Genomic DNA, 56,270 nt, shown 5'->3' with positions numbered 1-56,270 from the left:
GTCGGCTTGGCGAAATGATCCATGCCGATGTAGACATAGCCGGCGGCCGTCAGGCGCGCGATGCACAGGCCCAGCATGGCCAGCTTGGTGGCGCTGTCGGGCATGTCGGCGTCGAGGATGCGGCGCTGCGGCTTGAACAGATGCGGCATGTGCGCGTAATGGTACAGGGCGATGCGGTCCGGGCTGGCGTTGATCACCTTGCGCAGGGTTTCCGTCATCGTTTCCAGGTTTTGCTTCGGCAAGCCATAGATCAGGTCGATGCTGATCGAGCGGAAACCGGCGTCGCGCGCCGCCTGCATGATGGCCACCGTTTCCGCTTCCGGCTGGATGCGGTTGACGGCTTTTTGCACGTCGGCGTCGAAATCCTGCACGCCCAGGCTGATGCGGTTAAAACCTTGCGCGCGCAGCGAGAACACGCGCTCGCGCGAGACGGTGCGCGGGTCGATCTCGATCGAATATTCGCCGTCTTCATCGGAAGCGAACTCGAAATGCTGGCGCAAATGCGCCATCAGTTCGTCCATCTGCTTTTCGCTCAGGTAAGTCGGCGTGCCGCCGCCGAAGTGCAATTGCTCGATCTGGTTCATGCCGGCAAACAGCTTGCCCTGCATGGCGATTTCCTGCTTTAAATAGCTGAGATAGGTGGCGGCCTTGCTGCGGTCTTTCGTGATGATCTTGTTGCAGGCGCAGTAGTAGCACAGGGTATCGCAGAACGGCACGTGCACGTACAGCGACAGCGGACGGCGGCCGCCGCGCATGCGCAGGGCGGCCAGCGCTTCGAGGAAGTTGCCATAGCCAAAGTCGGCATTGAAACGGTCGGCGGTCGGGTAGGACGTGTAGCGCGGGCCGGACTGGCTCATCTTGCCGATGATGACCGGGTCGAATTCGACGACGGCGTCCAGGTCGGCGGAAGCACTGCTGAGTAGTGTAGGCATGATGTGTATGAAGTCTTGAAAGGTTTAGGCGGCCAGGCGTTTCATGGCGGGTTTGCCGGCGTTCGCGGCGCCTGCGGCACCCGATTTGCCGCCAGGCATGGCGACGCGGCGCGGTGGCGGCATCTTGCCGAAATTGAACAGGCTCACGGCTTGCGACAGGCTGGCCGCTTCTTCCGCCAGGCGCGTGGCGGCGGCGGCGGCTTCTTCCACCAGGGCCGCGTTCTGCTGCGTCACCTGGTCCATGTGGGCGATGGCCTGGTTGACCTGGTCGACGCCGATGCTCTGTTCGCGCGAAGCGATGGAAATTTCCTGCATGATGGCCGTCACCTGCTTGACGGAGCTGACCACCTGCTCCATGGTGGCGCCGGCGCGGTTCACCTGCAGCATGCCGGCGCCCACCTTGCCGACGGAAATTTCAATCAGTTGCTTGATGTCCTTGGCTGCCACCGACGAGCGCTGCGCCAGGTTGCGCACCTCGCCCGCCACGACGGCAAACCCCCTGCCCTGCTCGCCGGCGCGCGCCGCTTCCACGGCCGCGTTCAGGGCCAGGATGTTGGTCTGGAAGGCGATGCCTTCGATCAGGCCGATGATGTCGACGATTTTCTTCGACGAAGTGTTGATGTCGTCCATGGTGGTGATCACTTCGGAGACGATCTCGCCGCCCTGCACGGCCACTTTCGAGGCGGCCACGGCCAGTTCATTCGCCTGCACGGAATTGTCCGCGTTCTGTTTCACGGTCGACGAGAATTCCTCGATGCTCGAGGCCGTCTCTTCCAGGCTGGCCGCCTGCGATTCCGTGCGGCCGGACAAGTCCATATTGCCGACGGCGATCTGCCTGGTGGCCACGGCCATGGTTTCCACGTTGATGCGCACGTCGCGGATGGTGGCGATCAGGTTGCTGTTCATCTGTTGCAGCGCGCGCAGCAATTGCCCCATTTCATCCGTGCTGTCCGTTTCAAAACTGCCCGACAGGTCGCCGGCGGCAATCGCCCGCGCGCCGTTCAGGGCCTTGCCCAGCGGTTTCAGCACGGACATGCGCAAGGTGTACCAGAGGAAAACGTTGATCAGGAAGCCGAACAGGGTGGCGCCGAAGATGGCGTAATTGGTGATCTTGCCGCCGCTGGCGAACAGGCTGATGACGCACACCAGCAGTTGCAGACAGTTGACGATGGACGTGGCGGCCCAGATGCGCAGGTTGAGCGACATGTGCGTCAGCTTGTGCAGCAGGTGCGCCACGCCCGGGCGCACGATCTGCCCGTTCTTGATGACGATGTTGCCGCCTTCCTTGTTGCGGATGGCCGCATAGGCTTCCTCGGCCGCCTTGACCTGCTCCTTGTCCGCCTTGACGCGCACCGACATATAGCCGATGGTCTTGCCCGCTTCGCGGATCGGCGTGACGTTGGCGCGCACCCAGTAAAAGTCGCCGTTCTTGCAGCGGTTCTTGACCAGGCCCGTCCACGGCGTGCCGGCCTGGATCGAGGCCCACAGGTCGGCAAATGCTTCGGCCGGCATGTCCGGGTGGCGCACGATGTTCTGGGGCGAACCGAGCAGCTCGGCTTCGCTGAAGCCGCTGACCTGGCTGAAGTACGGGTTCACATAGACGATATTGCCGTTCATATCCGTTTTCGACACGATGGCCTGATCGTCCAGGACGAGGACTTCACGGTTAGTCACTGGCAAATTTTGTCGCATGGTCGCGGCTTCCTGATCAGTTAAATAGGCAATTGGTGAGTAAGACTTGCACGATTGCAAGAATGGAGATCAGTGTAAGGAGTCGCCTGCGCAAATTTATTGATGTAGATCAAAATCCTCCAGATTGGTCGTGCTTGCACGCATTTAGCGATAGCAATGCGGCATTGTTTTAAAGTTACTGGTTGCCGACGGGGGCTAATCCACGCCCGCCGTCAGCGGACGCAGGCTGCCCACGGCGTAGCCTTGCGCGTAGTCGATGCCCAGTTCGCGGATGACGGCCAGGGTGGCATCGTCTTCCACGTATTCGGCCACCGTTTTCAAGCCCATCACGTGGCCCACTTCATTGATGGCCTTGACCATGGCGCGGTTGATGGCGTTGCTGGCGATGTCGCGCACGAAGACACCGTCGATCTTCAGGTAATCGACGGGCAGCGCCTTCAGGTAGCCGAACGAGGAAAAGCCGCTGCCGAAGTCGTCGAGCGAGAAGCGGCAACCCATGGCCTTGAGCTGGCGCATGAACACTTGCGCCTTGGGCAGGTTGGCGATGACGGCCGTTTCCGTGATTTCAAAGCAGATTTGTTCGGGCGCGATGGCGAACTGCACGAACTGCTCGGTGATGTAATCGTGCAAGCCGGCATCGGCCAGCGACATGCCCGACAGGTTGACGGAATACAGGGCCGGTGCGCGGCGCCGGCTTTCCGCCATCGCTTCGAGCGGCGGCAGGCTGTCGCGCACGCTTTCGATATGCGCGCAGACGGCGCGGATGACCCAGCGGTCGATGGACAGCATCATGTCGTAGCGTTCGGCGGCGGGGATAAAGGCGCCCGGCAAGATCAGGTCGCCCTGGCCGTTGCGAATGCGGATCAGCACTTCGTCGTGGTGTTCCCGGCTGTCGTGCAGGTGCACGATGGGCATGGCGTACAGGCGGAAATAATCGTGCGCGAACGCTTCGTTCAGGCGTGAAATCCACAGCATTTCGCCATGCCGCTGCGCCAGCATGACGTCGGACTCCTGGTAGACGTGGATGCGGTTGCGGCCTTGCTCCTTGGCCAGGTAGCAGGCCTGGTCGGCCGCGCTCAGCAGCTCGCTCATGGACTTGCTGTCCTGGCTGATTTCGACCATGCCGATGCTCACGCCCAGCTCAAAACTGCGGCTATCCCAGGCGAAACGGAAATCGCGGATGGACTGGCGCAGCTGTTCGCCGATGACGCGCGCGTGATCGAGCGGACAGTGCGGCAGCAGCACGCCCAGTTCGTCGCCGCCGAGGCGCGCCAGGATGTCGCTGTCGCGCATTTGGGCCTGCAGCATTTTCGCCAGCAACTGCAGCAGCACGTCGCCGGCGCCATGGCCGCAGGTATCGTTGATGACCTTGAACTGATCCAGATCCAGGTACAGCAGCGCATGCACATGGCCTTCTTCCTTGGCTGTGTGCAGGGCGCCAGCGACCAGATGCTCGAATTCGCGCCGGTTGATCAGACCCGTCAGGGTGTCGTGCGTGGCGTGCCACGACAGTTGCTGGCTCAGCTTGCGCTCGTGGCTGACGTCGCGGAACACGACGACGGCGCCGAGGATGTCGCCATTGCGCGCCCAGATGGGCGCGGCCGAGTCTTCCACGGCGATGCGCCGCCCGTCGCGTGTGACCAGCTGCGCATGCGTGGAAATGCCGATGGCCTGGCGCTGGCGCAAGCACTTGAGGGCCACGTGGTCGAGCGGCGCACCCGTGTGTTCATCGACGAGGTTCAGGGTTTCCCAGATGTCCATGCCCTGGGCCAGCTCGTTGCTCCAGCCCGTCAATTGTTCGGCCACCCGGTTCAGGTAGCGGGTCTTGCCGAACGGATCGGTGGTGATGACGCCGTCGCCGATGGAGCTGAGCGTCACTTCGGCCAGCTCCTTGCTCTCGGCGATCATCAGTTCACGCAACATGTGCTCGGTGATATCCCAGATGATGCCCAGGGTGCGGTCGGGATGCCCGGCGGCATCCGTAAAGATGTGCGCCTTGGCCGCCAGCCAGTGTTCGCTGCCATCGGGCCAGATGACGCGGTATTGCACGTCGTAGCCGCCGCGCCGGCGCACGCCGTCCTGCAACACACCGAGCACCTTGTCGCGGTCGTCGGCGTGCACGCAGTCGAGAAAGCTGCGAAATGGTTGCGTCAGCGGGCGCTCTTCCAGGCCCAGCAAGGTGGCGCCCCTGGCCGACCAGCTGACCGTGCCGTCGATCACCTGGCCGTCGACGATGCGCGAATCCCAGATCGCCATATGCGCCGCTTCCAGTGCCATCTGCAAACGTTTTTGCTGGTCGCTCATCGTCTTCTCCCTGCACGGATACAGGGATAGATGCGCTGCTGCTATTTAAGTTCCCGGTATTTCGGCGGGCGTGGCGGCCGAGGCACGTGCCACGTCGCGCACATTCTTTTGCACGGCCACGGCGGCGAACAGACTGAGCAGGAATGCCATGGCATAGAAACCCTTCTCGCTGTTTTGCAGGGTGGCGTTCCACAGGCCGACCGTCAGCAGCAGCAAGGCCAGCAGCACGGAAATCCAGCACAGGCCAAAGTAAATCCCTGTCACGGCGATGCCCTCGGCACGGTCGCGCACGGATTTTTGCAGCGAGATGGCGGCGAACAGGCCATACATGAGGATCGTGAAGTAATAACCCTTCTCGTTGAGCGGCATGCTGGCGTTCCACAGGCCTGACAGATAGGTGATGACGCCGATCAGCAGTGCCGCCCAGGAGGCGCCGATAAAGGCGCTGCTGGGGCGTGGGGCGGGGGAAGAATGCATAGGGTCTCCATGGGCAGGCAGGCGCCGCCGGCATGGCCGGGGCGGCAGGCACGGATGCGCCTGCCGCCCCATCAGACCAGAAAGTTTATTTGCTCGATTTGATCTGGCGCAATAAAGCTGACACGGCCGTGACGCCGGCCAGCACCAGGCCGCCGGCGATGAGGCCGGCCACTGCGTTGATCAGGCTGGGCGTGACGGCGGCCAGCACGGGGCCGATGCCGGCCACGCCGGCCACCGCTTCTTCCGCATGGTGCAGCATGCCGCTGGCCCACGGCCAGCCATGCGTCAGAATGCCGCCGCCGACCATGAACATGGCCAGGGTGCCCACGACGGAGAGAAATTTCATCAGTTTCGGCGCCGCCGACACGAGCATGCGGCCAAAGCCGCGCACGCCATCCATCAGCGCGCCCGCGCCCTTGCGCGCCGCCAGATAAAAGCCCGCGTCGTCGAGCTTGACGATACCGGCCACCAGGCCGTACACGCCCACCGTCATGATGAGGGCGATGCCGACGACGACGGCCACCTGCTCGGCGAAGGTGGCCGCGGCCACCGTGCCCAGCGCGATGACGATGATTTCCGCCGATAAAATGAAGTCGGTGCGGATGGCGCCCTTGATCTTGTCCTTTTCCAGCGCGACGAGGTCGACCTGCGGGTCGCGCAGCGCCTGCGCCAGCTCGGCCTTGTGGCTGTCGTCCGGGTGCAGGTATTTATGCGCGATCTTCTCAAAACCTTCGAAGCACAGGTAGGCGCCGCCCACCATCAAGAGCGGCGTGATGGCCCACGGCGCAAACGCGCTGATGGCCAGCGCGGCGGGCACGAGGATGGCCTTGTTCTTCAGCGAACCGACGGCGACGGCCCACACGACGGGCAGTTCGCGCTCGGCGCGCACGCCGGCCACTTGCTGCGCGTTCAGGGCCAGGTCGTCGCCAAGCACGCCGGCCGTCTTCTTGGCGGCAACCTTGGTCATCAGGGAAACGTCATCGAGGATGCTGGCGATGTCGTCGAGCAGGGCCAGCAGGCTGGAGCCGGCCATCTCAGCGCGCTCCCGCTTTGGTGGCAGGGAATCGTGAAGCGAGGAAAGTGTTGTTTTTCATGATGTTATTCTTGGTTGTACGGCAAGGGATGACTGCGATCTTACCCCAGGGCGGGCCGGCAGGGCCGCACTGAGCGGGTTAAAATTGCTCATCGCCCCCCTTTTTTTGGAAACCGCATGCACTTCGCCACCTGGATCACCTTTGTCATCGCCGCCTCCATCATCGCCGTCTCGCCCGGCTCGGGCGCCGTGCTGTCGATGTCGCACGGCCTGTCGTACGGGGTGAAGAAGGCCAGCGCCACGATTATCGGCCTGCAGCTGGGGCTGCTGGTGGTGCTGGGCATCGCCGGTGCCGGCGTGGGCTCCTTGCTGCTGGCCTCGGAAGTGGCCTTCAATATCGTCAAGACGGTGGGCGCCTTGTACCTGATCTACCTGGGCCTGTCGCAGTGGCGCGCCAAGGTGGCCGTCACGGGCAACCTCACGGGCGACCTGCATGCCGATGCCATGGTGCCGTCCTGGCGCCGGCGCGTGCTGACGGGGTTTCTGACCAATGTGACGAATCCGAAAGGCATCATCTTCATGGTGGCGGTGTTGCCGCAGTTCATCAGCCCTGCTGCGCCGCTGCTGCCGCAATTGCTGATCCTGGCCGTCACCATGTGCACGATCGACCAGATCGTCATGCACAGCTACGCCTTCCTGGCCTCGTCGATGCAGCGTTTTTTCCGCGATGCCAGCGCCGTGAAAAAGCAGAACCGCTTCTTTGGCGGCTTGCTGATGGCCGTCGGCGCCGCCCTGTTCTTCGTCAAGCGCGGCGGCCAGGCGGCGGCGTGAGCCAGATCAACATGCAAACATTTGTAAGCCCGCTTGCGGTACTTGTCCGATAGGACTGTAATCGGCATGTTGTCTTCCTTTCATCTGCGTCCTGCCTGGAGCGCGCCATGCGTCCGACCCTGCCCCTGCTGAAAACCATCTGCGCCGTACTGTTGTCGTCGGCATGTACGCTTGCCCTGGCGCAAGACCCGCCCGCCCGCGTGGGCCGTATTTCCACCGTCGAAGGGCAGGTGCTGGTACGCGCCGGCGATGGCGAGGCGCAAAACGCCCTGCTGAACTGGCCCGTCACGACGGATAACCGCTTGAGCACCATGCGCGGCGCGCTGGCGGAGTTTCGCGTGGGCGCGGCCGCCGTGCGTCTCGATGGCGATTCCGAGCTGGAAGTGAGCGAGCTCGATGACGACAGTTTCAAATTGCACCTCAGTTATGGCGCGGTCAGCGTGCGCGTGCGTAATCCCGACGCGCTGCGCGGCTTCGAGCTGACCACGGCCCAGGCCCGTGTGATCCTGACCCAGCCGGGCTGGGTGCGCATTGAGGCGGGGCGCCAGAGCGGCGCCAGCGTCGTCAGCGTGCTCGACGGGGCGGCCGACGTGGATGGCGCGACGGGCAGCGTGACCTTGCGTGCCGGCCAGCGCGCCGAACTGACGGACGAGGAATTGCGCACGGGCGCCGTACAGCGGGTCGCCTTCGACAACTGGCCCGAAGCCTTGCCCGCCGCCGCGCCGGCCTTGCGCTATGTCACGGACGATACGACCGGCTATGAAGAGCTGGACCGCTATGGCGCCTGGCAGGAAGATGCGCAATACGGTCCCCTGTGGCTGCCCAGCGCAGTGCCGGCCGGCTGGGCGCCGTATAGCGACGGGCGCTGGACGTGGATCGCGCCGTGGGGCTGGACCTGGGTCGACAATGCACCGTGGGGCTATGCGCCGTCACACTACGGCCGCTGGGTACGGCTGGGTCAGCGCTGGGGCTGGGCGCCGGGCCGCGAGCGCGGCCGCGTGCCCTGGGCGCCGGCGCTGGTGGGCTGGGTTGGCGGAAATCACGCGATGAATCGCGGCCAGCGCCCCGGCGCCGGCTGGTTCCCCCTGTCGCCGCACGAGCGCTACGTGCCCGGCTACCGCACCAGCGCGGACTATGAACGCCGCATCAACCGCGGGGCCGAGGGGCGCCGTCCCGTGGCGGGCGAACGCGAACACCGCAACCGCACCATCATGCCGGCCCCCGTGCTGCAAAGCATGCCCTTGAGCACGCCGCCTGCGCCGGCCGGCAACTGGCAGCGTCCCCCTGAGGCGCCGCGCCAGCAAGATGGTTTTCGCCGCGACAGGGCCAACCGCCCCGGTCGCCTGCAGACGGACGATGGCCAGACGCAGATGGCGCCGTCGCCCATGCAGCCGAACCGCCCGCCCGTGCCGGTACAGCCACCGCGGCCGCAACAGCCGCAACAGCCCCTGATGCCGGTGATGCCGGCTTTGCCACCTGTGCAAGACCCGGTGGCGCACCCCGCCTGGCGTGGCGAGCAGCGGCCCCGCGCCGAGCGCGCCAATCCGCCGCGTGAGCGCCACATTGAACGCGGCGCGCCCGGTCGCGCTGGCCGGATGCAGGAAATGGAACGCTGAACGGGCCGCTGGCGCTGGCCGTCTGTCCGTCCGGTCATGGATTATCGACGTTCAAGCCGCCAAACCGACAGTTCGTCACATTTCAGCGGTCAAGTCGCGGTGTTTTGTCTACAGTGACGTCATTGCAAGACAGCGCAATGCCTTCACGGCTGACAGCACCGATTTTCCGGCTATTTTGTCCAAACGAAATAGTTTTCGCCAGCTTACAAAGCTGGCTTTTTTTTTCCGCGCCCCTGGCGCCGTGGCAAGGGGCGCAGGCGCTGCCAAAGTTGGCTACAATACGCCTTTGGCACTGACCGGCACTGATTGGAATTCCCATGCAAACCACCCCTCCCAGCGAACACATTATTCCTCCCAGCGAGTCGCTGATCGAATACCCGAGCGACTTCCCCATCAAGATCATGGGCCCGACGCATGTCGACTTCGCGCCGACCATGCTGGAGCTGGTGATCAGCCACGATCCGACCTTCCACGCGGGCCGCATGGAAGAGCGTCCTTCGGGCAAGGGCAATTACACGGGCCTGACCGTCACCGTGCGCGCCATCAGCCGCGAGCAGCTCGACGCCCTGTACATGGCGCTGTCGGGCCACCCGATGGTCAAGATCGTCATGTAAGGCTGGCTGCCGCCACGCTGGCCCGGCTCTTCGTGAGCAGCCAGACGGCGGCAAAGGCGCTACTCGCCGCCGCCGTCACCCACAGCAGCGGCTTTTCGCTGCCGTCCGTGATGGCGGCGATGACGGCGCCGCAGGCGGCCGTAATGGCCATCTGCACGAAGAAGAACAGGCCCGAGGCGCTGCCCGCCTGGTCGCCATACGGCTGCAGCACGGCCAGCTGGCAGGCTGGAATCGCCATGCCCACCGACACCATCACCAGCAGCATCGGCGCCACCAGCGACGCCACGTGCCGCGGCGCCAACGTCCCCGCCAGCAACAGGCTGGCCGCGCCCGCCACATTGAGCAGCACCGCCACGCCCAGCATGTAATCGGCGCCCAGACGCGGTCCCAGCGCGCGAAACAGGCTCGATCCCGCGATATAGCCGCTGACCGTCAGCGCGAACACCAGCGCATACGAGTGCGGCGACAGGTGCATGCCCCTTTGCAACAGTACGGACGATTCCGCGATGAACGGGAAATACGTGCAATACACGCAGCCGATGGCCAGCGCATAGCGCAGGAAATACCGGTCGCCCAGCAGGCGGCGGTACAGCGCCAGGGTGTTTCTTTGTGGCACGACGCTGGCGGGCTTGGTTTCCGGCACGTACGCGGCGATCAGCCCCAGCGACAGCGCGCCCAGCAGGCACAGCACGCCAAACACGGCGCGCCAGCCGAACGCCGCGTCGAGTACGCTGCCGGCCAGCGGCGCGAGGATAGGCGACAAACCCATCACCATCGATATTTTCCCCAGCATGCGCGCCTGCGTGGCGGCGTCAAACCGGTCCCGTACCATGACCCGGCCGATGATGGTGCCGCTGCAGCCGCCGAACGCCTGCAGCACGCGCGCGGCGATCAGCACGTGCACGTCGGAAGTCACGCTGCAGACAATGCTGGCGAGCACATAAATGGCCGTGCCGGCCAGCAGCACGGGGCGGCGTCCGTAGCGGTCGGCCAGCGGCCCGCAAGCGAGCATCGAGGCGGCCGAGCCGGCCATGAACAGGCTCAGGGTCAGTTGCAACTGGGCATCGCTGGCATGCAGGGCATCGGCCATGGCCGGCAGCGACGGCAGATAAATGTCGATGCTGATGCGCGACAGGCAGACCAGCAGCAGAACGATGGCGCCCCAGGCCCACAGGGAAAGTGTTGTTCGTTGATTCATGTTTTTCGGTATGCAAGAGATGGCAGACGCACCAGAACGGTGAGAGTAGGATGTTTGTGGTGTAATGCGAAGTGCCAGTCATCAGAAAACTCATTGGACCACTTGGACGATCATCATGCCGCGAGGAAAATCACCGCACGCCCTGGACTTGCCTCGTCCCACCAGCTGGCTCGACAAGGCGGGCGTCAACAAGCAGGATGGCGCGTATGAAGCGCTGCGCTCGGCCATCCTGACGAAGATGCTGCCGGCGGGCAGCCGTTTGCCATCCAGCCGCACTCTGGCGGAACGGTGGGAGTTGTCGCGGGGCACCATCGAAACCGTGTTTGACCGCCTGCACGCGGAAGCCTACGTGACGCGCGTGCCCGGTTCCGGCACGCGCGTGTGCGCCGTCGTGCCGGAACGCTTTTTGATGGCAGGATTGGCGGATGCCATCCCGGTCGGGCCGTTTTCCGAGCCCGTTCCCGTGTCCGATACGGGCGTGCGCGACGGCTTGCCGTTTGTTGCGCGGCGCGCCGATGCCAGCCTGTTTCCCATGGCGGCCTGGTCCAAGTGCGCCACGCGGGCGCTGGCCGACGCCACGCCGGAGCAGCTGTGCAGCGCCGATCCGGCCGGCCTGCCCCAGTTGCGCCAGCAGATCGCCGACTTCCTCGCCAAGTACCGCGGCATCCGCTGCGACCCGCAAGACATCGTCGTCACGACCGGCATCCGCCACGCGATCGACTTGCTGGCGCGCAACATCGTGCGCGATGGCGATAAAGTCTGCCTGGAAGAACCTGGCTACCCGGCCGCGCGCGCCCTGTTCGCTCTCGCTGGCGCCGTGCCGGTCGACATTGCCGTCGACGCCGAGGGCATCGATTGCGCCGCGCTGGCCGCGCACGCCGACGCCCGCCTCGCGTACGTGACGCCGGCGCACCAGTCGCCGCTGGGCGTGACCATGTCCGTCACGCGCCGCCTGGCGTTATTGGAGTGGGCGAACGACAGCGGCGCCTGGGTGGTGGAAGACGATTACGACAGCGAATTCAATTATCAGAGCGCGCCGCTGGCGGCCCTGAAGGCGCTGGACCAGTACCAGCGCGTGATTTACTGTGGCAGTTTCAACAAGACCCTGTTTGCCGGCCTGCGCGTGGGTTTCATGGTGCTGCCGCCCGCCTTGCGCCCGCAGTTGCTGCGCATGCTGCAGTTGACGGGCAGGTCCGTGGGCGTGACGGAGCAGCTGGCGCTGGCCGCCTGGATGGAGGATGGCGCCTTCGTGCGCCATTTGCGCCAGGCGCGCCTGGCCTACAAGGAGCGGCGCGACCTGCTGCTGGCCTGCCTCGAGCAGGCCGCGCCCGGGCGCTACACCATTTCCGGCCAGCAGGCGGGCTTTCATTGCGTGCTGTGGCTGCCGCCGGACAGCGACGAGCGGGCGTTTTGCGCGCGCGCCGCGCAAGACGGGCTGGCGCTGCAGCCGCTCGGCGACTTTTGCCACAGCGCAAAATTGGCGCCGGCCGTGCTGCTTGGCTACACGGCCCTGAATGCGGCCCAGATACGCCATGCTGCACAAAAATTGGGCAGATTGCTGCTGTTGCCAGAGTCCGCCCCGGAATGAAACGGCGGCCTGGCTTATAATCACGGCTTCGCCGCAGCGTCCGCAGGGCGCCGGCAGCTGATTACAGAATCTGTCATGACCACCACCCGCACCGAAACGGCGCTGATCCGCGAGCTGGGCCGCGTCGATTACGAGCCGACCTTTGCCGCCATGCGCGCCTTTACCGACGCGCGCACGACGGACACGCGCGACGAACTGTGGATCGTCGAGCATCCGCCCGTATTTACGTTGGGCCTGGCGGCCGACCGCGGCCATTTGCTGGCCGGCGCGGAAAACGTGCCCGTGGTGCAAACGGACCGGGGCGGCGAAGTGACGTTCCACGGTCCTGGCCAAGTGGTGATTTACCTGCTGATGGACTTGCGCCGCAACAAGCCGGGCGGCAAGCTGTATGCGCGCCAGTTCGTGCATAAAATCGAGCAAGCCATCATCAACGTGCTGGCGGCGTATAATCTCGCTGGCGAGCGCATCGATGGCGCGCCTGGCATCTATATTGCCGGCGGGCCAAGCAAGGGTGCGAAGATCGCCGCGCTGGGCTTGAAAGTGCGCGGCAACGGCTGCACCTACCATGGCGTATCGCTCAACGTGGCGATGGACCTGGCGCCGTTTTCCTGGATTAACCCTTGCGGCTATTCCGGTCTGAAGACGGTGGACATGCGCAGCATGGGCGTGGTGGCGCCGCTGGCCGAGGTGCAGCGGGCCCTGGCCCAGGAATTGACCGTATTACTCGATGTAAGCGAAGTAAACAGCGCCGCAGGCGCGCCTCAGGCAGCGGATGCCTGAGCAAACAAACCAACATGCCCGTCAAGGGCTTGCAGCCATGACTTCTGAGACCATTTCCAGCACCGCCCCCGCCGCTACTGCCGCTCCAGCGTACAACCCGAGCGAAAAGCAAAAAGGCGCCAGCAAGACCTCGCGCATCCCGATCAAGATCATTCCGATCGAGCAAGTCGAGCGCCTGAAAAAGCCGGACTGGATCCGCGTCAAGGCCGCTTCGGCCTCGACCCGTTTCTATGAAATCAAGGACATCCTGCGCGAAAACAAGCTCGTCACCGTCTGCGAGGAAGCCAGCTGCCCGAACATCGGCGAATGTTTCGGCAAGGGCACGGCCACCTTCATGATCATGGGCGACAAGTGCACGCGCCGCTGCCCGTTCTGCGACGTCGGCCATGGCCGTCCGGATCCGCTGGACAAGGAAGAGCCGGCCAACTTGTCGAAAACCATCGCCAAGCTGCGTTTGAACTACGTCGTCATCACCTCCGTCGACCGCGATGACTTGCGCGACGGCGGCGCCGGCCACTTCGTCGAGTGCATCCAGCAAACGCGCGCCCTGTCGCCGAACACCCGCATCGAAGTGCTGGTACCCGACTTCCGCGGCCGCCTGGAAAAAGCGTTGTTGTTGTTCAAGGATGGCTTGCCTGACGTCATGAACCACAACCTGGAAACGGCGCCGCGCCTGTACAAGGAAGCGCGCCCCGGTTCCGACTACATGCACTCGCTGAAGCTGCTGAAAGACTTCAAGGCCATGTACCCGGACGTGAAAACCAAGTCCGGCATCATGGTGGGCCTGGGCGAGACGGACGAGGAAATCCTGCAAGTCATGCGCGACATGCGCGAGCACGACATCGACATGCTGACCATCGGCCAATACCTGGCACCATCGAACAGCCACTTGCCCGTGCGCCGCTACGTGCACCCGGACGTGTTTAAAATGTTCGAGGAAGAAGCGTACAAGATGGGCTTCACCCACGCCGCCGTCGGCGCCATGGTGCGCAGCTCGTACCACGCGGATGAACAGGCGCACAGCGCCGGCGTGGAATCGGCGCTGAATTTCTAAGCACTTGAGTTGTATCAAAAACCGTCCGCTTTAGCCGGGCGGTTTTTTTTGCCTGATGGAGGTGATGTACAACATCCTGTACAATTATTGGCATGTACTTTCAAGGGAGCGGTGGCACGGCATGAATATCCTGACTTTCAGCGAGGCGCGCGCGGGCCTGAAAAGCGTGATGGACGACGTCTGCAACGACCACACGCCCACGGTGATCACGCGCGTGAATGGCGAGCACGTGGTGATGCTGTCCTTGTCGGACTACAACAGTATCGAGGAAACCCTGTATTTGCTGGGCACGGCCAAGAATGCCAGCCGCCTGATGGCGTCCGTGGCGCAGATCAGGGCAGGCAAGGCTACGCCCAGGGAATTGGCGCAGCATGAAAAACAGGAAGACTGAGAACAAGCAGCAGGCGCGCAGCGCCGTGCTGGCCTGGACCGACCATGCCTGGGAAGATTATCTGTTCTGGCAAGAGAGCGATCTGAAAATCCTGCAAAAAATCAATGACTTGCTCGATGAATGCCTGGCCGACCCCTTCAAGGGCACGGGCAAGCCGGAACCGCTGAAAGGCGATCTGACGGGTTTCTGGTCGCGCCGCATCGACCGCCAGCACCGGCTTGTGTACCTGCCCGACGCGGGCTGCATCTATGTGGCCGCGTGCCGTTATCACTACGACGATAAATAAATTTTGGTTCATCGCGGTTGATGGGGAAAACGGGCTTGACGTTTTTTGCTGGGAGGGGGTGGCGGCAAGGGTTTTGAATTGGTAAATTGATTGTCGCCAAACAAACCAATTACCTTACCACTCTCGCCGCCATGCTCAATGCTATGTCGTCTCTTCCATTTTGGGAAGGGCATATTGTCGATTCCGTCGTCGAACAGGACGACGAATCGCTGCTGATCGTTCTCAACGCCTGCCCCACTGCCGACGCGCTTTGCGGTAGCTGCCGGCAGCCTTGTGCTCTAGTTCATGAGCAGCGCTGGCGGCGCATCCGGGATCGGGATATTTTGGATCGACGGGTTTGGTTGAAGGTGCCAATCCGGCGCCTGGACTGCCATCACTGCGATGCCCGGATGACGGAGCATATCTCCTGGCTGGACCGGCGCTCGCGGGTGACTCACCGCGTCCGGGTCTGGGTGGAGGCGCTGGCACAGCTTATCCCGATCAAGCACGTGTCCCAGCTGACAGGCCTGCACTGGCACACCATCAAGGCCATTGACCTACAGCGCTTAGCATACCTGCACGGCCAGTTCGCCGCTGGCGACGTGCGGCGCCTCGTCATGGATGAATTCGCTTTGCACAAAGGCCATCGTTATGCCACGGTCGTTCTCGATGCCCAGCGCATGCGTGTGCTCTGGGTTGGCGAAGGCAATAGCCGGGTCGCCATCCGTCCGTTTTTCGAGGCGTTGGGCGCAGAAGGCTGCGCCCGAATCGAGGCTGTGGCGATGGATATGAACACGGCGATGGATATCGAAGTGCGGGCGCAATGCCCCAACGCCGAAGTCGTCTACGATCTTTTCCATGTCGTTGCGCGCTTTGGCCGTGAAGTCGTCGACCGGGTGCGTGTCGACCAGGCAAACGCGCTGCGCGACGATTCCAAAGCGCGCCAGGTCATCAAGCGTAGCCGTTGGCTCCTGCTGCGCAATCGCGACAACCTTGAAGACGACCGTGCTATCAAACTTGACGAACTGCTCGCGGCCAACGCCCCTCTGTCGACGGTCTATTTGCTCAAAACCGAACTCAAAGAAATCTGGTTCGCGCCATCCGTTCGCGAGGGCGCGCGTCGATGGAAACGCTGGATGCGCCTCGCCCTCGAGAGCGAGATCGCCCCCGTGATTAAATTCGCCAAGCGCTTACGCAAATATGTCCGGGGCATCATCGCCTCCGCCATCTATCCGATGAATTCGTCCATTCTTGAAGGCGTCAACAACCGCATCAAAGTCATCAAACGGATGGCCTACGGATTCCGGGACTCTGCATATTTTTTCCTCAAAATCAAGGATGCCTTCCCCGGTAAAACGCGATGAACCTAAATTTTGCCCAGCCGTACCGTAACGCGGTGGCGGACGTGACGCGGCTATACTGATCGATGATGTTTTAAAAACATGATTGACGGGGGAGCCATGGACGTACGCATCGACGCATCGTGGAAGGCGCGGCTGGAGGGCGAGTTTGCCCAGCCTTACTGGGAACGCCTGGCCGCCTTCGTGAAGCAAGAGTATGCGGCGGGGCCGTGTTTTCCGCCGGGTAAAACCATCTTCCGCGCGTTCGACCTGACGCCGTTCGGGCAAGTCAAGGTCGTGATCCTGGGGCAAGACCCGTATCACACGCCCGGCGCGGCCATGGGCTTGTGCTTCTCGATTCCCGAAGGCACGCCGCCGCAGCCGAGCCTGCAAAATATTTTCAAGGAATTGCATAGCGACATGGGCGTGGCGCGCACGCGCACGGATTTGTCCGACTGGGCGGAGCAAGGCGTGTTTCTGCTCAACAGTGTGCTGACGGTACGCGCCGGGGTGGCCGGCTCGCACGCGGGCAAGGGGTGGGAGAAATTGACGGACAGCGCCATCGGCCACCTGTCCGCCGAGCGCGAGCACCTTGTGTTCATCCTGTGGGGCGGCTACGCGCAAGCCAAGCGCACCCTGATCGATCCCGGCAAGCACCTGGTGCTGGCGGCGCCGCACCCTTCACCGTTGTCGGCCAGCAAAGGTTTCTTTGGCAGCAAGCCGTTCAGCCAGGCGAATGCGTATTTGCAGGCGCACGGGCAGGCGCCCATCACCTGGGGATAAGTCATGAAATAGTACGGCAACCGACAGCGGCAGGCGTTGCTCCCTGCCGCTGTCTTCGCGCGTAACTTTTAGAAGCTTGTCGACAGGCCTGCGTAGAAACTGCGGCGGGCGCCATACTGCGGCGCACCCACGCCCACGCCGGAACCGTCGCGCAGCAGATACGATTTGTCGAACAGGTTGATCAGGGCCAGGCGCCCCTCGACCTTGCCGAGCGGCGTGTTTTTCCACGTGTGCGTGAGCGCCGTGTTGACGGTGAAGTAGCCGGGCAAATGGCCGGAATTCGGCGCGCCGCCGTCCGGTGTCAAGCGCAGGCCGCTGCCGTAGAGGAAGTCAGCGCTTACTTGCGAATCGCCAAAGTGATAGTGCCCACCGCCCGACAAGGTGTATTTCTGGTCATGATCGAGGTAGACATAATTCTTGCTGATGTAGTTCAACTCATCGGCGCCAAACAGGGCCTGGCCGGAATTGATGTTGCGCCCTTGCGCCTTTTGCGTGCTGGCGTTGAGGAACAGGCCCCAGTTTTTCTCGCTGTAGATGGCCGACAATTCCAGGCCCTTGGCGTAGCCGTCCGCGTAGTTGAATGGCGTCAGGATCAGCGCCTGGCCGAACTGGCCTTCATCCAGCAGGTTGTTGATCTTTTTATAGTACACATCGGCCGTCACGGTCAGTTTTGCATTCACCTGGTGGCTGATGCCGACGTCGTAGTAATGCGTGCGCTCGGCCTTGACGTTGTCGGACTGGCCGATTTCCGGCGCGTTCGTCGTGTTCGCGTACAGGTCGATGCTGCCTTGCGCCGCCAGTTCCTGCGGCGGCGGCGTGAAGTAGCGTGAATAGCCGGCGTGCAGGGCCGTGCCCGGCGCCAGCTGGTACGCCAGGTTGACGCGCGGGCTCCATTGCTGCTCGCTCGTGTAGGCCGAGACCTTGTCGAAGCGGGCGCCATAGTTCAGGGTCAAAGGCTTGCTGATGTGCCATTCATCCTGCAGGTAAACACTGGCCAGGGTGCCCGTCTTGCCGCTGTTGTCCAGCACCGTGATGGGCGTGCTGGACGTTTGCGCGCCGTCCATGGCGGGGAAGACGGCCACCGTGTTGTCGCTCGTCGTTTTCTGGCGCGTGTAGGCCAGGCCCGCGCGCACGGTGTGGTCCTGGTGCCATTTGTAGCTGGCGTCGAATTGAAAGCCGGAAGCGCTGTTGGCGCGGCGCGAGTCCGAGGCCACGCCGTTGTAGATCAGGTCGCCGATGGCGTCGGGCGTGAAGTGCAGTTCCGAATACTGGTGGAAGGCCGACACCTGATAATTGACGTCGCCCAGGCTCTTTTGCAGCGACAGCACGAGGAAGCGGTTCACTTCGCGCTGGTTTTCATTGAGTTGCGACGACGGTAACGTGGCTGTGCCCGCCTGCACATCGCTGTGGCCATCAAACGAGAAGGCGGGCGCCTGGTTCGGGTTGTTCGGGATCTGGAAGCGGCCGTTATACGTGCCGAACATGGCGCCCAGGCGCGTATTGTCATCGAGGAAATACGACAGGCTGCCGAACGATTTGTTCTGGCGCGTCTTGTCGTGCAGGGCGCTGCGCGTGTCTTGCGGGTTTTCCACGCCCAGGGAGTTACCGAGGTAGCTGCCGGACAGGTAGTAATTGAACTTGCCCACACTGCCAAAAAATTCGGCACTCGGCTCCACGTGATCGTGGCTGCCGACCATGATGCCGATGCGCCCGCCAGGCGTCATGCCGCCCTCCTTCGTTTCAATATCGACAATGCCCGCCGTGCGCAGGCCGAACTGGGCCGGCAAGGCGCCCGTCATGAAATCCGTTTTGTCGATCAAGCGCGTGTCGATCGACTGGCCGAAGCCGGTGATGCTTTCCGGCAGCTGCACGCCATTGATGCGGTATTGCACGTTGGCATGGTCGTCACGCACGTGCAGGGAGCCCGAACCTTTCGAATCCTGCGACACGCCCGGCAGGCGCAGCAGCACTTCATTGAATGGCGTGTTGTCGCCCTGGCCCAGCATGTCGACCATATGGCTGTCGATGCTGTAGATGGTGGTGCCGACTTTCGGCGATAGCTCGATGCGCGCGCTTTTCAGGTGGGCAGAGGTGATTTCGACCTTTTGCATGTCTTGCGGGGCAGCATCGGTATTGGCCTCGGCAGGCTCGGCGGCATGGGCGGAAACGGTAAACAGGCTGGCAAGGGCGAGCGACAGCGCGCTCAGGCGTGGTGTGTGTTGCATGGTAAACCTCAAAGTGTCAACGCCAGGCGGCACGGCGTGTCAGAACACGGCGGTGCAGCCTGAAAAATGGATAAAACAGCGTGGAATTACAGTGAGGCTGCAGGCGGGCCGCGCACGGGCGGCAGGATCAGGGCGGCGACGGGCGCCAGGGTGGCGGGCGCGATGGCCAGCAAGCGGTAGGGCAGTAACTGGGCGGGCGGCTCGGCGATGGCCGGCGGCACGGCGATGTCGGCCACCTTGTCGATGGCGGTGGCGCACAGCGCACACTCTTCCGCGTCGAGGCTCGTCTTGTGCAGGTGCGAGGCGGCCGTCGACAGCAGGAACACGAGGGCCAGCGCACTGAACAGCGCCACGCACAGCCGCCACGGCGTGCGCGCGAGGGCGGCGGCACCGTGATGAGCAAGCTTGCGGGTGGGCTGGCGGGAAGACATGGGCGCATAGTAGCAAGAAAATCGCCCCGTTGTCAGCGCTTGTTGCAATTCGATTGCGGTGAGAAGACCTTACAGGGTGGCGCGCAGTGCGCGCGGCGACAGGCCGTAGTGCTGGCGGAAACGGGCCGCGAAGCGCGAGGGCGAGGCGTAGCCGCAGGCGGCCGCGATGTCGCCGATGGGTAAGATGCCGGATTGCAATTCCTGCAAGGCCAGTCCCAGCCGTACGTCTTCCAGAATGGCGCGGAAATGGCGCTGTTCCAGGGCCAGCTGGCGGCGCAGGGTGGACGCGCCCAGGTGCAGATGGCTGGCGACTTTGGCCACGCTCCAGTCGGCGCCCGGGTCCAGCAGCAGCACTTGCTGCACGCGCGCGGCCAGCGGATCGCGGCGGTCCAGCAGCAAGGGGCCGCAATGGCCGCCCAGGGCCAGGGCCAGCAGCAAGCCTTCCGCCTGGTGCGCCAGCAGCGCGGGCGGTGCGCTACCCGCCAGGCTGGCCATCAGCTGGTCCCAGGCCAGCGCCGCGTGCACGTCGAGCGGCACGCACAGGCTGGCCGTGGCCGCCTGGCGCAGCTGGGCATCGACGAGGCCGCCATGGCGCGCGCGGAAACGGGCGATCAGGGCCGGTGAAAAACTCAGCACTTCAGCCCGATAGCCTTGGGCGCCGGGCAGGTTGGCCACGCCCAGTTCCTGTCCTGCCGGCATCAGCACCACGTCGTGCGTGCCGGCGCGGGCCTGGCAAGCGCCCCATTCCAGCAGCTTCGTTCCCTGCCGCACGCGGCACAGGGCGCTCTGGAAGACGGGCACGCGGCGCAGGGTTTGCGCGCGGCGCGCCTCGATGGTGCCGTGGGCGATGCGCAGCTCGCTCAGGGCCACCGCGTCCATCTCATCGGCCATACAGTCCCGTCAGCTGCGCCTTGCCCAGCGCGTTGGCGTTGAGCATGTAGCCAAGCATGGCGCCGCTGGCGTGCTGGTCCAGCGGCAGCTTGTCCGTTTTCAGCGCCCAGATCGTGATCTGGTAGCGGTGCGCCTTGTCGCCTGGTGGTGGGCAGGCGCCGCCGTAGGCGCTGTCGCCGTAATCGTTGCGTCCTTGCATGGCGCCTGTGGGCAAGGTGGCCGCCGTCGTTCCCGCAGGCAAGGATGTGGTGGACACTGGCAAGTTAAACACGCTCCAGTGCCACCAGCCGCTGCCCGTGGGTGCGTCCGGGTCGTACAGGGTGATGGCGTAGCTGTTGGTGCCGGCCGGCGCGCCGTGCCACGACAATTGCGGCGACAGGTTGCCGCCCGTGCAGCCAAAGCCCTGGAACACTTGCGCCGGCGCCAGGGTCTGGCCAGGGGCGATGTCGGCACTGGTGACCGTGAAGTCGGCGGCGTGGGCGCCCAGGTGCAAAGCGAGACCCAGCGTGACGGCGAGCAATCGGGAGGTGGTCATGGTTTTCCTTTCGATGAAGTATAGGGGAAAGTGTATGTCGTGCAACATTAACTTGCGATGCCGATGCGCTCGCTGATGGTGCCGAAACGCTCGTTTTCACCTGATTTCAATGTTCCCATGAGCGTGTTGTTGCGTTTGCCGCTTCCTTCCTGCGCATGATTTTCACTGCGGAGCTTTCATGCTATCGTTCTGCAGCCCAATTTCCCCGAGTCGCCTCCCCATGTCCAAACGCCCGAGCAAATGGTTGATCAGCAAACTGCACCTGTATGCGGGCCTGTGGTTTGGCGCCCTGTTTGTTTTGCTGGGCTTGACGGGGTCCGCCATCGCCTGGATGCCGGAACTCGACGCGTATCTGAATCCGACCTTGTTGCAGGCGAGCACGCCCGCGCCCGGCCAGGTGTTCCAGGTGACGCCGCGCACGGTGCAAGCGGTGGTGGATGGACTTGCGGCCGACCCCGCCTACGGCAAGCCAGCCCAGCTCAATCCGCCCGCCGATGCGCGCGACGTGTACGTGGCCTCGTACCGCCAGGCGGACAAACCGTCCCCCTTCAGCCAGGCCATCGTGCGCCAGGTGATGGTCGACCCCTACACCTTGCAAGTCAAAGGCGAGCGTGACTGGGGGCGTTTCGGCCTCACGCGTCCGCTGCTGATGTCGGGCATGTTTCATTTGCACCGCTATGGTTTGTCAGGCGAAGTGGGCAAGACGATTACCGGTATCTCGGGCGTGATGCTATTGCTGATGGCCTTGAGCGGCATTTATCTGTGGTGGCCGCGCCTGCAGTGGACGGCGGTCAAGCGCGCGCTGACGGTGTCGCATGGCGGTTCCTGGCCCCGTTTCAATTACACGTTTCACAAGGCGGCCGGCTTTTTTGCCGCGCCCGTGCTGGCCGTGCTCGCTTTTTCCGGCATCTATTTCAATTTGCCGCAATTGATCGTGCCGCTGGTGGAACTCGTCTCGACGGCGCCGGACAAGGCCAAACTGAAAAATCTGCAGCAGGATGGCGAGCTGCTCGATGCGGGCCAGGCCATGGTCGCCGCGCAACAGCTGTATCCGCAGGCGCGCGTGTCGCGCATCGTGCTGCCGGCGAAAAAGGACCAGCCCTACGACGTGCGCGTGCGCCAGCCCGGTGAAATCGCCGAGGGCGACGGCGCCACGCGCATTACCCTCGACGCGCGCAGCGGCTTGCCCCTGCGCATACGCGACCCCTTGCGGGCGCCGGCCGGAGACGTCTTCCTGGGCTGGCAATTCCCCCTGCATTCGGGCCAGGCGTTCGGCGTGGCCGGGCGCGCCTTCATTACCGTCTTCGGTTTGATGCCCTTGCTGTTCCTGCTGACGGGGACACTGGTGTGGTGGAAACGGCGGCGCGGCCGGAAATAGGCGGCCGCCAGACCGGCGCGGGAAAAGTTGCTATCATCATAGTATTTTCCGGCGTATCACGGATTCACCCGCACAAGGACCAGCATGAGCAATCCCGACATCACCGTAGCAATGTTGAATGAACGCGGCACCGGCCGCCTGCCCGGCCACCTGGGCATCGTCATCACGGAAGTGGGCGACGGCCAGCTGACGGCGGAATTGCCCGTGCTGCCGCACTTGCTGGCGCCGAATGGCTACCTGCACGCGGGCAGCGTGGTGACCCTGGCCGATACGGCGTCCGGCTATGGCTGCATCGTCAACCTGCCCGAAGGCGCCAGCAACTTCACGACCATCGAATTGAAATCGAACCACCTGGGCACGGCCCGCGAAGGCACGCTCACCTGCACGGCCAAGGTCGAGCACAAGGGCCGCAACACGCAAGTGTGGGATGCCGTAGTGAAAAGCAAGGAAACGGGCAAGACGATAGCCCTGTTCCGCTGCACGCAGATGATTCTGTATCCAAAGTAAGCCGGTAGGTCGGGTTAGCAGCAGCGCTGCGTAACCCGACATTCCACTACAGCCTCACCCAGTTACCCTTGTACAAGATAGGTCCCGTCGGTCCGTCCGGATTCGGCGAACCGCCTTTCGGCTCCAGGGTAACGGCCAGCAAGGCCACATCGCTGCCGATGGCGCGCTGTGACAGGGCCAGTGTCACGTTGCCCTTGTCGGCCAGTAAACCGAGGGAGCGCGGGTTGCCGCTCTTTGGCACGGCCCACAGTTCCAGGTCGCGATCAGCAGGCACCGGCGCGTTGCCCACCATGCGCACCTCGAGCGCGCCGTGGCGGCTGTCGGCCGTCAGCAGCAGGGCCGTTTGCGCTTTCTCGTCCGTCAGGCTGGCCACATAGCTGATTTGCGGCGCGTCCATCACGCGCGTGGCCACGACGATCACCAGCAGCGCGGCGATGGCGCTCGACGCCATGCCCAGCGAACGCCAGAACGACAGCGAATCGCGGAACACAGACCAGCCGCCCTGCGGCTTCAGGTGCAAGCGCTGTTCGATCTGCTGCCACACGCGCTTGGGCGGCGCCACGGGCGTGGCGAATTCGGCCATCGGTTCCAGGCGCTGGCGCCATTCGGCCGTGATATTGCGCAAATCGGCGTCATTGTGCAGCCAGCCTTCGAAACGCCGCCGCGCGCCGCCTTTCAGGGTGCCCAGCACGTATTCGGACGCCAGTTTCTGGCGCAGCACGTCATTGCCGCGGATATTCATGATGCCTCCCGTTTCGCCAGACACGTGCGCAGCCGTTCCAGGCTGCGGCGTATCCAGGTCTTCACGGTGCCGATCGGCAGCGACATCTGCTGCGCCACTTCGCTGTGCGACAGGTCATGATAAAAGGCCAGGGCGACCACCTGCCGGTGCAGCCCTTCCAGGGCCGACATGCAAAACGCCAGCGCTTTGGCGTCACCGCTCAGTTGCAGTGACTCGATCGGCGTGGCCTGGGGGTCTCGGAGTGCATTCATGACTTCGCTATCAAACTGTTCGGCATCGATTTCCACGGTATCGTCGCTGCGCCGCAGCACATCGAACGCCTTGTTGCGCACGATGGTGGCCATCCAGGTCATCGGCGCCGCCAGATGGCTCTGGTAAGTGGCGGCGTTGTTCCAGATGGCGACGAACCCCTCTTGCAAGGCTTCTTCAGCGAGCTCTTGCTTATGCAATATACGCAGCGCGAAGCCAAACAGTTTCGATGAGGTGGAGTTATATAGCTGACGGAACGCGGTGGCGTCCTTGTTGCCGGCGGCGAGCAGCCAGGTTTTCAGTTGTTGCGGGTCGAGCGATTGAGCGGCTAGGGACACGGCTGGCCTTCACAAGGGGATTGGGATCACGCCTGGGAAGGTTATAACGGTTTGGCAACACTTGGCAACAAGGTTTTGTGCCGTGTTATCCCGCGATGGCCGATTCCAGCAACTTGTGCAGCTCGGCGAATTCCGGCTTGCCCACGTAGCGTTTCAGGATCTTGCCCTGCTTGTCGAGCACGAAGGTGGTGGGCGTGAGCGCCACGTCGCCATAGGCCTTGGCCGCTTCGCCCGTCACGTCGAGCGCCACCTTGAACGGCAGCTGGCGCGTTTCGGCGAAGTTCAGCACATAGTTGGCCGGATCGTATTTCATGGCCACGGCCACGAATTCCAGTCCCTGTCCCTTGTACTTGTTGTAGGTGTCGACCATGTCCGGCATTTCCGCCACGCAGGTGGTGCACGAGGTGGCCCAGAAATTGACCATCACGACCTTGCCGCGCAGGCTGGCCGACGTGATTTTTTCGCCATGGATGCCGTGGAAGGTCACATCCGGCGCGCTTTGCTTGTCATTGAGCGACAGATAAGCGGCTGCCGCCACGCCCGCCACGAAGACGGCGATCAGGGCTGGCTTGACCCAGGACTTGCTTGCGGATGGCGAAGTTGACATGGTTTTCATTTGAAAAGCGCGGCGATGCGGCCATTATAGCCGTATCGCCGCATCAAAGCCGTAGGTCAAACGGAGGAGGCGCTTACTGCTGCACCGTGTCGCTGACCGTGTTCGTCGTGCGCTGCTGCGGCGGGTCGGGCTGCAATTGCTTCAGTTCCGCTTCCGAAATGTAGTCGAACAGCTTGACCACTTTCTGCACGCCGCCCACGCCGCGCGCCACGTCGGCCGCGACCGTGCCTTCGCGCTGGGTGACTCTGCCCATCAGGAAGACGGTGGCGTTCTCGGTGACGACCTTGAACGAGGCGGCCGAGATGGTTTTCATGTCGACCAGGCTGGCCTTGACCTTGGTGGTGATCAGCGCGTCGTTCGAGCGCGAGGTATAGCTGGCGGGACCGGCGATGATCAATTCATTGGCCACCGATTCCACGCCCTCGATATTGCGCACTTCGCGCTCGACGGCATTTTTCATCGCCTCGTCGCGCACTTCGCCCGTCAGCAGGACGCGGCGGTTGAAGCTGGTGACGTTGACGTGGCCCACGTCGCCGGTGATGGAGGGGATGCGCGACTCGCCTTTGAGGGCGATCGACTTGTCTTCGGTCTGGGCGCCCAGGGTACGGCGGTCCGCTGCGGCCACGCCGCCCATCACCGCGCCGCCGACCATCAGTTCGATGCAGCCGGTGAGCGAAGTGAGCATGGCGCCGCACAAGAGTGCGGTGGCCAATGGGCGTTGCACGCGTTTCCAGCCTGGGCCAGTACCGAATTTAGTCATTCACGTCTCCTCCGAATAGCGCGACGTCGATGCCGTCGCAGATGCAATGTATGGTGGTCAGATGGACTTCCTGGATGCGCGCCGTGCGCTCGGCCGGCACGCAGATATGCACGTCGGCGTCCGTCAGCATCTTGCCGATGGCGCCGCCGTCCTTGCCCGTCAGCGCCACGACGCGCATTTCGCGTTCGAGCGCCGCTTCCACGGCCGCCATCACGTTGGCCGAATTGCCCGACGTGGAGATGGCCAGCAGGATGTCGCCGGCCTGGCCGAAGGCCTGCACCTGTTTCGAGAAAATCTCGCGGTAGCTGTAATCGTTCGCCACGGCCGTCAGGATCGACGTATCCGTCGTCAGCGCCAGGGCCGGCAGCGGAAAGCGTTCGCGTTCGAAGCGCCCGACCAGCTCGGCTGCGAAATGCTGGCAGTCGGCGGCGGAACCGCCGTTGCCGCAGGCGAGGATCTTGTTGCCGTTGGACAATGCATAAAACATCAGGTCGATCGCCTGCGCAATCGGTTGCGCCAGTACGGTGGCGGCCTGGATCTTGAGTTCGGCACTTTCGTGGAAGTGCGAGAGGATGCGTTGATTATTCATAGTCTGCCGATTATAGTGCAGGCGCGCGGCATGGCGGACAAGCACTGTTAAAAATGCTTACATATCGAGGATGTTCTTCAGCCAGCTGATGCGTCCGCCATCGATGGCCAGCGCGTCGAAGCGGCACGGCGGCACGGTTTTTTGCCTCAGCAGCCAGGTTTGCGCGGCCACCACCATGCGCCGCTGCTTGGCTGGCGTGATGCTGGCCAGGGCGCCGCCAAAGGCCGCACTGCTGCGCAGCCGCACTTCGACGAAGACGACCGATGCGCCATCGCGCATGATCAGGTCGAGTTCCCCACCCTTGCACAAATAGTTGCGCTCTAGCAGCACCAGGCCTTGCAGCAACAGATACGCGAGCGCATCGTCTTCCCCTTGCCGTCCCCGTGCCTGTTTATTCTGGAAAGGCAGGGGTGGCATGGCGTGCTCTTACTGGGCCGGCGGCACAGAGACAGGCGTGGGCGCGGCCGGCGGCCAGGTGCCCAGCACGCCCTGCTGGTAGGTGGCGGCTTGCTCCGTGCGTTCGAACACGCTTTGATTATCCTCAAAGCGCACGGCCAGGCGACCCGTCACGCCATCGAGGGTAAATGGCGCGTTCGGCCGCAGCGCCACTTCGCGCGCCACGCGGAAGGCATCGATGCCCAGCGCGTACAGGCGTTCCATGTCGGCCGTCAGCCGGCGTTCGGCAGGTTGCTCGGGCTGTGGATACACCATCACTTGCGGATGGTCGCGCTGCACCTGCCATGGCAAGTCCAGCAGGCGCGCACCGTCGAGCTCAGGTCCGCTGGCGCCGCGTCCCGTGCCGGGATTCAGGGACGAGGTGCCATACAGCGGCAAATCGCTGCCGATGGCCACGCGCAGCTGGCGCGCCTGGTCGGCGTCGAGCGCGGCAAACAGCAGACCCGGCGGCGTGGCGGCCAGGCGCGCGCGCAGCTGCACCAGCTCGGCATCGCTCAGGTAGCCATTCGTGGCCGTCAAGTCCATCGTCTCGATCTTGCCGCCCTGGCGCAGCCATTCCTGCTTGAAGGCGGCGCTGATGCGACGCTGCGAGGGCGAACCGGCCGACAGGATCAGCGCGCTGGCGCGAGGCTGTTCGCTGGCGGCCCAGGCGGCGACCTGGCGCGCTTCCGCCTCGATCGACAGGCCCATCACCAGCAGCTTGGCCGGCAGGCGCGCCTCGCCGCGGTTGTCCGGGTGGTTCAGGGCGATCGTTGGTTTGCGCACCAGGTCGCTGTTCGCCACGGCCGTGACGGCCGAGCGCGACAAAGGCCCGACGACGATGTCCTGTTCTTCTTGTGCTTGCGCAAACTTGTTCAGCACGTCGCTGCTGCCGTCGCCCGTATCGATCACCGTCACTTCAAAGCCGCTGCGGTCACGCTCGTAGGCGGCCATGAAGCCGGCGCGCAGCAATTCGGCGGCCGGTCCCAGGGACGCCGAGCGCAGCGGCAGCAGCAGGCCGATGTGGTGGACCTTGCCGTCGGCCGGCGCCGGCGCCGTGGCGGCCGGCATGTCGAGTGGCGTGCCGGTGGCCGGCTTGGTGGTGATGGGCGCCAGTGGCGCGCCGTTGCCGTCATACGCGGTAATATCGGGCACGGCCACGGCAAACGTCACCGGTTCGGGCGCGGGCGGCTTGGGCGGCACGGGTGGTGGCAGCGGCTTCGGAGGCGGCAGCGCCCTTGTGTTAGATTCAATAGGCGCGCACAATTGCCCGGGCGCGTCGCAAGGCGTGCTGCAAGCGCTCAGCATGCCGGTCGCGGCACAAACAAGCAGTAACTTCACACTATTAGCAAGCATTTAACCTCCAAAATGACCGTACAAGAAATCAGTTCCATCGCCAGCCTGCCCATCATGACAGAGGCGGCGCACCAGGTCTATCCTATCGCAACATTGTATATAGTGGCCACGCCCATCGGCAATGTGACCGATATCAGCCTGCGCGCGCTGCATCTGCTGAGCCTTGCCGATGCCGTCGCCTGTGAAGATACGCGCAACACGGCGCACCTGCTGACGCGCTTTGGCTTGAACAAGCCTCTGATTGCGGCGCATCAGCATAATGAACGCGAAGTGGCGCAGACCCTGATCGCCCGCCTGCACGCCGGCGAGCGCATCGCGCTCGTGTCCGACGCCGGCACGCCCGCCGTGTCCGACCCCGGCGCGCGCATCGTCGACGCCGTGCGCGCGGCCGGCCTGCGCGTGCTGCCCCTGCCCGGCCCGTCGGCGGCCATCACCGCCATTTCCGCCAGCGGCTTGTTGAATGACCAGTTTTACTTTGTCGGCTTCCTGCCAGCCAAGGCCAAGCAGCGCGAAAACATGCTGCACAGCCTGCGCGGCGTGACGGCGACCATGGTGTTTTATGAAGCGCCGCACCGCATCCTCGATTGCGCCACGGCCCTGGTGGAAGCGTTCGAACCGACGCGCCAGGTGGTGTTCGCGCGCGAACTGACGAAACTGTTCGAGGAAATCCACCGCTGCCCCCTGTCCGAAGCGGAGGCGTGGATACGCGCCGATGCGCACCGCGAAAAGGGCGAGTTCGTCGTCCTGCTGGAAGGCGCCACGCAAGCGCAGGACGCGGAAGACGTGGAAGCGGAGCGCATCCTGAACATTTTATTGGCCGAGTGCAGCGTCAAGCAGGCGGCAAACCTGACGGCGCAAATCACGGGGCGCAAGAAGAATGCGCTGTATGAAAGGGCGTTGCAGTTGAAGGGGCAGGAATAAAGAAGAAGTCAGGCTGGTGGCCTGACATCGAGCGCTAGCGCTGCTGCGAGCAGCAGCTCCACGTGTTCAATCAGCTCATCGACAAAGCCTGCCGTGACATCGAGCTCGCCTTCGTATTCGGCCAGGTTGCGCTTCTTGTGCGCCTGGCTTAATAGTAGCCACTGCTGTGGCGTGAAACCCAAGGTGTGTTCCAGACTCTGGAAAACGAGATAGCGGTTGTCGCTGCGATAACCATGTTGGCGCAGCGCAGACAAGGCGGCCGCATGCGCCGCGTTATACGCCAGGTCGAAGCGGCTTTCCAGCGACAGTATCACCTGTCTGGCGTCACGCAGGCGCACGGTGGCCGAGCGCAGCAAGCCGGCCCGTTCGCGGGCGTCGGGTGGCTCAGCCTTGAGCTGGCCGATGCGCGCCAGATTCGCCAGCGCTTGCGAGCTTGATGAATTCATCGTCGCCCCCTTTGACAAAAATCTTGGGCTGTTCGAGGATGCGCACGACGAACGACTTGCCCTCGTCTATTCTCTGCCGCCATTCTTCTGGCGTGTACAAGGTCGGGTTGATGCTGCGCCCCAGTTGCTGCTGCACTGGCTGCAAGGCCGTCAGTAACTGGGCGTTTGATGCCATGCTGCCGATCACCATCAGGTCGATATCGCTGTGCGCCTGTTCCGTGCCCTTGGCCATCGAACCGTACACGAAAGCCAAGTCGATTTCCTGCCAGTGCGGCTGCAGCGCAACGCGCAGCACATCGGCCACGCCGAAGGTTTTCAGTACGATGCTGCGCAGCTCGTCGAATATCGGCGCATCGTGATTCGCCTGGTAATGCTTCTGGTTGCCCACCTTTTTCACCGTGACCAGGGCCGATTTCACCAGCTTGGCCAGCTCGCGTTGCACTGCACCCGAACCGATGGCCGCGAAGGCGATGATTTCATTCGCATAGAAAGAGCGTTGCGCCTGGCCAAAGAGCAAGGCCAGCACGCGTTGCTGTGTCTTGGAAAACAATGTGTCTGCATAGATACCCATATTGGGTATGTTAGTACCCAATATGGGTATAGTCAATCTTCTTCACCACTTGCAGCCGCTATCCTTCTTGTCCAGCAACATCATCACGGGCGCCAGCAAGCCTGCGCCTGAGTAGGCAGTGCGGCAGTCGCCGCGCTTGCCTTGCGCGATGTCGCGCGCCAGCTGGGTTTCCGTTTGCAGCGGCTTGTCGGGGATTTGCCCCACGGCCGTACCCACCTTGGACGGGTCGCGCTCGCCGGCCATCTTGCGCGCCGTCCTTCTGGCCGCGTCCATGTCGAACTTTGGCGTCTCTTGCGTGATGGTATCGGCGCTGGCCGCCGGCGTGGCCGGTGATGCCGGCACCACCGTGATGGCTTGCGGGCTCGATGCTGGCGCCATGGCGGCCGGCGGCGTTTCCCGGACAGTGGCGAGTTTAGGCTTGCTGATGGGCTTGGGTTCACGCTTCGGCTTGGCGACTTCGACGGGCGGCGGTGGCGGGGGCGGCTTGGCGGCCAGCGGACGTATCCACACGGCGATCGACTCCACGCGCGGGGCCGTGTCCATCCGCGCGGCCGGCTGCACATGGCGCCACAGAGTGATCAAGGCGCCATGCAGCAGCAAGGACACGGCGATGCCCAGCGCGATGCCGCGGCGGTTCGGCATGGGCCGGCCGCCGTCGTTTCTTTCTATCCTGAACTCCATTGCCGTTGTCGCCTTCATGTCTGATCGGGAAAACTTGCCAAGCCAGTGTCGCATACTTCAATCGTTTTGAAAAATACATGGGTTCCAGTGCCGTCTGTAAATAATTTACATAGAGTTTCACCTGACCCTTGACCGAAGTCGATACGGCCTGTATTATCTTGGTCTTCGGAGTGTGGCGCAGCCCGGTAGCGCACCTGGTTTGGGACCAGGGGGTCCAAGGTTCGAATCCTTGTACTCCGACCAAATTTGTAGAAAAAAACCCAAGAGTTTCGGCTCTTGGGTTTTTTTTCGTCTGTACAGTTCACGTAGGTCGGGTTAGCGCGCAGCGCGTAACCCGACAACAGTGTTGGCCATGGCTCTGGTGGCGTCGGATTACGCGTGGCGTTGCCACGCTAATCCGACCTACCTCAAACAGCGGCGCGTTTCGCCGCGATGGCGTTGCCCGCCCGGCTGGAACCCTTGCGTCCCAGCTGCTGCGAAATGAACTGGCCCGCGTCGACCACCAGGTCCAGGTCGATGCCGGTGGCGATACCCAGTCCCTGCATCATGTACAGCACATCTTCGGTGGCCACGTTGCCGGTGGCGCCCTTGGCGTAGGGGCAGCCGCCCAGGCCCGACACGGACGAGTGATAGATGGCGATGCCCGTTTCCAGGCTGGCGTAGATATTCGCCAGCGCCTGGCCATAGGTGTCGTGGAAGTGGCCGGACAGGCCGCCCACGTGGAAAGCCGCGATGGCGCGCTCCATCACCGCCTGCGTTTTGCGCGGCGTGGCCACGCCGATGGTGTCGGCGATGTCGATCTCGTCGCAACCGAGGTCGCGCATGCGGCCCACCACGTCGGCCACGGCGTCGAGCGGCACATCCCCCTGGTAGGGGCAGCCGAAGGCGCAGCTGATGCTGCCGCGCAGGCGCAGGCCGTGCTGCTTGGCCGCCTTCGCCACGCCTTCGAAGCGGGCAATCGATTCCGCGATGGAGCAGTTGATGTTCTTTTGCGAGAAGGCCTCCGAGGCGGAACCGAAGATCACCACTTCATCGGCCTTCGCCGCCAGCGCCGCCTCGAAACCTTGCATGTTCGGCGTCAGCGCGGAATACATCGTGCCGGGGCGGCGCGCGATCTTTTCCATCACTTCCGCGCTGGTGGCCATCTGCGGCACCCATTTCGGCGAGACGAACGATGCCGCCTCGATGTTGGCGAAGCCGGCCAGGGTCAGGCGGTCGACCAGTTCGATCTTGACGGCGGCGCTGATGGTTTCCTTCTCGTTTTGCAGGCCGTCGCGCGGACCCACTTCGACGATTTTGACCTGCTTGGGCAAACTAGCTTGAGCATTCATTTCAATATCCTTGCAAACGGTTGACGATGCCGGCGACGACTTCTCCGGCTTGCAGGCGGCGCATCTTGGCGGCGATCTGCGCCACGCTTTCGCGGCGCAGGGTGGCGGCCGAAATATGCGGCGTGATGGTGATGCGGGGTTCTTGCCAGAACGGGTGCTGCTGCGGCAGCGGCTCGTTGCGGAACACGTCCAGTGTCGCCCCGGCGATATGCCCGGAGCGGATCAGGGTCAATAAATCCGGCTCGGCGATATGCGCGCCGCGCGCCACGTTGATGACGTAGGCGCCCGGCAGCAGCATCGACAGGCGCGCGCGGTCGAGCAGGTTGTGCGTGTCCGGCGTGAGCGGCAGCATACATACGAGCACGCGCGTGCCGCGCAAAAATGCTTCCAGCCCCTCTTCGCCCGCAAAGCATTGCACGCCATCGGCGTGTTTTGGGCTGCGGCTCCAGCCACGCAAGGGAAACTCGAACTGTGCCAGCGCATCGAGCACGCGCGTGCCCAGCACGCCCATGCCCAGCACGCCGACGGGGAAATCCGCCTTGTCGAACGCTGGCAGCGGCTGCCAGATGCCGGCGCGGCCCTGCGCCTCGTAATCGTCGAAGCGGCGGAAGTGGCGCAGCACGGCGTGGCTCACATATTCGGCCATCTGCACGCCCATGCCCGCGTCATCGAGACGAATCAACGGCACGTGGGCCGGCAGCGCGTCGCCGAATTTCAACAGCGCGTCGACGCCGGCGCCCGTGTTGAAGATGGCCTTGACGTTCGCCAGTTCGGGCAGCATGGCGGCGGGCGGCTGCCACACGACGGCGTAGTCGCACGGCGCGCACGTGTCGCCTTCGCGCCAGAAGGTAATGTCGGCCTCGGGCAGCAAGTCGCGCAAGTCGCTGATCCACGCCGCTTCCTTGCCATCCGAACGTTGTAACAGGATGCGCATGTGCTTACCTCTATGCGGCAGCCTTGAAGGCCAGCAGCGGCGCGCCATCGGCCACCTGGTCGCCGACGGCGTACAGCACGTCTTCCACCAGGCCGTCGTGCGGCGCGGCGATCGTGTGCTCCATCTTCATCGCTTCCATGATGACCAAAGGCTCGCCCTTCTTGACGTCCTGGCCCTTGTTCACCAGCACGGCGACGACCTTGCCCGGCATCGGCGCCGTCAGGCGCCCGCCTTCCGCTTCCACTTCGCCCGCATGCGCCATCGGATCGTTGTAATGCAGTGTGTAGTGCAAGCCATTGCTAAACACGTGGAACTGTTCTCCATCGCGCAGCACCGTGCCGTGCACGGCACGCTCACCGAGCTTGATGTGCAGCTCGTTGCCTGTGTGTGCCGTCAGGCTCAAGGGCTGGCCGTTGAACAGCCAGCCATCCGTCTTGTAGGCAACGCGCGCCGTATAGGCCTTGCCCTCGCCGGCCAAGGTGAATTCATCGGCGAACGACAGGCTGCGGCCCAGGGTGCTGTTCAGACGCCAGCCCAGGGCATTGCCCCACGGGTCGGCGCGCTGCAGCGATTGCGCTTCGGCGGCCGCTTTTTCTTCCAGCAGCAGGGCGACGGAGGCCAGCGCCAGGGCCGTGTCGGGCGCCGCCTGCAGGGCGGGGAACAGCGATGCCTGATTGCGCTCGATGAGGCCCGTATCGAGATCGGCAGAGCTGAATGCCTGGCCTTCGACCAGGCGTTTCAGGAAAGCGATATTGCTGGCCAGGCCGACGATCTGGTAATCGGCCAGCGCCTGCGCCATGCGTGCCAGCGCTACGCGGCGGTCCGCGCCCCAGACGATCAGCTTGGCGATCATCGGGTCGTAGAATGGCGAGATCGCATCGCCTTCGCGCACGCCCGAATCGATGCGCACGGCGGCTGGAACTACCGTGCCACCGAGCTCGAACGTGACGGCCGATGGCGACTGCATATGGCGCAGGGTGCCGATCGATGGCAAAAAGCCCTTCTCCGGATTTTCCGCATAGATGCGCGCCTCGATGGCGTGGCCGTGGATCGCCAGTTCGCTTTGTTTTTTCGGCAGCGGCTCGCCAAAGGCGACGCGCAACTGCCATTCCACCAGGTCGGTGCCGGTGATCATTTCCGTCACCGGATGCTCGACCTGCAGGCGCGTGTTCATCTCCATGAAGTAGAACGAACCATCCTGGTTGGCGATGAATTCCACCGTGCCCGCGCCGACATAGCCGACGGCCTTGGCGGCGGCAACAGCCGCCTCGCCCATGGCCGCGCGTCGGTCGGCTGGCATGCCCGGCGCCGGTGCTTCTTCCAGCACCTTTTGATGGCGGCGCTGCACCGAGCAATCGCGCTCGAACAAGTAGATGCAGTTGCCCAGGGTGTCGGCAAACACCTGGATTTCGATATGCCGTGGACGCGACAGGTATTTTTCGGCCAGCACCTTGTCGTCGCCGAAAGAGCTGATCGCTTCGCGCTTGCACGAGGCCAGCGCGGCCTTGAAGTCGGTGCTGTTTTCAATGACGCGCATGCCCTTACCGCCGCCGCCGGCCGACGCCTTCAGCAGTACGGGGTAGCCGATCTTGTCGGCTTGCGTGTGCAGGAAATCCGCATCCTGTTCTTCGCCGTGGTAGCCGGGCACCAGCGGCACATTCGCCTTTTCCATCAGCGACTTGGCGGCCGACTTCGAGCCCATGGCGCGCATGGCGGACGCCGGCGGGCCGATGAAGACGAGGCCCGCCGCCTGGCAGGCATCGGCGAAGTCGGCGTTCTCGGACAGGAAACCATAGCCGGGGTGGATCGCCTGGGCACCAGTGGCCAGCGCCACGGCGATGATCTTGTCGCCGCACAGATAGCTTTCCTTGGCCGGCGCGGGGCCGATCAAGACGGCTTCGTCGCACACGGCGACGTGCTTGGCGTTGGCGTCCGCTTCCGAATACACGGCGACGGTCTGGATGCCCATGCGGCGCGCGGTAGCGGCGACACGGCAAGCGATTTCGCCGCGGTTGGCGATCAGGATTTTAGTGAACATGGTCTCTCTCTATTCTCTCAAAAAGGGGCAGCTGTCTCTTGTTATGGACGTTGTGTGCTGGCGTGTCGGCTTACGCGCTTTGCGCTAAGCCGACCTACGCATTGGTGAGGCGGTATTCGTAGGTCGGGTTAGCCGGCACGGCGTAACCCGACAAGGCTGTCATCAGCAGCCGCACTTCTCTTTCTGCACCGATTCGAGCATGGCGCCGCGCGTCTGCAAGCCCAGTTTGCCGAGCAAGACGCGGTCGTCTTCGGCTTCCGGGTTGTCGGTGGTGAGCAGCTTGTCGCCGTAGAAGATGGAGTTGGCGCCCGCCAGGAAGCACATCGCTTGCACGGCTTCGCCCATCTGGCGGCGGCCGGCCGACAAACGCACGCGCGCTTTCGGCATGGTGATGCGGGCCACGGCGATCGTGCGCACGAATTCGAACGGATCCAGCGCTTCCAGGCCAAACAAAGGCGTGCCTTCCACCTGCACCAGGTGGTTGACGGGCACCGATTCCGGATACGGATTCAGGTTCGCCAGCTGGGCGATCAGGCCCGCGCGTTGCAGACGCGTCTCGCCCATGCCGACGATGCCGCCGCAGCACACTTTCAAGCCAGCTTCGCGCACGCGGCCCAAAGTATCGAGGCGGTCCTGGTATTCACGCGTGGAGATGACGTTGTCGTAGAACTCGGGCGCCGTGTCGAGGTTGTGGTTATAGAAATCCAGGCCCGCGTTTTTCAGGCGGTCCGCTTGTCCCTCTTCCAGCATGCCCAGGGTGGCGCAGGTTTCCAGGCCCAGCGCTTTGACTTTGCTGACCATTTCTTCGACCTTGTCCATGTCGCGGTCTTTCGGGCCGCGCCAGGCGGCGCCCATGCAGAAGCGCGTGGCGCCATTGGCTTTCGCCTGGCGGGCCGCGTCGAGCACCGTGTCGATGTCGAGGATTTTTTTCGCTTCCACGCCCGTGTCGTAGCGGGCCGCCTGCGGGCAGTAGCCGCAGTCTTCCTCGCAGCCGCCCGTTTTGATCGACAACAGGGTCGCCAGTTCCACGTCGCCGTCGGGGAAGTTGATACGGTGGGTTTGCTGGGCCTTGAACATCAGGTCATTGAATGGCAGGTCGAACAGGGCCAGTACATCATCGATGGGCCAGGTGGCCGCTTCTGGCAGGGTGATGCGCGCCGCAGGGCGGTGCAGTTCGACGGTTTTTGCTGCTTCTTGGACTACGGACATGGTGATTCCTTCGCTTCTATTTTTGGATACGTTTTAAGTGTTGGGGTGCTGCGCCGGCCAGTTGGGCAAGCCGGTGAAATCGAGATAGGACGCCGCCGCTTGTGCGCTCGGCTGCGCCAGGCGCGGCACCCTGCCCAGCAGCGGTGCCGGGATGCGCTCGATCAGCGCATCGATATTTTCGTCGAGGAAGCGCATTTCCACTTCCAGGGTGTTGGCGACCCAGCCGATCACCGTCAAGCCACGCGCTTCGATGGCTTCCACCGTCAGCAAGGCCTGGCTGATGCAGCCCAGGCGCATGCCGACCACGAGGATCACGGGCAGATCGAGCTGCTGCGCCAGGTCGGCCGAATCAAAGCCGGGCGACAGCGGCACGCGGAAACCGCCCACGCCTTCGACCACGACAGCGTCCGAGGCGGCGGCGATTTCCAGGTAGGCGGCCAGGATCGGCACGGATTCAATGCTCACGCCTTCAAGCGCGGCGGCGATGTGCGGCGCCGCCGCTTCCTTCAGCATATAGGGCGTCGTCAGACTGCGCAGCATGGTGACGTTGCCGGCAGCGATCAGGCTGTCGGCGTCTTCATTATGCAGCTCGCCGTCGCGCATTTCGGCGCCGGCGGCCACGGGCTTCATGCCGCAGGCGCGCACGCCACGCGCGACCAGCGCGTGCAGCAAAGCCGACGACGTCAATGTCTTGCCGATTTCCGTGTCGGTGCCGGTGACGAAACAGGCAAAGCGCGACGGCAGGCCGGTGGTTGCCGGCACCGGCTGCACGGCCGGCGCCAGATCCGCCAGCACGTCCGCCACGATAGGGTCATCAAGGCTCATGGCGAGTCCTTTCCAGGGTGTTGACTGCGTTGATCAATTGCGCCACTTCCTGCGCCGTATGGCCGGCCGACAGGGTCACGCGCAGGCGCGCCGTACCGACAGGGACGGTGGGCGGGCGGATGGCGCCGACCCACAGGCCCTGTTGGTACAGTTGCGCGGCGACGGCCAGCATGTCGGCATTCTCGCCGATGATGACGGGCTGGATGGCGGTCACGGAGGGCAAGGCTTGCCAGCGCTGCAGCTGCAAGCCGTCATTCCATTGCGCCACCAGCGCGGCCAGGTGCGTCCGGCGTTGTTTTCCTTCGTCCCCGGCGATGATGTCCAGGCTGGCCAGCAGTGCATGCGCGAGCGCGGGCGCTGCCGCCGTCGTGAAGATGTAGGGGCGCGCCTTCTGGATCAGGGTGTCGATCACGGCTTCGTGTGCGCACACAAAGGCGCCGCCCACGCCGGCCGATTTGCCCAGGGTGCCCACGTATACGAGGTAGGGCGAATGCAGGTCGAAATGTTCGAGCGCGCCACGGCCATTGGCTCCCAGCGCGCCGAAGCCGTGCGCGTCGTCGACCACCAGCCAGGCGCCGTATTGTTCGCACAGGGCCAGCAGCGCGGGCAGCGGCGCCAGGTCGCCATCCATGCTGAAGACGCTGTCGGTGACGACGATTTTCGTCTGTGCCGTGCTGGCCGCCAGCAGGCCCGCCAGGGCCTCGAGGTCGGCGTGCGGATACACGCGGGTTTTCACGCGGGCCAGGCGCGTGCCGTCGATCAGCGAAGCGTGGTTCAGCGCTTCCGAAAAAATCTCGGTATCCGGATCGCCCGCCGACAAGGCGGTCAGCACGGCCAGGTTGGCCATGTAACCGGTGCAAAAATACAGGGCGCGCGCCTGTTCCAGGTTGGCGCCCACGAAATCTGCCAGGCGCTCTTCCAGCTGCGCGTGGGCGCGGCTATGGCCACTGATCAGGTGCGAAGCGCCGCTGCCGGCGCCATACAGGTCGGCGCCTTCTTTCAGCGCTTCCACGATGCGCGGGTGCGCGGCCAGGCCCAGGTAGTCATTGCTGCAAAAGGCCAGCATGGCGCGGCCATCGACCGTCAGGCGTGGCGCGCACGGCGTGTCGACGGTGCGGCGGCGGCGGATCAGGCTGTGCTCTTCCAGCCCCTGCAACTGCTGCTTCAAGCGCGCGATCAGTTCCATCTCAGGCTCCGATCACTTTGTTGAAGACGGCCAGCGTCTGCTGGCCCAGGCCCGCGATTTCTTCGTCGTCGAGGATGTACGGCGGCATCAGGTAGACGGTGGAACCGATGGGGCGCATCAGCAGTTCGTGTTCCAGCGCCGTGCTGAAGAAGCGGCGCGAAAAATCGGGCGCCGCGTCCACCGCATCGAAGGCCCAGATCATGCCCTGCTGGCGGAAGTGTTTTACTTTTTCATGCTGCGCCAGCGGCGCCATGGCGCGCGTGATTTTTTCAGCGCGCACGCGGTTGGTCACCAGCACATCGTCTTCCTCAAAAATCGACAGGGTGGCCAGCGCGGCGCGGCAGGCCAGCGGGTTGCCCGTGTACGAGTGCGAATGCAGGAAGCCGCGGCGCACATCGGTGCTGTAGAACGCCTGGTAGATGTCTTCGCGCGTCATGACGAGGGACAGGGGCAAATAGCCGCCGCTGATGCCCTTCGACAGACAGACGAAATCGGGCCAGATGCCGGCCTGTTCGCACGCAAAGAAGGTGCCCGTGCGGCCGCAGCCAACGGCGATTTCATCGAGGATCAAATGGACTTGATAACGGTCGCACAGGGCGCGCACCAGGGACAGGTACAAGGAATCGTGCATGGCCATGCCGGTGGCGCATTGCACCAGCGGCTCGATGATGATGGCGGCGATCTTGTCGGCTTTTTGCTGGAACAGTTGCTCGACTTCGGCGGCCGTGCGGCGCGCCACATCTGCAGCCGTTTCACCTTTGGCCGCCTGGCGGAAGTCGGGCGACATCACCGTCTGGGTGGCGCGCAGCAGGGGGCCGTAGGCATCCTTGAACAGGGCGACGTCCGTGACGGCCAGGGCGCCGATGGTTTCGCCGTGGTAGCTGCCCTTCAGGCAGACGAATTCCTGCTTTTCACTCTTGCCGCTGTTGCGCCAGGCGTGAAAACTCATTTTCAGGGCGATTTCCACGGCCGATGCCCCGTCGGACGCGTAAAAGCTGTGGCCAAGCACGCCGCCGGTGAGCGCAGAGAGCTTTTCCGACAGTTCGATCACCGGTTCATGCGTGAAACCGGCCAGCATCGCGTGTTCCAGCCGGTCCAGCTGGTCCTTGAGTTCCGCATTGATGCGCGGATTCGCATGGCCGAACAGGTTCACCCACCAGGAGCTGATGGCGTCCAGGTAGCGTCGGCCTTCGTGGTCATACAGCCAGGCGCCGCGGCCATGGCTGACGGGGATGAGCGGTACAGTCTCGTGGTGCTGCATTTGCGTGCACGGATGCCACACGCTGCGCAGACTGCGTTCGACCCAGCCCGATTGTTTTTCTGCTTTCAAAACTGCTCCAATGATATTGCTAGCCCATGAGCCAGCTCGGCTTGCGCTTGTCGAGGAACGACTGCACGCCTTCGCGGCCCTGTTCCGACGCGCGGATCTGCGCGATGCGCTCGGCGGTGTCCGCCAGCAGCGCATCGTTGACCGGCTGGCCGACGATCTCGCGCACCAGCGTTTTCGCTTGCGCCACGGCGTGCGGGCTGTTGCCCGTCAGCGCTTTGAGCACCTCCGCCGTTTTCGCGTCCAGCGCGCTTGCTTCGACTACCTCGTGGGCAAAGCCGATGCGCAGCGCTTCCTGGGCGGAGAATCGCTCCGCGGTCAGGAAATAGCGGCGTGCCGCGTTTTCGCCCATGGCCTTGATGACATACGGTGAAATAGTGGCCGGGATCAGTCCCAGCCGCACTTCGCTCAGGCAGAAATGCACGTCTTCCGCAGCCAGAATGATATCGCATGCGGCGACGAGGCCCATGCCGCCCGCATAACAGTCGCCCTGGATCTTCGCCACGACGGGCTTGGGACACAGGTAAATCGTGCGCAGCATCTGCGCCAGCTGCAGCGCGTCGGCCTGGTTTTCGGCATGCGTGTAGCCTGCCATCTTCTTCATCCAGTTCAAGTCCGCACCGGCGCAGAAGGCCGCGCCATTGGCCGCCAGCACGATGGCGCGCACCATGTCGCTGCGCCCCAGGCCCTCGAAGGCGCGCGCCAGTTCGGCGATCGTCGTCTCGTTGAAGGCGTTGCGCACGTCAGGGCGGTTCAGGGTCACGGTGGCGACATTGCCCTCGATGACCAGCTTTAAGGTTTCAAATTCCATGGTTTTTTCCCCTTACATGCGGAATACGCCGAACTTCGTGTCCGGGATTTCGGCGTTGAGCGCGGCCGACAGGCCCAGGCCCAGCACCATGCGGGTGTCGGCCGGGTCGATCACGCCGTCGTCCCACAGGCGCGCGGTGGCATAGTACGGGTGGCCCTGGTGTTCGTATTGATCCTTGATCGGCTGCTTGAAGGCCGCTTCCTCGTCCGCGCTCCACTCGCCGCCCTTGCCTTCGATGCCGTCGCGCTTGACGGTCGCCAGCACGGACGCCGCCTGGTCACCGCCCATGACGGAGATGCGCGCATTCGGCCACATCCACATGAAACGGGGAGAAAACGCGCGGCCGCACATGCCGTAATTACCGGCGCCGAAGCTGCCGCCGATGATGACGGTGAATTTCGGCACGGCGGCCGTGGCCACGGCCGTCACCATCTTGGCGCCATTGCGGGCGATGCCTTCGTTTTCGTATTTGCGGCCGACCATGAAGCCCGTGATATTTTGCAGGAACACGAGCGGGATCTTGCGCTGGCAGCACAATTCGATGAAATGCGTGCCTTTCAGGGCCGATTCGGAAAACAAGATGCCGTTGTTGGCGATGATGCCGACTTTGACGCCATAGATGTGCGCAAAGCCGCAGATCAGGGTGGTGCCGTAGCGGGCCTTGAATTCGTCGAAATCGCTGCCGTCGACGATGCGCGCGATCACCTCCCTCACGTCGAACGGCTTGCGCGTATCGACGGGGATCACGCCATATAATTCCTGCGTCGGGTATTTCGGCTCGACGGATGCGCGCAAGTCCATCTGCTGTGGTTTTTTACGGTTCAGGTTCGAGACGATGGTGCGCGCCAGCGACAGCGCATGCAGATCGTTTTGCGCCAGGTGGTCGACCACGCCGGACAAGCGCGTATGCACGTCGCCGCCGCCCAGGTCTTCTGCCGTTACCACTTCACCGGTGGCCGCTTTGACCAGCGGCGGGCCGCCGAGGAAAATCGTGCCCTGCTCCTTGACGATGATCGATTCATCGCTCATGGCCGGCACGTAGGCGCCGCCGGCCGTGCAAGAACCCATCACGACGGCGATTTGCGGGATGCCCTTGGCCGACAGGTTCGCCTGGTTGTAGAAGATGCGGCCGAAATGGTCGCGGTCGGGGAAGACGTCGTCCTGGTTCGGCAGGTTGGCGCCGCCCGAGTCGACCAGGTAGATGCACGGCAGGTTGTTCTGGTCGGCGATTTCCTGGGCGCGCAAATGCTTTTTCACCGTCATCGGATAATACGTGCCGCCCTTGACTGTAGCGTCATTACACACGATGACGCATTCCTGGCCCGAGACGCGGCCGATGCCGGTGATGATGCCGGCGGAAGGCGCCGCATCGACGCCCTTGGCGTCCTGGTACATGGCGTAAGCCGCCATCTGGGAAAACTCGAGGAAGGGCGTGCCGGGATCGAGCAGCATCTGTACGCGGTCGCGTGGCAGCAGTTTGCCGCGCGCCAGGTGCTTGGCGGCGGCCGCCTCGCCGCCGCCGGCCGCGATCTTTTCCACCTTGTCGCGCAAATCGTCGACGATGGCTTGCATGGCCGCGGCATTGGCCTTGAAATCTTCACTGCGCGGATTGAGTTTGCTTTCGATGTGCGGCATTGCGGTTCCTTTTTATGATCGCCCGGTCTCTCGGGTCGCGCTATTCGGGAAAACTGCCGTCGAGATAAAACCAGCGCAGGGCGCCGCCGTCACCAGCTTCACGCACGAAGCGGCTCACTTCATGCAGGCGGTGCGCGCGGCCGTTGACCTTGTAGCGGGCCACGAATTCGACGCTGTCGCGGTGTATCTCTTCGGCTTGATCTGCTGATACTGCTTTACGTTGACGTAAACGTAAAGCAGATTTTACCTCAAGTCCCAGCCAGTGGACTTTTTCTTCTTCGGCAAATAAAGCATCGGTGGGACGGGTGCTGGCATGCCAGGTGGCAAGCAGATACGCTTCGTCGCGCAAGGTGAACGCCGTGTAGCGCGAACGCATCAGCGTTTCGGCTGTGGGCGGCAAGGCGTCGCCCGCGATGTACGGGCCGCAGCAGCTGGCGTAGGAGGCGCCGCCACAGGGGCAGGCGGCAGATGTCGAGAGTGTGGGCATGCGCTGGCAAATAGGGGAACTGAAAAGTTCCGCAATTATCCGCCATATCGGCAACGGCGCGTGCGCGCCGCCTTGACTGGCTATTTTTTCGGACTGAGGAAGTCCAGCGCGAACGGCGGCGCCTTGCCGGCCATCAGGTCGGCCAGGATGCGCGCCGTGCCGGCGGCAAAGGTAAAGCCCAGCGGGCCATGGCCCACATTGAGCCACAAGTTGGCCACTTTGCTGGCGCCCACCAGCGGCGCGCTGTTCGGCGTGGCGGGACGCAAACCGGCCCAGGCCGTGGCCTGGTCGTAATCGGCGCCGTGCGGCATGGCTTCGCGCGCCAGCCGCGTCAGGCCGGCGATGCGGTTCCAGTCGATGCTGTTGTCGGCGCCCACCATGTCGACCATGGCGGCCACGCGCAGGTCGCCGCCGATGCGCGCATACAGTACCTTGCGCTCGAAATCCGTGATGCTGATCTCGGGCGCCCGGTCCTGCGCGCGGATGGGCGCCGTCAGGCTGTAGCCTTTCAGCGGATACAGGGGCAGGTAAATGCCTGCCGTGGCAGCCAGGTCGCGGCTCTGGATGCCGGCCGCCAGCACATAGTGATCCGCTTGCAGCAGGCCTAGGCTGGTGTCGACGCCCGTGATCCTGCCCTTGTGCGTGACGAGGCGGCGCGCCTCGCCTTTTAATATGAGCGAACAATTCGGGTGCTGCAGCAGGCGGGCTTCCAGCGCCAGGCAAAAGGCGTGGCAATCGGCCACCGCTTCGCCGGGCGTAAAAATGCCGCCCGCCAATGAATTCTGCAGGGCGGCCAGCGCCGGTTCGCGCTGTACCGCCTCCGTCGGCGACAAGACGACGCGTGCCTCTTCCGACTCGGGCCGCGCCACGGCCCGCTGAAAGATGGCCAGTGAACGGTAGACGATGAGCTTGCCCGCATCGCGGCGGGCATACGCTTGCGGCGGCACGGTCAACTCCAGTTGCGCCATGCCGGCGCGGCTCAGTTCGCCTAATTCCAGCAGCTTGGCCGTCGTGCGGGCGTTGCTGGCGCTGTTGCAATTGCGCAGGAAGCTGGCCATCCAGCGCCATTGGCGCCAGTCGGCCTCGGGACGGAAGCGCAGCGGACCATCTTTCTGCAGCAGCCACTGCAAAGCTTTGAAGGGCACGCCCGCGTCCGCCAGCGGGGCCACATAGCGATAGCTGAGCTGGCCGCCATTGCGGTAGCTGGCGGCGACCGCCACCTGTTCATTGCGCTCCAGTACCGTGACCTTGTAGCCGGCCTCGGCCAGCCACCAGGCCGATGTCAGACCGACGACGCCGCCGCCGATGATGATGACGTGTTGCTGCATGTTGCCTCGCTGCGTTGCGCCCCCATGGTGCGGGAGCATTCGGGAAGAGCTTAGAGGCTGGCCGCCAAGGCAGCCAATGAAACATCATGGTGCAGCCATAACTTTCAGGAATGCACCATTTCAAGGCAAGGATGGATGGTTGTCTATCGCACTACGGTAGAGCGCCGTGAGTATCAATTCCTCGCTGCGCAGCCAGCATAGGGCTGGATGGTTTCCTACGCTAATGAAAATTGCTTATTTGTCTACAATGCAAAGCTATACGTACGGTAAAACATCGTTTTTTTAAATGTATAACCGTTATTTATGGTCATTTTCCATTTATTCATGGGTGGACGGGCTACGCGCAGGCGCCATCGCTATTACACTAGGAGGACAAGGAGAACTGTATGAGCCAGACCAGCGTAGAACTCAAGGTCGATTTAAATGACAATTCGCCTTTATATATGCAGATCGCCCGCAAGCTGAGCGATGATGTACGCAACGGCCGCTACCAGGTAGACCAGGCCCTGCCATCCGAACGTACCCTGTCCGAACTGCTCGACGTATCGCGCGTGACTGCCCGCAAGGCCATCGACCAGCTCGTCGAGCAAGGCCTCGTCGTGCGCCGCCGTGGTTCGGGCAACTATATTGCCCCGCGCATCGAGCAGCCGCTGTCGAACCTGTCGAGCTTTTCCGAGCAGTTGCAGCAGCGCGGCTACCGTCCCGGCTCGCGCTGGCTCAAGCGCGAAGTCGTCATCGCCAGCAGCGATGAACAGCTGAGCCTGGGCCTGGCGCAGAACACGAAGGTGGCGCGCCTGGAACGATTGCGCCTGGCTGACGATGTCGTGATGGCGTATGAGGTCAGCGTGCTGCCTTTCAGCGTGGTGCCGGATCCGGCCGCCATGGGCGACTCGCTGTATGAATACTTGAGCAGCATCAAGAAGGCCCCCGTGCGCGCCTTGCAGCACATCCGCGCCATGAATGCGACGGACGTGCTGGCCAAGCAACTGGGCATCCCCGATGGCCAGGCCGTGCTGTTCATCACGCGCATCGCCTATCTGGAGACGGGCGAAGCGGTGGAACTGACGCATTCGTATTGCCGCAGCGATCATTACGATTTTGTGGCGGAAATGCGCCGCGCTCCATAAATCTACTGTTCGAGCAGGCGGATCATGGATTCGGCCACGCCGACGGACGACTCCCAGCTCATGCCGGTCACCAGCCGGCCATCGACCTCGACGTGGCTCTGTCCGTTGGCGCCGTGCCTGAAGATGCCGCCATGGCGCTTGATGCTGGCTTCCGCCGAAAAGGGATAAGCCTTGTATACCGGTGATTCCTTGTTGAGATACGCATCGGGGAAGGAGGTGAGCGTCTTGCCCTGGATCAGGAAAGTACCGTCGCTGAGCTTCAGGTTCTTGATGCCCTCGGTGCCATGGCAGATGGCCGCGATCACCCCGCCCTGTTGTTCGTAGATACGCAAGGCGATGTCCTGCAGCGGCTTGTTGTCCGGGATGCCGACGATGGCCGCGCCGCCGCCGACGAAAGCCATGCCCGCATACTCGTCCGCCCTGACCTCGGCGACGGGCCTGGTATGGGCCAGTGCCCACATGAAATCACTGTCGTACAGATACTTCTTGAGCAGCGCGTCCGACGTGACGATCATTTCCAGGGGAATGGCGCCCCCCTCGGGACTGACAAAGTCGACCGTGTACCCTGCTTTGCGAAAGACATCATAGGTATAGGCAAGCTCGGGAAAATTATTGCCAGCGTTGATTTTTGTGCCTGGATATTCATGCACATTCGACACGACCAGCAGCACCTTGCGTGCCTGGCGCGGGGCTGCCGGCTCGCGATCGGCCGACTTGCTGACGATCTTCCAGTTGCCCGCGATCTTTTTCAACAGAAAGACATCCACATAGCGCACCCCTTGCTGGGGAATGTGGATCTCCGCCTTGGCGGTGGCCACCTTGCCGCTCACCTCCACCTTGAGCAGCCGCCCGTGGCGTCCATTGAATTGCCCTTTTTTCTCCTCGCTAAAGAGTTTGGCGTATTCCGGACCGCTCAACTGCCATTCCGTATTATCTTTGCCGTCCAGGTACAGGCGTGAATTTGCATGGAAGGCCTGGTTGATCTCTTCCTGCACGTTGAAGCTGGTGCCATGCAAATACAAGCGCACGGTTTCCCGGATGGCGTGTTCGTCCTGGTCCGCGGTGGCGGCGGTGCCGACGGCGGTGATGCTGAGCAAGCAACAGGCGAGTATCGTTCGCAATAAAAACTGAATCATGGATTTACCCTGCATATAGAACTGCGTTTATCGGAGCAACGACTATTTCAGATCGCTGGTGGTCGATAAGTTATCGAAATGCAGGGGAATTGATGTCGCCAAACAGGATGTCAGACTCCGGAATGGCGATTCCGGAGCGGTTTTACGCGGAAATGGCCCCGGCCGCCTGGCTGGATTGGGCGCGGAAGCTGGCGGGCGTCTGCCCAGCAACTTTCTTGAAGGTCGAGTAGAACGTGGAACTGGAATTGAACCCGCAGCGCTCGGCGACGGTATCCATATTCAGTTGCGGCTCGCCGGTCAATACCTGTTTTGCTTCGGCGATACGGTATTCGTTGACGTAGGTGGTGAAGCTCTTGCCCAGCTTGTCATTGAGTACCTGCGACACCTGCGCCTGCGTGCATCCGGCCCGCTTGGCCAGTTGGGCCAAAGTCAGATTCGGGTTCAGATAGGATTGTTGCCCGCTCATCTGTTGTTCCAGCGCAGCGAGCACGGCAAGCGCATCGTCTTGCGTCAGGCGGCTATGCTGGTACTTTGGCTTTGGCTCGGCAGGCGTCAAGCTTTCCTTTCTCAGCAAAAAGAGCATGAACGCGACATGCAGCGAGAAGGTGAACGACAAGGCGCCGACAATATAGGACGTGAACGGCGTGCTCGCGTACGCCGCCAGCATGACACAGCTGCCTGCAAAGACGCTCAGCAGGAGCACGCTGCTGGTCGCCATCCGCTGTCCGTCGTTCCACCACGTGCGGCGGCCTTGCCAGAGCAGCCCAGCGGTCGCCAGCAGGTAGCCCAGCCAGAACACATGAATCGCATGGCTCGACAAGTTCCACACAGAACGATACGCCGAATACGGAAAAGCAACGCCAATGCCAATGATCAGGAAGGACAGGCCCAGATGCCAGCGCCATTGTTGTCCGGCAGGCAGTTGCGCGCGCCCGGCCAGAAAAGCGCGCACATACAGATAGGTCAAGGGACCGATCAGCAGGCAGGCCGACAGGCCCAGCTGGCGGAACTCGATGGCGATCGCAGGGTTGAAGTAGAGAAAGGCGGATTTGGCGGTGCGCACCCCGACGGCCAGCAGCAATGCACCGAGCATGCAGTCGGCCAGGCAGCGAGGCCGGCGGCTGAAAAAATAGACGGCCAGGAAAATGCCGTTGATGGCGCCGAGGGCGCTAAACAGGAACAGCAATTGGCGAGCGATCATGGGGCGTGTCGTGGATGTTGGCGTCGAACCCAAGTATAGACACAAACGGGGGCGTATCGAAGTACAAGTAATACGCCACGTTCCTGCATCAGCTATAAACGGCCGTTATGCCCGCCCGCCATCCTTTCATGGCTGATCTTGCTCGTTGGTATTAAGCTGGTTTCACCTTCAACCATGTTCTGAAATCATGTTGAAAACTGAAACCCCGAGCCGGCGGCATCCGGATCTGGACCTGTATCCGGTGGAGCAACTGGTGGCGGCGCTGGTCGATGACCAGTTCTGGGCCGTCGAGGCCGTCCGGTTGGCCTCGCCCGACATCGCCGCCGCCATCACGGCCGCCCTGCCTCGCATCGCTGCCGGTGGGCGGCTGCTGTATGTGGGCGCCGGCACGTCGGGCCGCCTGGGCGTACTCGACAGCGTTGAACTCAATCCCACGTTTTCCTGGCCACCGGAACGGGCCGTCGCCATCCTGGCCGGCGGCGCGGGCGCCATGTTTACGGCTGTGGAAGGCGCGGAAGATGATTTATCGCAAGGTGAGAAGGATTTACTGGCCCTGCAGCCGCAGGTCAATGACGTGGTGATTCTGCTGGCCGCCTCCGGCGCCACGCCGTATGTGCTGGGCGCCTTGCTGGCCGCACGCCAGGCGGGCGCCTTGACGATAGGCATCGCCAACAATGTGGATGCCCCCGTGGCGCACGAGGCGCAATGCGGCATCGTGCTCGACACGGGTATGGAAGTCATTTCCGGCAGCACGCGTTTGAAGGCGGGCACGGCGCAAAAAATCACCCTGAACACGATTTCCAGCGCGCTGATGGTCGGTTTGCATAAAACTTACGGAAACTTGATGGTAGACTTGAAGCCGACCAACGCCAAACTGATCTGGCGGGCGGTGCGTCTGACCATGCACGCCACGGGCGCCAGCGAAGTGCAGGCCAGGACCGTGCTGGAGCAATGCCACTATCACGTCAAGGTGGCGATTGTTGCCTTGATCAAAAAAATCAACACAAACCAGGCACAGGCATTGTTGGCCGGCGCGGACGGCAGTGTGCGGGCGGCACTGGCGGCGTGATCCGATGGCGCGGCATTCTTCTGTCTGGGAGACAAAGAAGGATGTATGGAGCTAGTGAAACAAACCGCCCCGGCGCGCGCGAATACGCCGTCAAATAAGCCGTGGCTGTGGATCCCTTCCCTGTATTTCGGCCAGGGCATTCCCTATGTGGTGGTCATGACCTTGTCCGTGATCATGTACAAGAACTACGGTTTCAGTAACACCGATATCGCGCTGTATACCAGCTGGCTATACCTGCCGTGGGTCATCAAGCCCCTGTGGTCGCCCTTCATCGATATGTACCGCACCAAGCGCTTCTGGATCGTCGGCTTGCAGCTGGTGATCGGCGCCGCGCTGGCGCTGGTGGCCCTGACGACCTCCTTGCCGCACTTTTTCCAGATCAGCCTGGCCATCTTCTGGCTGATGGCCTTCAGTTCCGCCACGCATGATATTGCCGCCGACGGCTTTTATATGCTGGGCCTGGAAGAGCACCAGCAAGCGGCCTTTGTCGGCGTGCGCAGCACCTTTTACCGCCTGGCGATGATCGCGGGCCAAGGCGGCCTCGTGTACCTGGCCGGCTATCTGACGCATGCGACGGGTAATGTGCAGCTGGCCTGGTCCGTCGTGTTCGCCATTCTGGCGGGCCTGTTCATCGCCCTCTTCCTGTATCACTATTTTGTCTTGCCGAAACCGAAGGATGACCGCCCCAGCATCCAGGGCGCCGGTGTTTCTCCGTTGCAGGAATTCGTCGCCACCTTTGCTGCCTTCTTCAAGAAGAAGGATATTGTCGTCATCCTCGGCTTTTTGCTGCTGTTCCGCCTCGGTGAAGCGCAACTGTTGAAGCTGGCGGCACCCTTCCTGCTCGACCCCGTCGCCAAGGGCGGCCTGGGCCTCAGCACGGAACAGGTGGGCCTCGTCTATGGCACCATCGGCGTGATCGCCCTGACCCTCGGTGGCTTGCTGGGAGGATTCATCATTTCCCGCTTCGGCTTGAAGCGCTGTTTGTGGATCATGGTGCTGTCCGTCCACTTGCCCGACCTGGTCTTTGTCTACCTGGCCACCGCATTGCCCAGCAGCATCTATGTGATCGCCGGGGGTATTGCGCTGGAGCAATTTGGCTATGGCTTCGGTTTCGCTTCTTATATGTTGTACATGATCATGGTCTCCGATGGCGCGCATAAAACGGCCCATTACGCGATCTGCACGGGTTTCATGGCCCTGGGCATGATGTTGCCGGGCATGGCCAGCGGCTGGATACAGCAAATGCTCGGCTACCAGCACTTCTTCATCTGGGTCTGCATCGCCACCATTCCTGCTTTCATCATGGCCGCGCTGGTCAAGATCGATCCCGAATTCGGCAAGAAGGCCGAGGCCTGATTCTTTTGAACTGTGCGCCCGCATGGATGGCGGGCGCACAGTAAAATGCCCGCACCGATAGACCTGCGCTTCACCACTGCAAGGAATTGTTTTGTTGTCTACTTTCAAAAAACGCCTGGGCGCCAGCGCCGGCGTATTGGCCGCGCTGGCCACCGCCACATTGCTCAGCAGCTGTACCAGCACCAAGCTGCCGTCCGCGGTGACGTCGGGCGAAGCGGGTTTGCCGGCCGTGCCGCCCGTGCAGCACATCACGGGCGAAGTGCCGCCGCCGGCGCCGCGCGAGTTCCGCGCCGCCTGGGTCTCGACGGTCGCCAATATCGATTGGCCCAGCCGCAGCAATTTGCCGGTTGCCAAGCAGCAAGCCGAAGCGCTGGCCATCCTCGATCGCGCCAAGTCCTTGAATCTGAACGCGATTGTGCTGCAAGTGCGCCCTAGCGCCGACACGATTTACCCGTCGCAGCTGGAGCCGTGGTCGGAATACCTGACTGGCAAGCAAGGCCAGCCGCCATTGCCCATGTATGACCCGCTGGCCTTCTGGGTGACGCAGGCGCATGCGCGCGGCCTGGAGTTGCACGCCTGGTTCAACCCCTACCGTGCCCGTCACGCCACGGCCAAGTCGCCGCTGGCGCGCGACAGTTTCGCGTCCACCAACCCGGCATCCGTCAAGCAGTACGGCCGCTACCTGTGGATGGATCCGGGCGACGCCGCCGCCTCGAAACATACGACAGACGTGGTGCTCGACGTGGTGCGCCGCTACGATATCGATGGCGTACACATCGACGATTACTTTTATCCGTATCCGATCGATGCGCCCGGCGCCGGTGCCGGTGCGGAAACAGCCGCGCTGGACGCAGGCAATGGCGGCGCCAAGCGCGAATTGCCGTTTCCCGATGAGCCTTCCTGGCAGCAATATTTGCTGGCCGGTGGCCAGCTGGACCGCCCTTCCTGGCGCCGCCAGAACGTCAACCAGCTGATTGAAGCCTTGTATACAGGCATACACCGCGAAAAGAGCTGGGTGCGCTTCGGCATCAGCCCGTTCGGCATCGGCCGTCCGGACCGCCGCCCTGCCGGCATCGTCGGCTTCAGCCAGTACGATAAACTGTATGCGGATGCGGAATTGTGGCTGGCCAAGGGCTGGCTCGATTATCTGTCGCCGCAGCTGTACTGGCCCGTGGCGCAGGCGCCGCAAGCGTTTGGCGTGCTGCTCGACTACTGGCTGGCGCAAAATCCGTATGGCCGCCACGTGTGGCCAGGCCTGTACACGAGCCGTATCGACAATTCCGCCAAGTCTTTCACGCCGCAAGAGATCATCAAGCAAGTCGAAGTGACGCGCACGCGCCCTGGCGCGAATGGCCAGGTGCATTTCAGCATGGTGCCTCTGATGCAGAACCGCAAGGGTGTCAGCGACCAACTCAAGGCGAGCGTGTATCAAAGCCCTGCCCTGATTCCCGCCACGCCATGGCTGGGCAAGGAAGCACCGGGCACGCCCGTGCTGGCCTTGCGCCGCGATTCCAGCAGCCTCAACATCAAATTGACGGCGGGCGGCGGCAAAGCCGTGGCGCAATACGCCGTCTGGGCCCGCTATGGCGAAGACTGGCGTTTTACCGTGGTCACGGGCGTGCAAGGCGAGCTGACCCTGGTCGACGATGCCACCGGTAAAGTCAATGCGGTGGTGGTCAGCGCCGTGGACCGCCTCGGCAATGAAAGCCCCCGCGTTACCGTGCGCGCACCATTTACGGTCGCCGCCAAGTAATTTTGCCGGTTACCGGCAATCCATAACCTGCAGGCATGAAACATGCGCAAGCTTTCATGCCTGCAAGCTCCGCTTGGCTTTACACTCATGCCATGATTTCCTTCCCTGCAACCAATATTGACACTGCCGTGCTCGGGCTGGGCATCGACGCGGGCGGCACGCAAACGCGCTGGGCTTTGGCCGGCGCGGATGGTGCCATCGTGGCGGACGGGGCCGTGGAAGGCTTGTCTGCCTTGCAAATGAGCAGCGAAGCAGGCCGCGCAGCCGTGCACGCCACGTTTGCGAAACTGTCTCAGGCTGTGCTGGCTATCGGCCAGCCGCGCGCCGTGGTGGCGGGCTTGACGGGTTTTGGCGGCGACGATGTGACGCTGGCGCAAACGCTGGCCACCTTGCTGGCGCTGGACGCCGTTGACGTGACGATCTGCAATGATATCGACATCGCCTATCGCGACAGTTTTGAACCCGGCGAAGGTTATCTGGTCTACGCTGGCACGGGCTCGATTGCCGCCTGGATCGATGCGGATGGCGTGTTTCACCGCGCAGGCGGGCGCGGCGTGTTGCTCGACGATGGCGGCGGCGGTTACTGGATCGCGCGCGAAGCCTTGCGTCACATCTGGCGCCGCGAAGACGAGGCGCCCGGCAGCTGGCAAGGGTCGCCCATGGCCGAAGCCGTATTTGCGCAACTGGGCGGCAGCGACTGGTCGCTGTCGCGCGCCTTCATGTATGGCCAGGACCGGGGCGCCATTGGCCGGCTGGCGCTGGCCGTGGCCGCCAGTGCCGATGCCGACCCGCTGGCGCTGGACATCTTGCAGCGCGCGGGACAGGAATTGGCGCGCTTGGCGCTAGCCTTGGTATCTCGCCATGGTCCGCGTCCCGTGGTGCTGGCGGGCCGCGCGGCGCAATTGCACCCGGCCATCGCGTCAGCCATGCGCGCCGCTTTGCCTGTATCGTTGACGATGGAACAGAAAGTTGCCCGTCCACATGAAGCGGCGGCCAGGATCGCCGTCAAGGCGGCCGTCAAGAAACAGGTCAAGACTGAACATTTTATTAACCCGAACACGGATCCTTCATGAAAAAAATCGCCCTCGCCCTGCTGGTGGCCCTGCTCTCCGCCTGTACCACGCCCGCGCCGCACCTCGACCACAGCTTGAACGCGCGCGGCCAGAGCCCGCGCGTGAAATTCATCGTCATCCATTACACGGTCAGCGACCTGCCCCGCTCGATCAAGATTCTCACGGAACAAGTGGTCAGCAGCCATTATTTGCTGACGGACACGGACAAGCCGAAGTTTTACGTGCTGGTCGACGAATCGCGCCAGGCCAACCACGCGGGTGTGAGTAACTGGAAGACTTATACACAGTTGAATGTCAGCTCGATTGGCATCGAGATCGTCAACCCCGGTTACAAGGACACGCCGGAAGGCCGTCTCTGGTATCCGTTTCCCCAGGCACAGATCGATGAGCTGATTCCGTTGCTGAAAGATATACAGGCCCGCTACAACATCGCGCCGGAAAATATTCTCGGTCATAACGAGATCGCCCCGCAGCGCAAGCAGGACCCGGGCCCGCTGTTTCCATGGCGCCAGCTGGCCGATGCCGGCCTGATCGTCTGGCCGGACGCGAACCGCGTTGCCGCGCAGCGAATCATGTTTGAGCAGCAAGTGCCGGACGCCGTCTGGTTCCAGAAAAAGCTGGCCCAGCACGGCTATGCGACGCCGAACACGGGCGTTTTCGACGAAGCGACGCGCAATGTGCTGATCGCCTTCCAGATGAAATACCGCAACACCTTGTTCGATGGCACGCCCGATGGCGAAACGGCGGCCCTGCTGGAAGTGCTGACGACGCCGGCCTCAGCTGTTGTTGCAAAGTAGCATAGCCGTTCCAGCCCATGACTTTTTCTTATATGCTGAACGTTGACGGCCCAGGCGGCCACGGCAAGGTAAAGGAATAGCTCATGCGGCTGCGTCATATCGAAGTGTTTCACGCCATCATGCAAGTTGGCACCATCAGCGGCGCCGCCCAGGTGCTGCATATCTCGCAACCGGCCGTGACCAAGGTCTTGCAGCATTGCGAGTTGCAACTGGGCATGCCGCTGTTCGAGCGCGTGCGGGGCAAGCTGTACCCGAAACCCGAAGCGCACCGTCTGTTTGTCGAGACGGAAAAGCTCAACCGCGATTTACTGGGCATCCGCCGTCTGGCGGCCAGCCTGAAGGGCCATGCGGTGGAAACCATCCGCCTGGTCTCCACGCCGACGATCGCCATCAGCGTCTTGCCCTTCGCAATGACGCAGTGGCGGCGCGATTTTCCCCATACGCGTTGCCAACTGGCCACCCATCACACGGGCGAGATCGTCAATACCCTGCGCCTCGGTGAAGCGGACCTGGCCGTGTCGCTGCAAGACCCGCGCCATCCGGGCATCGTGGCCGAACCGCTCGCGCAGGGCGTCATGACGGTGATCGCGCCGGCTGGCACGTGGCGCGCGGCCGATTGCGGCACGCCGTTGACGGCGCATGGCCTGAACGGCGAGCTGATCGGCCATACGGACAATGATCCGCTGGGCGAATTGGTGATCGCCGCCTGCGAAGCGCAAGATATCCACCCCGTGTTTTCTACCGTGGTGCAAACTTATCAAATCGCCCGTTCCCTGGTGGAAGCGGGCGCCGGCATGGCCGTCGTCGACCCGTTTACGGCCGCGTCCGGGTCGCCCGAGCGGCTGCAGCGCCGTCCTTGGGCGCCGACGATCCCGATCCAACTGTATTTATTGACGGCGAGCCACTCGCCGCTGTCGCATGGCGCGCGGCGCCTGGCCGACAGCATCGGCGTGGCGGCGCGCAACTGCCTGGAAAGAGGCGTCTGATGTCTGTTGCAAGTTTGCAATTGGAAGCGGTGAGCAGCGATCCGCAATTTCGCCACCTGAGCAGCATCGCCGGCATCGCCGTCGACTTGCGCTATGCCACGCCCGACAATTTTGTCGGCCGCGACTTATATAGCCCCATCGATTGCGCCTGGCTGCACCGCGATGCGGCCGCCGCCCTGGAACAGGCCGTGGCCTGGCTGGCCGCGCGGCGACCCGATCATCATTTATTGGTACTCGACGCCCTGCGTCCGCAACGGGTGCAGCAGCAACTGTGGGATGCGCTGCAGGGAACGGAGTTGCTCGGCTATATCGCCGAGCCATCGCGCGGCTCGATCCACTCGTTCGGCATGGCGCTCGACATCACCATCGTTGGGCCCGATGGGCAGGAACTCGACATGGGCACGGGCTTTGACGACTTGAGTGAGCGCTCGCACCCGGCGTTGGAGCTGGTGATGATGGAAAGGGGAGAAATTACGCAGGAGCAGGTGGACCATCGCCGATTGTTGCGCGACGCCATGTTCCAGGCGGGCTTTTTCGGCATCAACAGCGAATGGTGGCATTTTGATTGCGGCGACCGGGTGCTGGTGCGCCAGACCTACACCCGGGTTCTTTAATTAGAAGACTTTCAGGCCCTTCAGCATCACGATCAGGATCAATACGGGCGAGACAAAGCGCAGCAGAAACAGCAGCACATGCGCCAATTTTCTGTTCTGCAACTGGCCATGATTGCTGATCGCCTCGATGAAATGCTGCTTGCCCCAGGCCCAGCCGGTAAACAAGGCAATCGCGATGCCGCCTACCGGCAGGAAGATATTCGACGAGACGAAGTCGAACAGATCAAACATATTCAAATTAAACAGCTTGAAGTCCGCCAGGGTGCTATTACTCAGCGCGCATACGGAACCGAGCACTGCCAGCAGCAGCATGGTCACGATGGTGGCCCTGGTGCGCGCCCAGCCAAAGCGTTCATGGAAAATCACCACCGGCACTTCCATCAGCGACAGCATCGCCCCCGTAGCGGCCACGGCGGCCAGGATAAAGAACACCACCATCAGGGCTTGCCCCATCGGAATTTGCGAAAACACGGCCGGGATCGTGATGAATACCAGCGACGGTCCCGCGCTGGGGGCGAAGCCGAACGTGAACACGGCAGGGAAGATGGCGATGCCGGCCAGCATGGAGACGCCGAGGTCGGCCGCCATCACGCGTAAAGTCGTGACGGGGATATCCTGGTCATCGCGGAAATAGCTGCCGTAGGTCATCATCGTGCCCATGCCAACGGACAATTTAAAGAAGGCCAGGCCCATGGCCGTCAGCACGACGGAAGCCGTCAGCTTGGAAAAATCAGGACGGAACAGGAACGCCAGTCCTTCGGCTGCCTTATCGAGCGACAGGCTGACCGCGCAGAGCAGGAGCAACAGCAGGAACAGCAGCGGCATCAGTTTCTTGGCGATCGCCTCGATGCCCTTGGTCACGCCCAGCATCAAGATGCCGCCGATAAACAGCAGCACGCCCCATTGCCACAACAGCGATTGCAAAGGATTGCTGATCAGCGAGGCGAAAGCCGCTTCCGTCACCAGCTTGTCGCTGCTGAGGATGGAGCCATCGATGGCCTTGGCGATATACGCAAACACCCAGCCCACCACTTCAGAATAGAACGCGACGATCAGGAAGGCGGCGACCATGCCAATGACGCCAACGAGCCACCAGGGTTTGCCCTTCGGTGCCAGCTGTTCCATGGTGGAGATGGGATTGACCTTGGCCCGGCGTCCCAGGGTGATTTCCGCGATCATCACGGGCAATCCCACTAATAAGGTAGCGAGCAGATAGATGAGCAGGAAACCGGCGCCGCCATTGGCGCCTGTCAGGTAGGGGAACTTCCAGATATTGCCGAGGCCGACTGCGGAACCGAGGGTGGCGGCGAGGACGCCGAAGCCAGTGGTAAAGCCAGCCCGTTTCAGGGTCAGGCCTGATCCTTGAGCTTGTTGTTTCATGGTGAATCTTCTATGGTGGGACGCGAATTTGCGCTGAGGGGGCGAAATTGTAGCAGTTGGCCGCAAATACCCGGGAAAAGCCTTGCTACTACGTGGGC

55 protein-coding genes and 1 tRNA gene (1 of these 56 running past the window's edge) are annotated in these 56,270 nt (G+C 63.0%); 22 read left to right on the top strand and 34 right to left on the bottom strand.

Features of this window, described 5'->3' with window-relative positions; all coding sequences use genetic code 11:
- From hemN to HWE17_RS03235, 5 genes are all read right to left on the bottom strand, one after another.
- Positions 1-932: the 5' portion of an oxygen-independent coproporphyrinogen III oxidase gene (hemN, locus tag HWE17_RS03255; protein WP_035823283.1), read on the bottom strand. The gene continues 517 nt to the left of window position 1, outside the view; 932 of the gene's 1,449 nt are visible here — the first part of the coding sequence; the start codon lies at positions 930-932; the stop codon falls past the left edge of the window.
- Between the two features lie 24 nt (positions 933-956).
- The gene (locus HWE17_RS03250) at positions 957-2,624 is read right to left on the bottom strand and encodes a PAS domain-containing methyl-accepting chemotaxis protein (RefSeq protein ID WP_176387801.1); all 1,668 of its coding nucleotides are present in this window, start codon (positions 2,622-2,624) and stop codon (positions 957-959) included.
- A gap of 195 nt (positions 2,625-2,819) precedes the next feature.
- Positions 2,820-4,928: an EAL domain-containing protein gene (locus HWE17_RS03245; RefSeq protein WP_176387800.1), complete on the bottom strand. Its 2,109-nt coding sequence runs from the start codon at positions 4,926-4,928 to the stop codon at positions 2,820-2,822.
- Between the two features lie 45 nt (positions 4,929-4,973).
- Positions 4,974-5,405, bottom strand: coding sequence for an inner membrane protein YiaA (gene yiaA / locus HWE17_RS03240; protein WP_176387799.1), 432 nt, complete (start codon positions 5,403-5,405; stop codon positions 4,974-4,976).
- 85 nt (positions 5,406-5,490) lie between these two features.
- Entirely contained in the window at positions 5,491-6,438 is a 948-nt protein-coding gene (locus HWE17_RS03235) for a DUF808 domain-containing protein (RefSeq protein WP_176387798.1), read from the bottom strand.
- Positions 6,439-6,615: 177 nt separating this feature from the next.
- Between HWE17_RS03235 and HWE17_RS03230 the strand changes: the two genes are divergently transcribed.
- The 3 genes from HWE17_RS03230 to HWE17_RS03220 all read left to right on the top strand — a co-directional run bounded on the left by HWE17_RS03230 (position 6,616) and on the right by HWE17_RS03220 (position 9,499).
- Entirely contained in the window at positions 6,616-7,269 is a 654-nt protein-coding gene (locus HWE17_RS03230) for a LysE family transporter (RefSeq protein ID WP_035823273.1), read from the top strand.
- A 107-nt stretch (positions 7,270-7,376) separates the two neighbouring features.
- Positions 7,377-8,885 carry a DUF6600 domain-containing protein gene (locus HWE17_RS03225; RefSeq protein WP_176387797.1) on the top strand — a complete coding sequence of 503 codons (1,509 nt, stop codon included), beginning with the start codon at positions 7,377-7,379 and terminating at the stop codon, positions 8,883-8,885.
- Positions 8,886-9,202: 317 nt separating this feature from the next.
- Entirely contained in the window at positions 9,203-9,499 is a 297-nt protein-coding gene (locus HWE17_RS03220) for a DUF493 family protein (protein WP_099403898.1), read from the top strand.
- On the opposite strand, the gene HWE17_RS03215 is transcribed toward HWE17_RS03220, so the two are convergent.
- On the bottom strand, positions 9,492-10,697 hold the full coding sequence (locus tag HWE17_RS03215) for a multidrug effflux MFS transporter (RefSeq protein WP_176387796.1): 1,206 nt from the start codon (positions 10,695-10,697) through the stop codon (positions 9,492-9,494). The genes HWE17_RS03220 and HWE17_RS03215 overlap by 8 nt on opposite strands.
- A gap of 115 nt (positions 10,698-10,812) precedes the next feature.
- On the opposite strand from HWE17_RS03215, the gene HWE17_RS03210 reads away from it, so the two are divergent.
- The 7 genes from HWE17_RS03210 to ung all read left to right on the top strand — a co-directional run bounded on the left by HWE17_RS03210 (position 10,813) and on the right by ung (position 16,898).
- Entirely contained in the window at positions 10,813-12,285 is a 1,473-nt protein-coding gene (locus HWE17_RS03210; RefSeq protein ID WP_176387795.1) for a PLP-dependent aminotransferase family protein, read from the top strand.
- 75 nt (positions 12,286-12,360) lie between these two features.
- Positions 12,361-13,065, top strand: a complete 705-nt coding sequence (gene lipB, locus HWE17_RS03205; RefSeq protein WP_076564619.1) for a lipoyl(octanoyl) transferase LipB — start codon at positions 12,361-12,363, stop codon at positions 13,063-13,065.
- 37 nt (positions 13,066-13,102) lie between these two features.
- Positions 13,103-14,119 carry a lipoyl synthase gene (gene lipA, locus HWE17_RS03200; protein WP_035823261.1) on the top strand — a complete coding sequence of 339 codons (1,017 nt, stop codon included), beginning with the start codon at positions 13,103-13,105 and terminating at the stop codon, positions 14,117-14,119.
- A 121-nt stretch (positions 14,120-14,240) separates the two neighbouring features.
- On the top strand, positions 14,241-14,510 hold the full coding sequence (locus HWE17_RS03195) for a type II toxin-antitoxin system Phd/YefM family antitoxin (RefSeq protein WP_100874988.1): 270 nt from the start codon (positions 14,241-14,243) through the stop codon (positions 14,508-14,510).
- Positions 14,491-14,796, top strand: coding sequence for a Txe/YoeB family addiction module toxin (locus HWE17_RS03190; RefSeq protein ID WP_099377619.1), 306 nt, complete (start codon positions 14,491-14,493; stop codon positions 14,794-14,796). Before HWE17_RS03195 ends, HWE17_RS03190 begins: the two co-directional genes overlap by 20 nt.
- A 131-nt stretch (positions 14,797-14,927) precedes the next feature.
- On the top strand, positions 14,928-16,139 hold the full coding sequence (locus HWE17_RS03185) for an ISL3 family transposase (protein WP_176387900.1): 1,212 nt from the start codon (positions 14,928-14,930) through the stop codon (positions 16,137-16,139).
- A gap of 96 nt (positions 16,140-16,235) precedes the next feature.
- Positions 16,236-16,898: a uracil-DNA glycosylase gene (gene ung, locus HWE17_RS03180; RefSeq protein WP_176387794.1), complete on the top strand. Its 663-nt coding sequence runs from the start codon at positions 16,236-16,238 to the stop codon at positions 16,896-16,898.
- 68 nt (positions 16,899-16,966) lie between these two features.
- On the opposite strand, the gene HWE17_RS03175 is transcribed toward ung, so the two are convergent.
- From HWE17_RS03175 to HWE17_RS03160, 4 genes are all read right to left on the bottom strand, one after another.
- Positions 16,967-19,123 (bottom strand): TonB-dependent receptor, encoded by a 2,157-nt coding sequence (locus HWE17_RS03175; RefSeq protein WP_176387793.1) that lies wholly within the window; start codon positions 19,121-19,123, stop codon positions 16,967-16,969.
- Between the two features lie 86 nt (positions 19,124-19,209).
- On the bottom strand, positions 19,210-19,554 hold the full coding sequence (locus tag HWE17_RS03170) for a hypothetical protein (RefSeq protein WP_176387792.1): 345 nt from the start codon (positions 19,552-19,554) through the stop codon (positions 19,210-19,212).
- A gap of 69 nt (positions 19,555-19,623) precedes the next feature.
- On the bottom strand, positions 19,624-20,445 hold the full coding sequence (locus HWE17_RS28885) for a helix-turn-helix transcriptional regulator (RefSeq protein WP_217916685.1): 822 nt from the start codon (positions 20,443-20,445) through the stop codon (positions 19,624-19,626).
- Positions 20,435-20,980, bottom strand: coding sequence for a YbhB/YbcL family Raf kinase inhibitor-like protein (locus HWE17_RS03160; RefSeq protein ID WP_176387791.1), 546 nt, complete (start codon positions 20,978-20,980; stop codon positions 20,435-20,437). Before HWE17_RS03160 ends, HWE17_RS28885 begins: the two co-directional genes overlap by 11 nt.
- A 220-nt stretch (positions 20,981-21,200) precedes the next feature.
- Between HWE17_RS03160 and HWE17_RS03155 the strand changes: the two genes are divergently transcribed.
- Positions 21,201-22,358, top strand: coding sequence for a PepSY domain-containing protein (locus HWE17_RS03155; RefSeq protein ID WP_176387790.1), 1,158 nt, complete (start codon positions 21,201-21,203; stop codon positions 22,356-22,358).
- An 84-nt stretch (positions 22,359-22,442) separates the two neighbouring features.
- Positions 22,443-22,865 (top strand): PaaI family thioesterase, encoded by a 423-nt coding sequence (locus HWE17_RS03150; RefSeq protein WP_034752471.1) that lies wholly within the window; start codon positions 22,443-22,445, stop codon positions 22,863-22,865.
- A 46-nt stretch (positions 22,866-22,911) separates the two neighbouring features.
- Here the strand turns inward: HWE17_RS03150 and HWE17_RS03145 are convergent, their stop codons facing one another.
- The 7 genes from HWE17_RS03145 to HWE17_RS03115 all read right to left on the bottom strand — a co-directional run bounded on the left by HWE17_RS03145 (position 22,912) and on the right by HWE17_RS03115 (position 27,797).
- The gene (locus HWE17_RS03145) at positions 22,912-23,607 is read right to left on the bottom strand and encodes an anti-sigma factor (RefSeq protein WP_176387789.1); all 696 of its coding nucleotides are present in this window, start codon (positions 23,605-23,607) and stop codon (positions 22,912-22,914) included.
- The gene (locus HWE17_RS03140) at positions 23,604-24,194 is read right to left on the bottom strand and encodes a sigma-70 family RNA polymerase sigma factor (RefSeq protein ID WP_035823247.1); all 591 of its coding nucleotides are present in this window, start codon (positions 24,192-24,194) and stop codon (positions 23,604-23,606) included. Before HWE17_RS03140 ends, HWE17_RS03145 begins: the two co-directional genes overlap by 4 nt.
- An 85-nt stretch (positions 24,195-24,279) precedes the next feature.
- On the bottom strand, positions 24,280-24,801 hold the full coding sequence (locus tag HWE17_RS03135) for a peroxiredoxin (protein ID WP_070303151.1): 522 nt from the start codon (positions 24,799-24,801) through the stop codon (positions 24,280-24,282).
- 82 nt (positions 24,802-24,883) lie between these two features.
- Positions 24,884-25,570, bottom strand: a complete 687-nt coding sequence (locus HWE17_RS03130) for a BON domain-containing protein (protein ID WP_051959223.1) — start codon at positions 25,568-25,570, stop codon at positions 24,884-24,886.
- Positions 25,563-26,159 (bottom strand): phosphoheptose isomerase, encoded by a 597-nt coding sequence (locus HWE17_RS03125; protein WP_034752465.1) that lies wholly within the window; start codon positions 26,157-26,159, stop codon positions 25,563-25,565. Before HWE17_RS03125 ends, HWE17_RS03130 begins: the two co-directional genes overlap by 8 nt.
- Positions 26,160-26,216: 57 nt before the next feature.
- Entirely contained in the window at positions 26,217-26,576 is a 360-nt protein-coding gene (locus HWE17_RS03120; protein ID WP_099403908.1) for a YraN family protein, read from the bottom strand.
- Positions 26,577-26,585: 9 nt separating this feature from the next.
- Positions 26,586-27,797 (bottom strand): penicillin-binding protein activator, encoded by a 1,212-nt coding sequence (locus tag HWE17_RS03115; RefSeq protein WP_176387788.1) that lies wholly within the window; start codon positions 27,795-27,797, stop codon positions 26,586-26,588.
- A gap of 165 nt (positions 27,798-27,962) precedes the next feature.
- On the opposite strand from HWE17_RS03115, the gene rsmI reads away from it, so the two are divergent.
- Positions 27,963-28,871 (top strand): 16S rRNA (cytidine(1402)-2'-O)-methyltransferase, encoded by a 909-nt coding sequence (rsmI, locus tag HWE17_RS03110; protein ID WP_070303149.1) that lies wholly within the window; start codon positions 27,963-27,965, stop codon positions 28,869-28,871.
- An 8-nt stretch (positions 28,872-28,879) separates the two neighbouring features.
- Here the strand turns inward: rsmI and HWE17_RS03105 are convergent, their stop codons facing one another.
- The 3 genes from HWE17_RS03105 to HWE17_RS03095 form a co-directional block, all read right to left on the bottom strand.
- Positions 28,880-29,317: a hypothetical protein gene (locus HWE17_RS03105; protein WP_035823239.1), complete on the bottom strand. Its 438-nt coding sequence runs from the start codon at positions 29,315-29,317 to the stop codon at positions 28,880-28,882.
- Complete coding sequence (locus tag HWE17_RS03100; protein ID WP_240943393.1) at positions 29,256-29,867, bottom strand: nucleotidyltransferase domain-containing protein; 612 nt, start codon at positions 29,865-29,867, stop codon at positions 29,256-29,258. The genes HWE17_RS03105 and HWE17_RS03100 overlap by 62 nt, the downstream gene beginning before the upstream one ends.
- Before the next feature lie 63 nt (positions 29,868-29,930).
- Complete coding sequence (locus tag HWE17_RS03095) at positions 29,931-30,530, bottom strand: hypothetical protein (RefSeq protein WP_176387787.1); 600 nt, start codon at positions 30,528-30,530, stop codon at positions 29,931-29,933.
- Between the two features lie 205 nt (positions 30,531-30,735).
- Here HWE17_RS03095 and HWE17_RS03090 point away from each other — a divergent pair.
- Positions 30,736-30,812: transfer RNA gene (locus HWE17_RS03090), tRNA-Pro, on the top strand.
- 164 nt (positions 30,813-30,976) lie between these two features.
- Here the strand turns inward: HWE17_RS03090 and HWE17_RS03085 are convergent.
- The 11 genes from HWE17_RS03085 to HWE17_RS03035 all read right to left on the bottom strand — a co-directional run bounded on the left by HWE17_RS03085 (position 30,977) and on the right by HWE17_RS03035 (position 43,719).
- Positions 30,977-31,900, bottom strand: a complete 924-nt coding sequence (locus tag HWE17_RS03085) for a hydroxymethylglutaryl-CoA lyase (RefSeq protein ID WP_176387786.1) — start codon at positions 31,898-31,900, stop codon at positions 30,977-30,979.
- Between the two features lies 1 nt (position 31,901).
- A complete protein-coding gene (locus HWE17_RS03080) occupies positions 31,902-32,834 on the bottom strand; it encodes a glyoxylate/hydroxypyruvate reductase A (protein WP_176387785.1) in 933 nt (310 codons plus the stop codon).
- A 10-nt stretch (positions 32,835-32,844) separates the two neighbouring features.
- Positions 32,845-34,872, bottom strand: a complete 2,028-nt coding sequence (locus HWE17_RS03075) for an acetyl/propionyl/methylcrotonyl-CoA carboxylase subunit alpha (RefSeq protein ID WP_176387784.1) — start codon at positions 34,870-34,872, stop codon at positions 32,845-32,847.
- A gap of 162 nt (positions 34,873-35,034) precedes the next feature.
- Positions 35,035-36,081: a biotin synthase BioB gene (gene bioB, locus HWE17_RS03070; protein WP_046681747.1), complete on the bottom strand. Its 1,047-nt coding sequence runs from the start codon at positions 36,079-36,081 to the stop codon at positions 35,035-35,037.
- 33 nt (positions 36,082-36,114) lie between these two features.
- Positions 36,115-36,906 (bottom strand): dethiobiotin synthase, encoded by a 792-nt coding sequence (gene bioD, locus HWE17_RS03065; protein ID WP_176387783.1) that lies wholly within the window; start codon positions 36,904-36,906, stop codon positions 36,115-36,117.
- A complete protein-coding gene (gene bioF, locus HWE17_RS03060) occupies positions 36,896-38,092 on the bottom strand; it encodes an 8-amino-7-oxononanoate synthase (protein WP_176387782.1) in 1,197 nt (398 codons plus the stop codon). The genes bioD and bioF overlap by 11 nt, the downstream gene beginning before the upstream one ends.
- A 1-nt stretch (position 38,093) precedes the next feature.
- Complete coding sequence (gene bioA / locus HWE17_RS03055) at positions 38,094-39,422, bottom strand: adenosylmethionine--8-amino-7-oxononanoate transaminase (protein WP_255206096.1); 1,329 nt, start codon at positions 39,420-39,422, stop codon at positions 38,094-38,096.
- Positions 39,423-39,441: 19 nt separating this feature from the next.
- A complete protein-coding gene (locus HWE17_RS03050; RefSeq protein ID WP_176387780.1) occupies positions 39,442-40,230 on the bottom strand; it encodes an enoyl-CoA hydratase/isomerase family protein in 789 nt (262 codons plus the stop codon).
- Between the two features lie 12 nt (positions 40,231-40,242).
- Positions 40,243-41,865, bottom strand: coding sequence for a carboxyl transferase domain-containing protein (locus HWE17_RS03045; protein ID WP_176387779.1), 1,623 nt, complete (start codon positions 41,863-41,865; stop codon positions 40,243-40,245).
- Between the two features lie 40 nt (positions 41,866-41,905).
- Positions 41,906-42,352 (bottom strand): YchJ family protein, encoded by a 447-nt coding sequence (locus HWE17_RS03040; RefSeq protein ID WP_176387778.1) that lies wholly within the window; start codon positions 42,350-42,352, stop codon positions 41,906-41,908.
- Between the two features lie 80 nt (positions 42,353-42,432).
- On the bottom strand, positions 42,433-43,719 hold the full coding sequence (locus HWE17_RS03035; protein WP_099403919.1) for a D-amino acid dehydrogenase: 1,287 nt from the start codon (positions 43,717-43,719) through the stop codon (positions 42,433-42,435).
- Positions 43,720-44,066: 347 nt separating this feature from the next.
- On the opposite strand from HWE17_RS03035, the gene HWE17_RS03030 reads away from it, so the two are divergent.
- A complete protein-coding gene (locus HWE17_RS03030) occupies positions 44,067-44,807 on the top strand; it encodes a GntR family transcriptional regulator (protein ID WP_035823211.1) in 741 nt (246 codons plus the stop codon).
- A gap of 2 nt (positions 44,808-44,809) precedes the next feature.
- Here the strand turns inward: HWE17_RS03030 and HWE17_RS03025 are convergent, their stop codons facing one another.
- Together HWE17_RS03025 and HWE17_RS03020 are read right to left on the bottom strand one after the other, a co-directional pair.
- The gene (locus HWE17_RS03025; RefSeq protein ID WP_176387777.1) at positions 44,810-45,943 is read right to left on the bottom strand and encodes a nuclear transport factor 2 family protein; all 1,134 of its coding nucleotides are present in this window, start codon (positions 45,941-45,943) and stop codon (positions 44,810-44,812) included.
- 142 nt (positions 45,944-46,085) lie between these two features.
- Complete coding sequence (locus HWE17_RS03020) at positions 46,086-47,144, bottom strand: AraC family transcriptional regulator (protein WP_176387776.1); 1,059 nt, start codon at positions 47,142-47,144, stop codon at positions 46,086-46,088.
- Between the two features lie 187 nt (positions 47,145-47,331).
- Here HWE17_RS03020 and HWE17_RS03015 point away from each other — a divergent pair, with 187 nt between their 5' ends.
- The 7 genes from HWE17_RS03015 to HWE17_RS02985 all read left to right on the top strand — a co-directional run bounded on the left by HWE17_RS03015 (position 47,332) and on the right by HWE17_RS02985 (position 54,792).
- Complete coding sequence (locus HWE17_RS03015; protein WP_035823205.1) at positions 47,332-48,213, top strand: N-acetylmuramic acid 6-phosphate etherase; 882 nt, start codon at positions 47,332-47,334, stop codon at positions 48,211-48,213.
- Between the two features lie 45 nt (positions 48,214-48,258).
- Positions 48,259-49,569 carry an MFS transporter gene (locus HWE17_RS03010; RefSeq protein WP_176387775.1) on the top strand — a complete coding sequence of 437 codons (1,311 nt, stop codon included), beginning with the start codon at positions 48,259-48,261 and terminating at the stop codon, positions 49,567-49,569.
- A gap of 91 nt (positions 49,570-49,660) precedes the next feature.
- Complete coding sequence (locus tag HWE17_RS03005) at positions 49,661-51,322, top strand: glycoside hydrolase family 10 protein (RefSeq protein ID WP_217916684.1); 1,662 nt, start codon at positions 49,661-49,663, stop codon at positions 51,320-51,322.
- A gap of 92 nt (positions 51,323-51,414) precedes the next feature.
- Positions 51,415-52,395 carry an N-acetylglucosamine kinase gene (locus HWE17_RS03000; RefSeq protein ID WP_255206095.1) on the top strand — a complete coding sequence of 327 codons (981 nt, stop codon included), beginning with the start codon at positions 51,415-51,417 and terminating at the stop codon, positions 52,393-52,395.
- A complete protein-coding gene (locus HWE17_RS02995; protein WP_176387773.1) occupies positions 52,392-53,192 on the top strand; it encodes an N-acetylmuramoyl-L-alanine amidase in 801 nt (266 codons plus the stop codon). Before HWE17_RS03000 ends, HWE17_RS02995 begins: the two co-directional genes overlap by 4 nt.
- An 83-nt stretch (positions 53,193-53,275) precedes the next feature.
- Positions 53,276-54,178 (top strand): LysR family transcriptional regulator, encoded by a 903-nt coding sequence (locus HWE17_RS02990; protein ID WP_176387772.1) that lies wholly within the window; start codon positions 53,276-53,278, stop codon positions 54,176-54,178.
- Positions 54,178-54,792, top strand: a complete 615-nt coding sequence (locus tag HWE17_RS02985; protein ID WP_176387771.1) for a M15 family metallopeptidase — start codon at positions 54,178-54,180, stop codon at positions 54,790-54,792. Before HWE17_RS02990 ends, HWE17_RS02985 begins: the two co-directional genes overlap by 1 nt.
- Here the strand turns inward: HWE17_RS02985 and HWE17_RS02980 are convergent, their stop codons facing one another.
- Positions 54,793-56,172, bottom strand: a complete 1,380-nt coding sequence (locus HWE17_RS02980) for a sodium-dependent transporter (RefSeq protein WP_176387770.1) — start codon at positions 56,170-56,172, stop codon at positions 54,793-54,795.
- Between the last annotated feature and the right edge of the window lie 98 nt (positions 56,173-56,270).

It is taken from the genome of Janthinobacterium sp. BJB401 (genome assembly GCF_013372745.1).
In the GTDB taxonomy this organism is placed as follows: domain Bacteria; phylum Pseudomonadota; class Gammaproteobacteria; order Burkholderiales; family Burkholderiaceae_D; genus Janthinobacterium; species Janthinobacterium rivuli.
This window is presented reverse-complemented; position numbering and strand designations above follow the sequence as displayed.

Coding starts and splice junctions, on each gene's coding strand:
- HWE17_RS03250 (WP_176387801.1), bottom strand. CDS start 2,624: ATGCGACAAAATTTGCCAGTGACTAACCGTGAAGTCCTCGTCCTGGAC.
- HWE17_RS03245 (WP_176387800.1), bottom strand. CDS start 4,928: ATGAGCGACCAGCAAAAACGTTTGCAGATGGCACTGGAAGCGGCGCAT.
- yiaA (WP_176387799.1), bottom strand. CDS start 5,405: ATGCATTCTTCCCCCGCCCCACGCCCCAGCAGCGCCTTTATCGGCGCC.
- HWE17_RS03235 (WP_176387798.1), bottom strand. CDS start 6,438: ATGGCCGGCTCCAGCCTGCTGGCCCTGCTCGACGACATCGCCAGCATC.
- HWE17_RS03230 (WP_035823273.1), top strand. CDS start 6,616: ATGCACTTCGCCACCTGGATCACCTTTGTCATCGCCGCCTCCATCATC.
- HWE17_RS03225 (WP_176387797.1), top strand. CDS start 7,377: ATGCGTCCGACCCTGCCCCTGCTGAAAACCATCTGCGCCGTACTGTTG.
- HWE17_RS03220 (WP_099403898.1), top strand. CDS start 9,203: ATGCAAACCACCCCTCCCAGCGAACACATTATTCCTCCCAGCGAGTCG.
- HWE17_RS03215 (WP_176387796.1), bottom strand. CDS start 10,697: ATGAATCAACGAACAACACTTTCCCTGTGGGCCTGGGGCGCCATCGTT.
- HWE17_RS03210 (WP_176387795.1), top strand. CDS start 10,813: ATGCCGCGAGGAAAATCACCGCACGCCCTGGACTTGCCTCGTCCCACC.
- lipB (WP_076564619.1), top strand. CDS start 12,361: ATGACCACCACCCGCACCGAAACGGCGCTGATCCGCGAGCTGGGCCGC.
- lipA (WP_035823261.1), top strand. CDS start 13,103: ATGACTTCTGAGACCATTTCCAGCACCGCCCCCGCCGCTACTGCCGCT.
- HWE17_RS03195 (WP_100874988.1), top strand. CDS start 14,241: ATGAATATCCTGACTTTCAGCGAGGCGCGCGCGGGCCTGAAAAGCGTG.
- HWE17_RS03190 (WP_099377619.1), top strand. CDS start 14,491: ATGAAAAACAGGAAGACTGAGAACAAGCAGCAGGCGCGCAGCGCCGTG.
- HWE17_RS03185 (WP_176387900.1), top strand. CDS start 14,928: ATGCTCAATGCTATGTCGTCTCTTCCATTTTGGGAAGGGCATATTGTC.
- ung (WP_176387794.1), top strand. CDS start 16,236: ATGGACGTACGCATCGACGCATCGTGGAAGGCGCGGCTGGAGGGCGAG.
- HWE17_RS03175 (WP_176387793.1), bottom strand. CDS start 19,123: ATGCAACACACACCACGCCTGAGCGCGCTGTCGCTCGCCCTTGCCAGC.
- HWE17_RS03170 (WP_176387792.1), bottom strand. CDS start 19,554: ATGTCTTCCCGCCAGCCCACCCGCAAGCTTGCTCATCACGGTGCCGCC.
- HWE17_RS28885 (WP_217916685.1), bottom strand. CDS start 20,445: ATGGCCGATGAGATGGACGCGGTGGCCCTGAGCGAGCTGCGCATCGCC.
- HWE17_RS03160 (WP_176387791.1), bottom strand. CDS start 20,980: ATGACCACCTCCCGATTGCTCGCCGTCACGCTGGGTCTCGCTTTGCAC.
- HWE17_RS03155 (WP_176387790.1), top strand. CDS start 21,201: ATGTCCAAACGCCCGAGCAAATGGTTGATCAGCAAACTGCACCTGTAT.
- HWE17_RS03150 (WP_034752471.1), top strand. CDS start 22,443: ATGAGCAATCCCGACATCACCGTAGCAATGTTGAATGAACGCGGCACC.
- HWE17_RS03145 (WP_176387789.1), bottom strand. CDS start 23,607: ATGAATATCCGCGGCAATGACGTGCTGCGCCAGAAACTGGCGTCCGAA.
- HWE17_RS03135 (WP_070303151.1), bottom strand. CDS start 24,801: ATGTCAACTTCGCCATCCGCAAGCAAGTCCTGGGTCAAGCCAGCCCTG.
- HWE17_RS03130 (WP_051959223.1), bottom strand. CDS start 25,570: ATGACTAAATTCGGTACTGGCCCAGGCTGGAAACGCGTGCAACGCCCA.
- HWE17_RS03125 (WP_034752465.1), bottom strand. CDS start 26,159: ATGAATAATCAACGCATCCTCTCGCACTTCCACGAAAGTGCCGAACTC.
- HWE17_RS03120 (WP_099403908.1), bottom strand. CDS start 26,576: ATGCCACCCCTGCCTTTCCAGAATAAACAGGCACGGGGACGGCAAGGG.
- rsmI (WP_070303149.1), top strand. CDS start 27,963: ATGACCGTACAAGAAATCAGTTCCATCGCCAGCCTGCCCATCATGACA.
- HWE17_RS03105 (WP_035823239.1), bottom strand. CDS start 29,317: ATGAATTCATCAAGCTCGCAAGCGCTGGCGAATCTGGCGCGCATCGGC.
- HWE17_RS03095 (WP_176387787.1), bottom strand. CDS start 30,530: ATGCCGAACCGCCGCGGCATCGCGCTGGGCATCGCCGTGTCCTTGCTG.
- HWE17_RS03085 (WP_176387786.1), bottom strand. CDS start 31,900: ATGAATGCTCAAGCTAGTTTGCCCAAGCAGGTCAAAATCGTCGAAGTG.
- HWE17_RS03080 (WP_176387785.1), bottom strand. CDS start 32,834: ATGCGCATCCTGTTACAACGTTCGGATGGCAAGGAAGCGGCGTGGATC.
- HWE17_RS03075 (WP_176387784.1), bottom strand. CDS start 34,872: ATGTTCACTAAAATCCTGATCGCCAACCGCGGCGAAATCGCTTGCCGT.
- bioB (WP_046681747.1), bottom strand. CDS start 36,081: ATGTCCGTAGTCCAAGAAGCAGCAAAAACCGTCGAACTGCACCGCCCT.
- bioD (WP_176387783.1), bottom strand. CDS start 36,906: ATGAGCCTTGATGACCCTATCGTGGCGGACGTGCTGGCGGATCTGGCG.
- bioF (WP_176387782.1), bottom strand. CDS start 38,092: ATGGAACTGATCGCGCGCTTGAAGCAGCAGTTGCAGGGGCTGGAAGAG.
- HWE17_RS03050 (WP_176387780.1), bottom strand. CDS start 40,230: ATGGAATTTGAAACCTTAAAGCTGGTCATCGAGGGCAATGTCGCCACC.
- HWE17_RS03045 (WP_176387779.1), bottom strand. CDS start 41,865: ATGCCGCACATCGAAAGCAAACTCAATCCGCGCAGTGAAGATTTCAAG.
- HWE17_RS03040 (WP_176387778.1), bottom strand. CDS start 42,352: ATGCCCACACTCTCGACATCTGCCGCCTGCCCCTGTGGCGGCGCCTCC.
- HWE17_RS03035 (WP_099403919.1), bottom strand. CDS start 43,719: ATGCTCCCGCACCATGGGGGCGCAACGCAGCGAGGCAACATGCAGCAA.
- HWE17_RS03030 (WP_035823211.1), top strand. CDS start 44,067: ATGAGCCAGACCAGCGTAGAACTCAAGGTCGATTTAAATGACAATTCG.
- HWE17_RS03025 (WP_176387777.1), bottom strand. CDS start 45,943: ATGATTCAGTTTTTATTGCGAACGATACTCGCCTGTTGCTTGCTCAGC.
- HWE17_RS03020 (WP_176387776.1), bottom strand. CDS start 47,144: ATGATCGCTCGCCAATTGCTGTTCCTGTTTAGCGCCCTCGGCGCCATC.
- HWE17_RS03015 (WP_035823205.1), top strand. CDS start 47,332: ATGTTGAAAACTGAAACCCCGAGCCGGCGGCATCCGGATCTGGACCTG.
- HWE17_RS03010 (WP_176387775.1), top strand. CDS start 48,259: ATGGAGCTAGTGAAACAAACCGCCCCGGCGCGCGCGAATACGCCGTCA.
- HWE17_RS03000 (WP_255206095.1), top strand. CDS start 51,415: ATGATTTCCTTCCCTGCAACCAATATTGACACTGCCGTGCTCGGGCTG.
- HWE17_RS02995 (WP_176387773.1), top strand. CDS start 52,392: ATGAAAAAAATCGCCCTCGCCCTGCTGGTGGCCCTGCTCTCCGCCTGT.
- HWE17_RS02990 (WP_176387772.1), top strand. CDS start 53,276: ATGCGGCTGCGTCATATCGAAGTGTTTCACGCCATCATGCAAGTTGGC.
- HWE17_RS02985 (WP_176387771.1), top strand. CDS start 54,178: ATGTCTGTTGCAAGTTTGCAATTGGAAGCGGTGAGCAGCGATCCGCAA.
- HWE17_RS02980 (WP_176387770.1), bottom strand. CDS start 56,172: ATGAAACAACAAGCTCAAGGATCAGGCCTGACCCTGAAACGGGCTGGC.